Source organism: Acinetobacter sp. WU_MDCI_Abxe161 (genome assembly GCF_025514355.1).
GTDB lineage: Bacteria > Pseudomonadota > Gammaproteobacteria > Pseudomonadales > Moraxellaceae > Acinetobacter > Acinetobacter pittii_E.
Window position 1 is genome coordinate 1 of sequence record NZ_JAHPTU010000015.1, and the last position, 57,671, is coordinate 57,671.

The window sequence follows — 57,671 nt, forward strand, 5'->3', positions numbered from 1 at the left end:
TAAAGGACAAAAGTTAGAATGAAAAATGCTTATATCATCGATGCCATCCGTACCCCATTCGGCCGTTATGCCGGTGGTCTTGCACCTGTCCGTGCCGATGACCTTGGCGCTGTGCCGATTAAAGCACTCATGCAGCGTAACCCGAATGTAGATTGGGAACAGGTCGATGATGTGATCTATGGCTGTGCGAACCAAGCCGGTGAAGACAACCGTAACGTTGGCCGTATGTCAGCACTGCTTGCTGGTTTACCATATCAAGTACCGGCAACGACCATTAACCGTTTGTGCGGTTCTTCACTCGATGCCATTGCCATTGCTGCCCGTGCCATTAAGGCAGGTGAAGCGAACTTGGTGATTGCAGGTGGCGTAGAAAGCATGAGCCGTGCACCTTATGTGATGGGTAAGTCGGACAGTGCTTTTGGCCGTAGCCAGAAGATTGAAGACACTACCATGGGCTGGCGTTTCATTAACCCTAAACTTAAAGAATTGTATGGTGTAGACACCATGCCTCAGACTGCCGAAAACGTGGCTGAACAGTTTAACGTCAATCGTGCAGATCAGGACCAGTTTGCCTTGGTGAGCCAACAACGCACCGCAAGCGCGCAAGCCAAAGGCTTTTTTTCTAAAGAAATCGTGGCAGTTGAAATCCCTCAGCGTAAGGGTGATGCTGTTGTGATTGATACCGATGAGCACCCACGTGCATCAACTACCCTTGAAGGTTTAAGCAAACTTAAACCTGTTGTCAAAGCAGACGGCACTGTCACTGCGGGAAATGCTTCAGGGATTAACGATGGTGCAGCAGCTTTATTGATTGCTTCTGATGAAGCTGTTCAAACTTATAACCTCAAACCACGTGCCAAGATCATTGCTTCAACAGCGGTAGGTGTAGAACCACGCATTATGGGTTTTGCTCCGGCACCAGCGATTAAAAAATTACTTAAACAAGCCAACCTGACTTTAGATCAGATGGATGTAATTGAACTGAATGAAGCCTTTGCTGCACAGGCTTTGGCAGTGACCCGTGATTTAGGTTTACCAAACGATAGCAATAAAGTAAATCCAAACGGTGGTGCAATTGCATTAGGTCATCCGCTTGGTGCATCAGGTGCACGTTTAGTGACCACAGCCTTAAACCAGCTTGAGCAGATAGGTGGCCATTATGCCTTATGTTCAATGTGTATTGGTGTAGGCCAAGGGATTGCACTGATTATTGAACGTGTTATTTAAAAGGAAAAAATGAATGTTATTTTACGTACGAAAAGATGTGACTTTACCTAGCCATTTAACTGAGCAGGAAATTGAAGATATTAAAGCAAGAGAGCGTGCTTATTCCCAAGAAATTCAAAGACAAGGGAAGTGTCGTCACTTATGGAGAATCACAGGACAATACGCCAATATTAGTATTTTTGATGTTGAAAGTAATGAGGAACTACATAATCTATTACAAGGTTTACCTCTCTATCCTTATATGAAAATTGAAGTGATTGCTTTAAATAGGCATCCGTCTTCAGTGCGAGAAGGTGATTATTAATAGTTAATCACACTTTTTTTTAAAGCAAGAGTTTGAAAGCACATTGTTTTTGATTTGGGATTTTTATTAAAAAGGAGTTAGACAAAGCTTAAGTCTAACTCCTTACACGAATGAAAATTTATGATTTAGAAGGAATATATTTACGCATAGCAAAGATAAATAGCGTAACTAAAAGACTAAATCCAAAAACAGGTAAGCTTAGCCCTAACACGAGGCTCGCCGCTATAAACCATAATTTTTGCGGCCCAGTTGCGCGGTTCCAAATCAATAAACTTTGACTAACAAAGTGGGTTGTCATGTGTTTTAAATTCGAGTTTTTAAACGCAGCTCTATATGCGTAAATAATCATGATACACAGCGCAAGCGCGTAAAGCGCCAGTACCAGTTGGTTTATCCAGCCAAATAAAACCCCAATATGCGCATCAACTCCCCAACGGGTGAGCTTTGCTACCAGCGAATAGTCTTTAAACGCAAGTTGATCGATAACTTTGTGTTGTTCCATATCAATGGCGATACTGTCTGCTTGAGTTGGCCATTTGCGCTGAATCTCGGCTACGGTCCAAGCTTGATTTCCACTGGTCGGTGGTTTGATTTGTATTTGTGCCGCGTCAATACCATGAGCTCTAGCTATTGAAAGAGCGCTATCGTACTCACTTGAAACGATATTTAAATTGAGATTTTCACTGTGTGGCATTTCGTGATGTTCATGGTGCATCACTGTAGGTAAATTATCTTCTTGAAGTGAAGTTGCTAATGTTGGGGTTTGCCAGTTAAGCCATTGACGGGCAACTCGAATATTATCGCCAGCCCATTCAGACCATGTAAGACCTGTAATGGCGATTAATAATAAGAGTGGAAATAAAGTTAAACCCAGCGTGCTATGCCATCTCAATAATTTATTTTTTTGTGTTTGTCGAATTTTAAGATTTTGACGACGTTTCAACCAATTATATAGTCCAGTTAAAGTCAAAATAGCTAACCAGCTTGCTGCCAATTCACTATAAAAGCGTCCCCATTTCCCTAGCAATAAATTACTATGCAGTTGATCAAGCGTAGTTCGAAACGGCAACACTCCACTCGTACCATAGACCGCTAGATGGCCTTGGGCTTTAAGCGTAAAAGGATCAATAAAAACGGCTTCACTCGTAAAATCATGTAGTGGATCTGAAAAAATGACACGTGTTGTCTCGTCAGCGCTTGGTGCTGGCCTAACTTCAATCACCTGTGCAGACTTAGGCATTACTTGCTTTGCGGCTTCAATTTGCTGGCTCAGCTTATGTGGCGGTTGATCCAGCGGCTGAACGTATAGAACATCTTTATAAATGACTTGTTCTAGTTGAGGCGTAATGGCATAGAGTAAACCGGTAATTGCAGCAAACAAGATTAATGGTGCAATAAAAATACCAGCATAAATATGAATTAAACGGTAAAGACTACGCCAGAAGGATGATTGAGTCAGCATCAGAAAAGAGTGTCTATCAGGTGTTGGGGCGGATTATAGCGATTTATTTCTATTGATGTTGAATGAGCTGTAAACATGATTAAATTATTTGACTCGCTTTTATGTAGGCTTTTTAGCCCAATCATTCAATAGTTTTTATTACTTGGTAAATTTGGCGTTTTTTTTGCTTACTATCTAAGACCTTATCTAACATACTTAATTTGATTGTTGTATAAATGATGATACAAACCGCTTTGCTCTCTTATAGTGTTTTTTTCACATGAAAAATGCACCAAATAGATACGTCTTTTTATTTTGCACCACATTTGTGCGCAAAATACCAAAAATGAGATTGCTGGTCTCAATACTCACTTTATTCATCCTGTACGGATGCTCTTCATCTGAACAAAATAGAAAAACTCAAGAAAACTTAACAACTCATTCGATATGTGTTTTTGATAGTACAAATACAAAAGTCTGTGTAGCCAAACCAGCTCAAAGAATTGTTTCTTTATTTGAGTCGGGTTTAGATGGCTTATATATGCTAGGGCAAGGTCACAAAGTGATTGGTATACCGGCCGAAGTATACATCCAACCTTTATTATTTAATGCCTATTCAAAAATAGATCAACGCATTGCCAATAAACAGCTTGCAACGCCTTCACAAGGGGCAAATGCAACCAATATTGAAAGTCTTGTGTTGTTAAAACCTGATCTGGTGATTTTGGGGAGCGGGCAAACCCAAACGATTGAACTGTTACGGCAGTTTGGCATTGCTGTATATGTCATGGAGTCAGGTACTTACGAGCAAGTAAAAGAAGAGTTATCTGAAATTGCGGTTTTAAGTGGTGCTCAAAAGCGCGCTCAGGAAATTTTAAATTTTTCGGATGAAGTTGTTGCGGAGGTCGCAGCCAAGACTGCAGGTCAACCAAATAAGCAATCAATTTACTATGCATGGTCCGGAGGACGTATTTTTTCTACTTCTGGACGTGAGTCAATTACCAATGACTTTATTGAGCTGGCGGGTGCGTACAATATTGTTCAGACCAATGCCAATCAACCTAATGTAAACCCCGAGACATTAATTGAGTGGAACCCTGACAATATTGTGCTTTGGAATACCGATCCCAAACTGATTTATGAACGAAAAGAATTACAAGGCTTAAGTGCCGTACAGCACCGTAAGGTATTTAATCTGAGTCCTGCATTTATATATAACCCACATACCATCAAAATCATTATTACGGCGATTTATTTGAATCATAGTATTTACCCTGAACAGTCTGATTTACCAGTAAGTGCTTTACAACAGCGTATTTTAAACAAGTTGTATGGTGAGCAGCTTGCCAAAGCGTTGGTGCAATGAATATGGAAAAGCTGAAATATTATTGGTTTTACCCGTTACCGTTCCTCATGATTTTTATCTCGTTGCTGATTGGGCCAACTCAGACCTTAAGTGCATGGGACTATGGGCTGTGGGGTGGACAAGCAGTCTTTGGTACGCCATATTTTGACGCGGAACAATTTAGACTGATGCAAAACATTCTAGTCAATGTCAGATTGCCCAGAATCTTACTCACCTTTATGGTGGGAGCTGCATTAGCAACTGCGGGGAATGGCTTGCAGGCATTATTTCGTAATCCCTTGGTTGACTCATATGTACTCGGTATTTCATCTGGAGCGGCGTTCGGTGCAGGTTTAGCACTTTCTTTAAGTTGGCTTTCGCCAAATCTATCAGCCTTTATTTTTGGTGTGTGCGCTGTTGGCTTAACCTATTTATTTGCACATCAGAAACATGAAAGCCAGACGTCTTTAGTGATGGTAATTTTATCGGGCATGATTGTTTCGGGGCTGTTTTTAGCAGGCCTTACGATTATTCAATACTTAAGTGATCCATTTAAACTGCAAGCAATAGTGCAATGGACGATGGGCAACTTACATCAGGCTTCTTGGCAAAAGGTTCAATACGCCGTGCTACCGATTTGTATTGGTCTTGCTGGATTATTTGCGATGCGCTGGCGGCTAAACTTAATGGCACTCGGTGCTGAAGAAGCTCAAGCTGTTGGTGTTAACCCACGCTGGGAACAGCTTCTTTTAATTGCGCTGGTGACCGTATGTACTTCAACATCTGTGGCAGCGGCGGGCATTATTAGCTTATATGGACTGTTTATGCCGCATATTGTGAGAATGCTGGTGGGACCAGATCACCGCTACAGTATTCCTGCCAATATGATTTTGGGCGGCAGTTTTCTACTGATGATTGATAACTTTTCTCGGGTTTTACTGACATTTGAAATACCGATTGGTATTTTTACCATGCTACTTGGCGCGCCATTTTTCTTATTATTAATGAAAACACAGAGGACTCATTGGGCATGATTCAAATTGATCAGTTAAATTATGCCTATGGGCATAAACAGGTTCTTAAAAATATTCATCTGGAGTTTCCTGAAAATCAGTTTTCAGTGATTTTAGGGCGCAATGGTTGTGGGAAATCGACACTGTTTAAACTGATGGCGGGCTTAGAACCCGTAAAAGATGGATTGATTCGTTACTCTGGAAAACCACTATCGGACTTTAAAGGAAAAGATCGAGCTGCGTTACTCGGTTTTTTACCGCAGTTTCATAAAACCGTGTTTCCATTTTTAGTTAAAGATGTGGTGATTACAGGTCGTGCTGCTTTTAGCAGATATAGACCTTCAAAATCAGACTGGGAACGTGTAGACCAAGCTTTGCTTGATTTAGACATTGAGCATTTGCGTGATCGTCCTTATACAGAGCTATCGGGTGGTGAAAGGCAATTGGTTATGATTGCCCGCATTTTAGTGCAAGCCCCAAAAGTTATTTTGCTTGATGAACCAACCAACCATCTTGATGTTTATTATCAGTCTTATTTAATGAAAAAATTGCGTCAGTTGTCGCGGCAAAATTTTACGGTGATTGCGATTATGCATGATCCTAACTTGGCTTTTTTATTTGCAGATCATCTGTTTTTTATGCGACAACATGAGGTGGTTAAGCCTGAGTCAAAAACACGAATAACCGATCCAAAGTTTTTAAAAAGTGTCTACGATGTTGAGTTTCATGAGGCCATGATTCAAGACAAAACTATTGTTATCCCTGATCATTCTTGGCTATAAATATGTTAGATTATCAGTTGGTTGAAAAATCTGACTACGATTCTGCGGTAGAATTTGCACTTTATACAAGACAGCTGCTATTCCCAGAAATCTATCATGGGCAAGTTCCTAAAGATTTACAAAATTTTGAGCAATATTATGTTCATGACCCATTGGGTTGCTGCATTACCGTAAAAGACCAAAACCGCATTATTGGCACCATTGCATACCGGGCATATGACCATCGTTTTGATTTAAATTTGCCGTCCAATACGGTAGAAGTGGTTAAGTTGTTTGTATTGCCTGTATACCGCCGTAAGGGCATCGCAACTAAGTTATGTGACATGTTGTTTAGCCATGCAAAAAACAATCGGATTACTAGCTTGTATTTACATACCCATCCATTTTTGCCGGCGGCTGAAGAATTTTGGACTCTACAAGGGTTTAAAGTGATTAAACAGGAATGGATCGATACCTATGACACTATACACATGAGTAAATTTTTATAATTTATTAGAAAAATTTTATTTCAAAACTACCTGATTTATGGCGGGCAAAGTTGTATCCGCTACTTTTAATAGTAGTTTTACTAGTCATGATTTTTGTAAATTAATTATTTTTTCAATAGGTTGAATAATAATTTCTATTAAATAACTAATTTATAAACGCTCTAAAACCCTCAATTTTATGTCTTAAATTAGCTTGAAAAAAAGTTTAAAAAATAGACTTGCAATATATAGTGGCTTTATGCCACTATATATTTATCGAAGGTCATCAGACAAAAAGAGGATGATATGGCTATCCAGCTTTTAGATGCGGCAAGAAATGAAATTCCAGTGAAATTTTCGCAGTTTTCTGGTGGCGAGCGTCATGTTCAGATTGATGAGAAAACTTTAACTTCACTAGCTGGCAGAGTACTCGTTCGCGCACAAATGACCTCAAGTCATGATGTGATGGATTATTTACTACTTGAAAATATATTGCTGAATCAGGGCTTAACTGTTGACCTAGAAATTCCGTATTTTCCATATGCACGTCAGGATCGTATTTGTGCAGTAGGCCAAGCATTCTCGCTTGATGTGATGACGAAGCTACTCAACATCAATGCAGACAAAAAAGCGGGCAAACAAGGCAAAATCACTGTTTGGGACTGCCATAGTCAAGTAACAACAGCCTTACTTGCTGCCAATACTTCTTTTAGCGAAGTTATAAATGTCAGTTCAGTCGACATCATCACAAAGAGTGAAGCGCTAAGCACATTATTAAAAGATGAAAAAACCGTATTGATTTGCCCAGATAAAGGTGCAAAAGCACGTACACAAATGGTTGCAGATGCTTTTAATGTTGAGCGAAAACAACCCATCACTATTGTTCAGTGTGATAAAAAACGAGACCCCGTGACTGGCAAAATTTTGGGTACACATGTACATGCTTCTGATTTATCAGGTTTAACCGCAGTCATTACCGATGACATTTGTGACGGCGGTGCAACCTTTATTGGTATTGCCAAAGAACTCCGTCGTCTCAATTGCCATAAGGTCGTTCTATATGTGACCCACGGTATTTTCAGTAAAGGAATAGAGGTTTTTGATGGGCTGCTTGACCAGCTATTTACCTCGGACAGCTTTCCACAACAACCATCAGACAAAATTTCAGTAATTGCTTTTGCAGCAAAATAAAGAGAATAAAGATGACGATTAAACTTAACCCATTAAATGCTATCGATTTTTATAAAGCTGACCACAGACGTCAGTATCCGGCAGGCACAGAGTATGTATACGCAAACTTTACGCCGCGTTCATCTCGACTCGCAAAAATGCTGCCTGACTTTGACGATAAAGTGGTGTTCTTTGGGCTTCAGGGTTTTATTAAACACTTTTTAATCGATACATGGAATGAAGGCTTTTTCAAGCAACCTAAAGACAAAGTAGTGGCTGCTTATAAACGCCGTATGGATAGTTCATTAGGTGAAGGCGCAGTACCTGTTGATCACATTGAAGCGTTACACGACTTGGGATATTTACCTTTACGCATTAAAGCATTGCCAGAAGGCTGCCGCGTCAATATGCGCGTACCTGTGCTCACCGTCATTAATACCGACCCGCGTTTCTTTTGGTTAACGAATTATATTGAAACTGTATTAAGTGCTGAGCTTTGGAAAAGCTGCACTACGGCCACAATTGCCTACGAGTACAAACGATTATTAACACAATATGCCGTAAAAACTGGCGCACCACTTGATTTTGTACCTGTGCAAGGACACGATTTTAGTAGCCGTGGTATGAGTGGCATTTATGATGCGGCGCAATCAGGCGTAGGTCACTTAACCAGTTTTATTGGAACAGACTCGGTTGCTTCAATTGACTATGCCGAAGAATATTACAATGCAACTGGTGTGATTGGGGTATCTGTACCAGCGACCGAACACAGTGTGATGTGTATGGGTACAGAAAACAGTGAGCTAGACACATTTAAGCGTTTAATCTGCGAGCTTTATCCGTCTGGTGTTGTCAGTATTGTGTCTGATACATGGGACTTTTGGCGAGTGATTACCGAGTTTACGGTGGCGTTAAAATCTGAAATTTTGGCGAGACAACCCAATGCTTTAGGCTTGGCTAAATTAGTTTTCCGTCCAGACTCTGGCGACCCTGTTAAAATTATTTGTGGTGACCCAGACGCCGAAATCGGTAGTCCAGCTTATAAAGGCGCTGTTGAATGTTTATGGGAAGTGTTTGGCGGTACAACCACTGAGCAAGGCTATAAAGTTCTGAATGAACGTGTCGGTTTAATTTATGGCGATTCAATTACTTTAGACCGCGCACAGCGTATTTTAGAAGGACTTGAAGCCAAAGGTTTTGCATCAAATAACTTGGTGTTTGGGATCGGCAGCTTTACCTATAACTACTTAACTCGCGATACCTTTGGGTTTGCTGTAAAAGCAACTTGGGGGCAGGTCAATGGTGTAGGTCGAGAGCTATTTAAAGACCCGATTACTGACTCAGGTGTAAAAAAATCTGCGAAAGGTCTTTTACGCATCGAAGAAAGTGAAAATGGTTTTACTTTATTTGATGAGCAAACAGCCGAACAAGAACAAGGCGGAGCATTAAAAACAGTCTTTGAAAATGGTAAACTTCAATATGAGTGTACTCTAGATCAAATTCGTGAGCGTTTATCTATCGTATAACTGAATTTAGATGAGCCGTTGCGTGTGTATCGGCTCATCGTTTTTATTGAGAGGCTGAACGTGACTATTCAAACTGAACAAGAATTCCTTGCCAGTTATGATCGCCGAGATTATGACGCGCCTTTACTCACGGTCGATATGGCTATTTTCTCGGTATTTAATGGTCAGTTGCAGGTACTACTCATTAAGCGACCAAACTTTCCAGCCAAAGACCAATGGGCTTTACCGGGTGGTTTTGCCGATTTAAAGCATGATCAAGACTTGATGGCCACGGCTTATCGTAAGCTGGTCGAAAAAACGGGGATTGCTTCACCTTACTTAGAACAAGTTGCCTCTGTAGGCAATGCCAAACGTGACCCACGTGGCTGGGCCGTAACTATTTTGTATTTTGCTTTAATTGATTTTAATGCCTACCAACAACAAGCCTTGGCTGAATACAGCGAATGGGTGCCTGTAGCAAAAGCTCAAGATTTTGCATTAGCTTTTGATCATAATGAATTGCTCAGCTTAGCATTAGAGCGTTTAACCAATAAAACTCGTTATACCGCATTGCCAGCTAGTCTAATGCCTGAATTATTTACGCTGACTGAACTACAAACCATTTATGAAATTATTCTTGGGCAATCGTTAGATAAAAAAGCGTTTAGACGCCGTATGATAGAAGCGGGCGCAGTTGAAGAAACCAACCATAGTAAAATCGTGGGTAAACGACCAGCTCAGCTTTACCGCTATGCACTCGATTCTTTCGATTTTATATTTCCTCGTTCACTCGAATTACCCAGAAATAAAGAGGGTGAAGATAAGCAAAACAATGAGCTTTCTGACTAGCGCATCTTGATGTACTTTTGATTTATAATGCCGCGCTTATGATTGATGTCATGTTTTGATCAGCACTTTGCCTATGTCACACGTTTCTCCCTGCTTCCAGCAAAATCAGTTTTTTGTGTTGGTGGAATATCTCACTTCACTGCATGAGATTTATCCTGTGAAACATGAGTTTGCGGGATTTCCGGCTGCAATGACATTGGCAGATCGCGTACATTCCGATCATGATATTGCGCCGCTTGAAGCCAGTAAAAGTTACCCCGACTCAATAGAGAAAGTCTTACACTTTTCAGGTAAGGTCCGAGACATACAAGACTTTGAGCACTTTTTAGAACAAGCCCAGTCAGCCAATATTCAAAACTTGTTATTGCTTACAGGCGATAAACTCAAAGAACATCATCATGGTCGAGATGGACAGCCTCGTAGTCGATACTTAGAGTCTGTAAATGCTGTAATGGCAGCCAAGCAGCATAGCGGGTTTCGTATCGGGGTGGCTTTTAACCCATTTAAATATGTTGAAGCCGAGCGTGATGCACAATATTTAAAACTGCATAAGAAGATTAAAGCAGGTGCTGACTTTATTATTACCCAATTGGGCTATGACATTGAAGCCTTAAAGCAAGCCAAATCATTTTTAACTAAGCATAATTACTCGCAGCAAATACTCGCTTGTGTGATGCCACTGACTTTGGCACGTGCCAATTTTATGGTGAAGCATAAAGTGGCAGGTATTGTGATTACCCCACACATGTTAAAAGTCTTGGCAGACGAAAAACAGGCGGGACATACAGACCGAGTTTATTTACGCTGCGCTTTACAGATTTTGATATGTAAACATTTAGGGTTTGCAGGAATTCACTTATCTGCTTGTCATAAGCCAGAAGAACAAATGCTGCTTGAAAGCTACGTCGAGCAATACAGACATTTGGAGCTTAAAGCTTTAGAAGAGCTTTGGAATTCACTGTGGCAAGTCACCACAGGTAAAGAGTTTGCACCTGAAATTACGTATTTTTCACGTCAGCCGACCTCTAAACAAATCATTAAATATCGCCAGCTACATGTTATGCATGAAGCAATGTTTGGATCAAAAATTGCTAAAGGCGTCGGACGTTTTATTTTCAAAGCATCTTTTTGGGAAAACGCTTTGATCGCCAAATTCTTACTTAAAACAGAAGTACTGAGTAAACATAGCCTAGTGGGCTGTGAAAGCTGTGGTCAGTGTCGTCTAAGCGATACTTTATATATTTGCCCTGAAACATGTCCAAAAGGTTTAGCCAACGGGCCTTGTGGCGGTACAACTTTAGACCGCTGCGAATTTGGTGACCGTGAATGCATTCACTCTGTTAAAGCACGACTTGCAAAAGCCATTGAACAAACCGAAATATTAAAAGAAAAACTGATTCCAACTGTGCCTATTGAAACAAGAGGAACCAGTTCTTGGAAAAATTGGTATTTGGCGACTGAGGCATAAGTTGTATAACTTCCATGATTTGATTTTGTTAAAAAATCAATTTATATGCTAAAGCACAGCGATAATTTAAAAATAACAATCGTTTGCCTTAATTATGTCCAATCAAAGTGATCACCTAGGAGTATACTTAAAGCAAATCTTTTGCGTTAAAAGAAAGGCTGTCTCAATGAAAAAGTTGGTTGCTGTACTTACTGTAATTGTTGTTTTAACTGGATGTGTCTACGACCCTGTTAATTACAACAAAATACACGACCAAGAGTTCCAAGATCACCTCAGGCAAAACGGTTAGCAATAAAAAACCCACTCAATGAGTGGGTTTTAGTATTTGAAAAAGTCAGCTATTCAACATTAGCTCAGTCTTGTAGCATTTTTTTCTACTTTCCTGATATTTTGCATGTTTATACGTAGCTCTTATTTTAATACCATCAAAATGAACAATCCATTATAAGTGTTGGTGTTAGTTTGAAAGCTCTTTGAGGAGGGCTTGTTGTAAAGTACTAATTTATTAGGTATGAGTAATAATCTATTTTATCTAACTCTTTTAATTGATGAAGAATTGAATCTTCAAATGATACTTCGTAGTAAATTTTTAAATCTGAGGGTTTTTGAGTTAATAGATTAATTAAATAATACATATGATATCTCAGTGATAGAAGATTACATAAATATGAATTTAATAAGTCAAGTAACTTACCTAACTTTAGACTATCTTCTCCATCCTTTTGTAAAGCATCATGATAAAGCTCATGAAGTTTCCCTGTAACAATATTAAGATGTTCAAATAGTGATTTTATATTTTTTATAGATACTCTTAAATTTGGCTCTAAAGTGTGAAAATGATTATTTAACAAAGGATTAATTGAAAATAGAACAAGGTTTGTTGGGGTAACAGTATTATATTTATTTGCTTTTACGCCATTTTTTACACTTAAGATTTCAATATAGCATGGGTATAATGTATAAAATTCATTAAGTATGATCTTTACTTCATCTTTTAATTCCTCTTCTAGAACTTTTAATAAACGCTTTCTCTCATTGTAGTTTTTAATATCTTCAATAAATGGTATTGTCAAAATACCTAGAAATACTGTTATAAATGGTGCCATTAAAGGAATTAGTACTTTTAATTCGAATGAATTCACAAGTTGTACCTATAGAGAAAATATTGTTTAGTTTAATCTTTTATAACCAATAACTCATCCTACCTAAATGGATTTCTACTCAACTTATTCAAGATATTGTTTAGTACCTGTTGCCAATACACAAGAAGTCATCTTAAATCTTTTCATAAAAAAGTCATTTATTGATAAAATCTTGAAATAACCATAATTTTTAGTTAATAAAGATTAAAAATAATCAGATTTAAGAGTTCCACACCACTAAATCATAGGTTACATTATGTATGTTATTGCTTATTAAGTTATTACTGTGAATGACATGACTACAAAAACACAAAATCTTAAACCTATAAAAATTGTTGCTATGCCTGGGCATATAAAAACTTTAACAGAAGCATCAGCAACAAAGGCTTTAAGTGAGTTGATTTGGAATGGCTTTGATGCATCCTCTCAAATTGTTACTGTAACGCTCAACTATAATTCTATGGAAGGTCTTGACTCAATTGTAGTTGAAGATCAAGGAAGTGGTATACCTTATAAAGATGTTGAATTATTTTTTGGAGGAATTGGTGATTCTTGGAAGAAAATAAAAAAAAATACGTATCATCACCCATTACATGGACAGAATGGTAAAGGGCGTTTTAAAGCTTTTTGCTTAGGTGCAGATCTTGAATGGAAAACCACTTTTGAAGATCAAACAGCTTATGGCACTTATTCAATAATTGGTAATCATAATAAAATTGAAGAATTTAAAACAAGCGCAGTGGAAAAAAATAAAAATGGTAAAAAGGGAACCAAAGTTACTATTTCGAATCTGCATAAAAAAGCAAATGAATTATTAAAAGAAAAAACACGAAATGAACTTACAAAAAGTTTTGCAGTTTTCCTTACAGAATTCCCACATCTAGAGCTAAATTTCAATGGTTCTAAAATTGATCCAAAAAGTGTACAAAATTATTCCAAGGATTATGATTTAACAGAGGACTGTGCTGAAATAACAGCCCATCCTGTTAAATTGACTATTATTGAATGGAATATTGAAACTGAGCGAGTAATCAATTTATGTTCAGCAAAGGGAATTTCATTAGAAGAATATGAGCCTAAAAATAGGATTAAAGCGAAAGGTTTTAACTTTACTGCATATTTGAAAAGTGAATATTTACAGGAATTAGAAAATACAGGGGCCCTATCATTAAAAGAACTTGAACCCACAGTAGGCAAGATTCTTGATATCGCAGTTTCTACAATCCAAGAGCATTTCAGAAAGAGAGTTGCAGAAAAATATAGTGGAATCGTTCAAGAGTGGAAAGACCAGAATATTTATCCTTATCAAGATAAAAACAGTTTCACTTCTGTAGAAAAAGCAGAACAAGAAGTGTTTGATATTCTTGCTGCCAATGTACAGACATTCCTACCTAATTTTGAAAAAACTGAAAAGACTTCTAAGAAATTTATGTTTAAACTAATTGCTCAAGCTATTACTGAAAATCCAGAATCTGTTCAAAAAATTATTACTGAAGTTTTAGATTTAAAGAAAGAGGATCAAGATAAGTTGGCTGAGCTATTAGATAATACGACACTTTCTTCGATTATTTCATCTGCCACAATTGTTGCGAACAGATTAAACTTTCTGGATGAATTAGAAAATCTTTTATTTAGTGAGCGCACTAAAAAAGTATTCACCGAAAGAGACCAACTACATAAAATTCTAGAAAGTGAAGCTTGGATTTTTGATGAACAATTTGCTTTATCACTTTCGGAAGAAAGACTTGAAAAAGTATTAGAGAAACATATTTCTAAATTAGGAGATAGATCTGATGAAATCGATGTTAGTGATCCAGTAATGTTACCAGATGGTCGTACTGGGCGTATTGATCTTATGTTGAGTAAAGTAGATCAACCTCGTGATGGAGAATTCGACTATTTAGTGGTTGAGTTAAAACGACCAACTAAGAAGATTGATGCCGATGTTTTAAATCAAATTGAAAAATATGCTATTGCTGTTGCAGAGGATGAAAGATTTTTAAATGTTAAAGCTAGATGGACATTTTTAGCAATTTCTAATGAATTAGATGCCTATGCAACAAGAAAAGCTAATCAACGAAATATGCCTAAGAGTGTTGTATTCCAAGATGGTGAATTAAATATTACTGTTTTAGTAAAAAGTTGGGCAGAGGTGATTGCAAATGCAAGAGCTAAATTACAGTTTATTAATCAGCATCTTCAGTATGAAGTAACTCAAGAAAGCTCTCAGAAGTATTTGAAAGAGGCACATGCAAAATTTATTCCTAAATCTTAGGCGTTTCAAAAGTTTTTTCTTAACTAGTTTGAGGAGATGGTGAGTGTAGTTATTTTGGAAAATGCACGAGCTCAGTAAATTTAGCTTATATAAAACAATTTACTAATAATAAATTGGATAGAAATGGGGGATATATAAGAATATGAAAAAAATAGTTGTAAAAAGAATAGATGTAAAACGATTTCGTTTATTAGTTTCGCATTCAAGACAACCTAATCTCCCATTTATTTGTGAGGAGCTTGATTGGCTTGCAGATGATAATGAAATTGTTTTAGGTTGTTTAGTACAAGATAAAACGGATCTTGATTTTGGTGGCGTTATATTAGGTAGGGATGAAGAGGGACGTTATAGATGTTTTGATTTAATTGCAAATATTGAAACAAAAGAAGAAGCACTTTCTTGGATATGCAATACAATTAAATGGCATGTCGGACAAAATCAAGAAGTTTTCCCTCAAGGAGATGGTGGAAAAAAAATTGATCTTTTCTCACCTGTGTTAACTATTGATAAACAGCATCCCTATTTCACTAAATTATCTAATGAAGAATCTTTTACTCCAGCTAAAACTGTTATTAATATTTTAATGGGGCACTTTATGGATATTGATGGAAACTTTGTTGAACAATTCCAGAGTACGGGGTTTGATGCAAGATTATGGGAGCTTTATTTAGATACGTATTTACATGAAGAAAATCTATTTTTGAATAGAGATTACCATGCCCCTGACTTTCTGGTGGAAAAGTACGGATACAAAGTCGCAATTGAAGCTGTGATAGTGGGACGAAAGCAAGATAACCAGCCATCTTTATTGAAAACTTTGCCTAAAGTACTAAGCCCATCATTAATTTCAGAAAAATGTAAAAATGAAATGCCAATTAAATTTGGTAGTCCTTTATTTTCTAAATTACAAAAAAAATATTGGGAAAAGGAACATGTCAAAGGGAATCCATTGGTATTCGCAATAGCAGACTTTCATGATGATCAGTCTATGCAATGGTCAAGTAATGCTTTAATGCAATATTTATATGGATATTCAGTTGAAACAAGATTTGAGAATGGGCAGTTTATACATTCAGCAGTAAAAATTGAAAAACATCAATTAGGTAATAAAGTTATACCTTCAGGTTTTTTCTCTCAACCTGATACTGAACATGTAAGTGCCGTTCTATTCTCTGCGAGTGGAACTATTTCTAAGTTTAATAGAATTGGTAAACAAGCAGGCTTTGGATCAAAAGATATTATAATGTTTCGTTTTGGTACTTGTCATAATCATGAGGAGGATGCTACTACGCCCAGTTTATTTCGATACCAAGTTACTACCGAATCAAATGAAACATGGGCTGAAGGTTTATCTATGTTTCATAATCCAAATGCTAAATATCCAGTGCCACGTGAACTATTTCCATCGATAGCCCATCATTACATTAGCGATGATAGAATGTACAGCTTCATACCAGATTTTCATCCATATTCTTCAATGACAATGAATTTTAGAACTAAAAGAAAAAAATCTTAAGTTATCTAACCTATTACGATGCTTGATAATTGTATCATTGCAATGAGTTTTTTAATCTATAATGATTTAAAACATGCTCAGCAGCATCTATCCTTTTTCTACAGTTTTTCAACAATTGCTCATATAATTTCTTTTTTGTATAAAAATAATCTAAATGATATTTAATATATAAGTCAGAATATAAATTATACTGATTTTGATATCTTAAACCTTCATTTATTGAAGGTGTTTTTCCTGAAAATAATCCAAGTTCTCCATATGCCATAGCTATTTTTAAATCATCATAATCTAGAGATTGATTATGAATATTATTCCGAAAATTTATAAGTGCTTTTTTATTATTAAATTTCAAAAAAATAGAACCATCATATCTCCAAGGATTTTTATTATAATCTATTTTCCAAATATCTAAATATCCTGAATCTTTTAGAGTTTTTGTTATCTTTGAGTCATATTCACGATTTAAGATTAAGAAGGGAATAATTTGTTCAAGAGTTTGGATATCCTTTCCTAATAAACTTCTAATATCCTCAAGTAATTTATTTATAATATTTGATTGAACATTTAATGGATTATCAGAGTTTGAAAATTCTATTTCTTCGTTAGTCGCTAGTTCTATTACATCTTTTACTTCTTCAAAATACTTAGAAATAGATATTTCATGAGGAGTACAATAGTTTGTATTTCTGACAATTTTTATATTTGCATTTTCAAATGATTGAGCAACTAGCCTCGAGCAGAATTGTCTATTCTTTTGTCTCAATGCATTTGGTGTTAGAACACTTTTTGCTGCTTCAAATTTTGAATACTGCTTTCCATATTGAGTTCGTGCAAAAGCACAAATATTTTCAATAATTTGAGGACTGATATATTCTTGCTTTAATCTTAATACTTTTACATGTTCAGAGCTTTCGAATAATAATCTCTGAGGATTGCCACTATGGACTCCGTCTAAGTCAGAATGCATATAAGAATTGCCTAGATAGAGAATTGCATGGGAAAAATTACTTTTTGTAACTTTTCTAATTCCTTTACTGGGTATGGTAGGAGCAGCAGTTAGTATTACATCTCCAGGTTGCATTAAATCTTCAAAGCGCAAGATATATTTTTTAGCCTTTATATCACTTGTATTCTTTTTGTTTAACATTTTAAAATCCAATTATTCTTCATTTTTGATTATACAATGATCCTCAACAATCAACCAACCCAGACTTTTTTTACCATCTTTTAACGGGATTATTTTAACATCGGCTTGTGAGGTGTTATTTGTGGTTGTAGTTGCTAGAAAACTTTCCTCAAGACGAAAGATAGCCTCCGCAGTAATTGTTCATCCACTATCAAATGCGGTTTTCTCAATTTTTTCTTTTAGTTCTACTGGAACACGAAGGTTCATCTGGGGATCATTAGGTGCCCTGTGAAATCCACTATCTAATATATTAAATAGTATTGGATCACTGTGCTTTACATCAATATTCTTAAAAAGAAATCTTTATAGAAAGCTTCGAAATAGATGTTGTCACTTATGTCAGTAAAATGGTTATCAGATTTAACTGTTTTGCATTTATTTTGCAGGACATCGAAATAAATCTAATAAAATTTAAATTAATCAAATAGATATGTAGTTTGTAAAATATTTACTCTTTAAAAAGAAAATATAGTTAATGTTTTAATAACAAATATAACGAAGGATGTGTTATAGAGAAGCATAAGCTCCTTTTTTTAAATTCGATTGGATTTCATTAAATAGGTAGACGATGACCGCACTTTTAGAAAAGGATTTCAGCCCGTCTGAGTTTACATTGTTTTCTGAAATATTATGGAAACTTGGCTCAGGAAAAGGGCAATACAATTTACGTGAAAATATCATTGCAGATATTACCATCTTGTTGCGGGCTGATTTTGCCGCATCTTATATTTGGGATTCAACCCATAACTTATCGAAAGACGGCGTGATATGGAAAATCGATCCAAAAGCGATGCTGGACTATGAGTGTATTTGGCAATTTGATGACCCAATTACTGCCCAGCTTCATAAACTCCAAAAACCGACATTTGTAAACGAAGTCATGCCACTCGCAAACCTGAAAAAAACAGGCTATTACAATGAGTTTTTAAAAACCTATGGTTTGTATCACGGTATAAATATTTATTTTGTCCGAAATGGTATGGATATTGGTGATTTACGCATTTGGCGTGCACAAGATGCTGAAATGTTTGGTGAACGTGAAAAAAGAATCTTAAATCTGCTTGAACCTTATTTTACCCAAGCCTTACCACTAGATTTATCAACACAATATGGTCTGACTCCACGTGAACAAGAAGTGGTTCATTTGGTCTCTAAAGGTTTAAGTGATAAAGAGGTGGCAAGTTTACTTGGTATTGGTTTTACCACATTAAGAACCCACCTGAATAATTCTATGAGAAAAATAGGCTGCAATAATCGCACTGAAATGGCTTTACTCATTCAACATTAAAGCAAAGCAATCATCAATATTGAGGATACGAATTATCAAGCATTTTGTACTAAGTTCTTAAGATCACAACTTAAATGGATTTTAAGTCACCATGTCAAATGCAGTTGAAAAAAATAATTGGATTGAATTACAGGGTTTAGCAAGTGCTTCAGTAGATGTCATCACTCAATTGATTCATGAGAGAAAAGTATCTTGTGAAGAACTCGTGCATCACTACTTTGCTGCTATTGAAAAACAAGAGTCTTTAAATGCTTTTATTAGTACAGATAAAGCTTCAGCAATTCAACAAGCTCAATATTGGGATGAATATCTACTGAGTGGAAAACCATGTCCAGCTTTGATGGGCATTTTAATTGCGGTTAAAGATAATATTCATGTTGCTGGTTTCTCAAATAGTGCAGGCACACTAGCTTTAGCTGATTTTAAGCCAAAAAGCTCCGCACCGATTATTCAAAAGCTCATTGACCACGGCGCGATCATTGTTGGTAAAACCAATATGCACGAATTGGCCTTTGGGGTAACAGGTTATAATACTGCCATGCACATTGAAGGTGTTGTGGGTACACGAAATGCCGTAAACCCATTACACATTGCTGGCGGGTCTTCTTCGGGTAGTGCTGTGGCTGTTGCCGCTGGAATGGTTCCGATTGCGATTGGTACAGATACGGGTGCTTCGATTCGTTTGCCAAGTGCATTAAATGGTTGTGTTGGCTTTCGTCCAACGGTAGGAAGATATTCACAAGACAGTATTACCCCAATTTCACATACTCGGGATACGGCTGGCCCGATTGCACACACAGTATCTGACATTATTTTAATTGATCACCTTATTACTCAAGAGCCAAAGAAAGAACCATTACAGCCTCATCAAATTAGGCTGGGTATCAATACATATTTTTGGAATCGTTTAGATGAAGATGTTCATGAACAGGCTCATATTGCGCTTGAGCTTTTAAAAGAGGCAGGAGTCGAAATTATTAATGTCGATATGCCGAATTTAGAACAACTCAATCATGCTATTTCATTTCCCGTTGTCATCTATGAAGGCAAATATGATCTTATTCAATATTTAAAGCATCATCATGTAAATTTAACCATTGAGACTGTAATTGATCAAATCTCAAGCCCAGATGTACAGGCAATTTTTAAACAGAATATTCTTCCTCAATTAATTCAAGATCAGATGGGGCAACTTGTTCCTGTTTTACCTTTCTATCAAAAAGCCATAAATGAAGCTCGTCCTCAATTGCTTGAACTTTATCAAAACACATTTAAAGCGCATAACTTACATGCTTTATTACTTCCGACATCACCGATTGTGGCACTACTCGCAAATGAACAAGCCAGCTCAATTGAAAATTTTCAGACACTCATTCGAAATACAGACCCCGGCAGTAATATCGGATTACCAGGGCTGAGTTTACCCATTGGAAAGGGTGCGAAATCGAAACTACCCGTTGGATTAGAAATTGATGGTTTACCTCATCAAGATAGTGAAATACTTGCGATTGGAATAACTTTGGAAGAAATTTTTAAGTTTTTAAATAAATAATCAAAAATCCTTAAATCACTATTTCCTAAATAAAAAAGAGTTACTTTTAACTCTTTTTTAAGGGTTAATTTACTTTTTAATAATATGTTTAAATTTATTGATATGTTGATTTTTATCTAAAAAAAGATGTCATTTTTCTCAATATAACGACTAATTTGTTAAAGATTTATTACTTGATGATTTTATTTAATTTAGTCAGTTTTACTATTGTCATTCGGGTAAATTATAATATTTATATTTTATATGTATTCTGATTTTATAAGGATATAACGAGTATTGCTAACTACTTTTTAAATTAAAAAACATCTTAATTAACTTTACTTAAATTATACAAAGTAAAAATATTATTTTAATAGCTGTATAAAAATGAATGCTATCGATTGCATTTTTATTATTTTTAAGTGTAGTTTTAAGTGGTTGATTAATATTATTTATATGCTGATTTGTACATAAATTTATAAGTAGAAATGAGTTAGAATATAAAATTACATAATTTTTAAATATATTATTTATAAAATACTACCTATTGGCACAAAGAGAAAAAATATATGTCAAAGAGGTCAATGATATTTAATTTGCTTAAGAACCATAATTTGCACCAAATTTTACGCTGTCACGATTCATTGAATAAAACCAAGTGAAAAGTTACGTAAAAAAGACGCTAATAGTTTATTGGTGTAAATAAAAAATCGAATATTACAAATAAACGGAATGAATATGGATAACGTCGCTCAGCTAGAAACTGACACTAATTTCCAAAGTCGAAAGAAAATAACTTGGGGTGTTTTCAGCGTCCTTTTATTACTTTTAATTACTGGTATCGTATATTATTTTTTTGTATACCGATTTTATCAATCTACTGATAATGCTTATGTACAAGCTGATGTGACTTGGGTCATGCCAAAGATTTCAGGCGAAGTAATTGAGCTATTAATTAATGATAATCAGGTGGTAAAAAAAGGGGAAACTTTAGCGGTATTAGATCATCGCGATTACCAAGCTCGCTATGATCAGGCCCGTTCTGTGGTCAGCTTAAAAGAAGCAGCGCTTGGCGTACAACAACAAAATGAAAAATCTGCTCGGTCTTCAATTACGGAAGCAAATAGTGGTGTAGTGGCAGCGCAAGCAGACTTAACTCGTTTAAGAAAAGATTTTGAACGTTATCAAGATTTATTAAAAGATGGGGTGATTACTCGCCAAAACTTTGAAGGCATTCAATCTCAATATTTAACAGCTCAAGCGCAACTCAGTAAAGCACAAGCCGCCGTCAATGCAGCAGAAGCTCAGTTAGGGAGCTTACAGGCTAGTCGAGCGCAGCTTTTAGCAGATATTCAAAGTGCCAATGCAAACTTAAATCTCTATCAAGTCGATCTGGCTTCGTCAAAAGTGGTCAGTCCAGTAGACGGCAAAATCGGTAGTCTTGCAATCCAGAAAGGCTCGCGTGTTTCTCCGCAAACGCGCTTAATGGCGATCATTCCTGAAAATAGTTTGTATGTACAAGCGAACTTCAAAGAAACCCAAATTGAAAAAATGCATATTGGTCAGAAAGTTGAATTAAAACTTGATGCTTACCCAAGCCTGACCTATAGCGGAAAAATTGAGAGTTTTTCACCAGCATCAGGCGCAACTTTTTCACTCATGCCACCAGACAATGCCACTGGTAACTTTAACAAAGTTGTACAACGCATTCCTGTGCGTATTGCCATAGATTCAAGCCCGCATATTGATTTGATAAAACCTGGAATGTCGGTGAGCGCTACCGTTGACCTAAGAACTTAATAATAAAATTTTAGGTAATAACAAATGAATAAGCACCTTGAAGCCGAGTGGATGTTTCCCGCAAAGACGGCATGGGCAATTTTCGCGGCCATGATTTTTGGCAACTTCATGGCAATTCTTGATATCCAGATTGTGGCGAGTTCTTTAAACGAAGTTCAAGCGGGGATGAGTGCAAGTCGTTACGAAGTGACTTGGGTGCAAACGGTTTATTTAATTGCCGAGATTATTGCAATTCCAATGTCGAGTATTGTCTCGCGGGTGCTTTCAACACGGGTCTATTACACCATCTGTGCAATTGGTTTTACGGTGAGTTCTTTACTGTGTGCGTTGGCATGGAACTTAGAAAGTTTATTGGTGTTCCGTGGCATTCAAGGTTTTATGGGCGGCGGGATGATTCCAACGTCTATGACCGCGTTGTACTTACTTTTCCCTGAAGCAAAACGTTCATTGCCTTTGGTGATGTTTGGAATGATCAGTACTTTGGGTCCGGCCATCGGCCCAACCATTGGCGGCTGGCTCACCAATAACTTCTCATGGCACTGGATGTTTCTGATCAATATTATTCCGGGCATTATCATTGCGACCGTCATCTACTCGGGTCCAAATATTGACCGTGCAAACTATTCACTCATTAAAAGCATGGACTGGTTTAGCCTCGTTGGTATGGCGATGTTTTTGGGTGGGCTTGAATACTTTCTTGATGAAGGCGCACGGCATGACTGGCTTGCAGACACAGGCGTTCGGGTAGCTTTTATGATCTGCATTATGGGCGGCATGATTTTCTTCTCTAGAAGTTTCACCCAGCCTAAGCCGTTGCTCGATTTATCCGTATTTAAAAATAAAAACTTTACCTTAAGTGCCATCACCACTTTTGTGATTGGTATGGCGCTCTATGGCTTGGGTTACATGATTCCCGTGTTTCTTGGGCAAGTCCGTGAAATGAACAGTAGCCAAATTGGTCACGTCATGATGGTGACGGGCATTGTCATGTTCTGCTTTGCGCCGTTCCTTGCATGGCTGATTCCAAATTTTGATACCCGAAAAACCGTATTTGTCGGAATGATTCTGGCGGGTTTTGGTGTATGGCTCAATTCGCACCTCAGCATTCACAGCGATTACGACTTTATGTTTTGGCCGCAAATTTACCGTGGCATAGGCCTCATGATCTGCCTGATTGTGGTTTCACATTTAGCCATGAGCACTTTGCCGCTCAGCAAAGTGGCCGATGCGAGCGGAATTTATAACCTCATGCGCAATATCGGCGGTGCGGTTGGACTGGCACTGATTAACTCATCATTAGATTGGCTCACTGCACTACATGTTACCCAGATTAATCAGTCGATGACACCGCAGAACTGGATCTTTATGGAAAGGCTGGATCAGCTCACGGCGCAATATCAGGAAGTTGGATCAAACGCACAGCAAATTGCGCTGAGTGTGATCTATCGAGACATTCATTTTCAGGCACTGACATCGAGTTTTAATGATTTATTACGCATGCTCGCAATCATCATGTTTGTGAGCGCCTTTTTAACCATCTTTATGGATCGGGGGAAGAAAATGAATATGTAGCGATTTAGAAATAAAGAGCAGCTTTCAAAGAATGAAAAACAATAGGGCATATCAAAACATATCCCTTCATAGAAAAAGAACATTGAGATGAGTTTTCTAAAATCGGTTGATGAGGTCGGGGAACTCGCAAATTAGAGGTGGAAGGTTAAAGGATTATGATTAATACAACGTATAAACTGATTTCAAAATTGAACCTGAAAAATAGTACCTATGGGCAATATTTTGAAAAGGAACAAATCGATACTGAGCGATTAAAAGTGATGTATTCCATTTACGAGCAGTATTATGAAAATACGAGATTTTCTATTTTCGTAGATGATTTCCAAAATAAAAGTGGCGCGATCTTAATTTTTGACTCTCAAACAGATGAGATTGTCGGTTTCTCTACTGTTGTTGTGCAGCATTTCTACTTAAACGGTAAGGACTACACCGTATTATTTAGCGGTGATACGGTCATTTTGAAAAAGTTTTGGGGCACGCGTAGTCTGCAAAGTACCATGCTTAAACTGATGATTAAGCTTCGAATCAAATATCCATTTAACGAACTCTATTGGCTCTTGATCTCTAAAGGCTATAAGACTTACCTATTACTCGCCAATAACTACTATGTCTATTACCCAAATATTAAAGATGAAAACCAGCATCTCTCGGAAGTTGTCGAGCACTACTGTGAGAAGTTTTTTGGGGAATATTATGACCGTGAAGCAGGTCTTTTAAATTTTGGTGATGACTATCAGCCATTAAAAGGCGAAGTTGCACCAATTACTGCCGAAATGAGAGAGAAAAACCCAAATATTCATTTCTTTGAGCAGATGAATCCAACATGGAAAGCAGGCACAGAACTACCGTGTATTGGTCGATTAGGCTGGAAAGATATTGCTCGTTTCCCAGTAAAGCTAATGACCAAACCTACAAGTAAGGGAAGATTTGAAGCTTGCGTAACACATAAAACAAAACGTAGAGAGGCCATCCAATGAAATCTAATGAATGGCTCACTTTAGGTTCACATCTGATTTTAAAAAAATGGTGTGATGCAACTGACCGTAATTTTCAAAAACAGTTTAATGCTTTAGAGACAACGCAACGTCAAATTCTGTATTCAATTTTACAGACCTCGACCTTTGCCAAAGATAAAAAAGTTCAAAACTATGAGCAGTTTGTAAAATCATTTCCTGCAACACGTTATGGCGCATGGCGAGAAGACATTCAACGTTACCGTGAACAAAAGCTTTCACTGTCTAGCAGTAAACTGGTTCGTTTCCAGCCGACCAGTGGTTCGAGTGAACAAATCAAGTTTATTCCATACACCAAGCTGTTTTTAGATGAGCTTGACCATGCGATTGCGCCGTGGATGGCAAGTTTATACCGTAAATGCCCAGAGCTGAGTACGGGCACACATTATTGGTCGGTGTCATGGTTGCCTGAAAGCCAGCGTGAAGTTTTAAAAGATAAAAACTTAAATGATGATAGTGCGCTACTCGGTGTCGGTAAGCGAATTTTATCTAAATTTACCCAAGCAGTTCCAAGTAATGTTGCATTTGCGGCCAACGCGGATGATGCACTCTTTGCCACCATTTGTTATTTGGTCGCAAACCGTAACTTAGCCATGATTTCGGTGTGGAGCCCAACATTTGCGCTGCAACTGCTGGAACGTTTGGAGCTACTACAAAAAGACGTGATTGAAGTCTTACAAAGTGGTTCATGGGGTAACCGTCAAGCTTCATTAAAAGAAGTCACTGCACCGCATAGCTCTGAAAGTGCTCAAGCATTAATGGCAAGTTCAAACGGCGAACAGATCGACTTTAAAAAGCTCTGGCCAAAGTTAAGTCTAGTGTCGAGTTGGGACACCGCCGGTTCAAAAGCTTGGGCCGAAAAATTAAAAGAGAAATTGCCCAGTGTTCAGTTTGAAGGCAAAGGGTTATGGGCGACCGAAGGGGTAGTGACCATTCCCTACAACGACCAATACCCGCTGGCATATCAAAGTCACTTCTATGAATTTGAATATTTAGAAGGTGAAAAACAAGGGCAAATCATTCCCTCATGGCAGCTTAAACAAGGCGATGTGGTCAGCCCGCTGATTACCTCGGGTAATGGTTTGCTGCGTTACTGTCTGGATGATTGCTTACGGGTAACAGGCTTTATAGAGCAAATTCCGTGTTTTGAGTTCCAAGGCCGCCGTTTTGGTGTAGATCTGGTCGGTGAAAAACTTGCGCCTGAAACAGCCCAACAGTTGTTGTCACAATTAAATGAAACTGAATCGAAGGCGATTTCTTTACTCGCAATTGATACTCAGCAACAGGTTAAGCCATTTTATTGTGTGCTGTTTGAAGGTGAAATTCACCATAGCATTAGCAACGAATATATCGACAGTATTTTACGTCAAAACTTCCACTACGAGCTTGCACGGAACTTAGGGCAGCTCGACCAGCCCCAAATTCGCCAAGCCAATAATGGCTGGAATGCCTACAAAAAACTGGTCATGTTTGATGGGATTATTGAAGGCAATATCAAACCTGAGCCACTCAAAAAAGTCACCCTCAATAGTTTGGAACAACTATGAAAGGGATGAAGCCATTTAATACTCGGTTTTTAACACTACGACACGCCTTATATGTGGGCGTGTTGGTGGTGTCGAATACACACGCTATGACTTTAGATGAGGCTTTGTCTGCCAGTTTAAGGCACGAAACTCAGCTTGAAGTCAGCCGTTTAAGCGTGAACCAGTCAACTGCAATGCTTGAGCAGGCTAAGCAGCGTGACGGACTCAAAGTCAATTTAGTCGGGCAACTGGACTATGAAAGAATAGATACGCCTTCACACGTCCTATTTCCAGCCGAAGGAAACCGTAAAGGCCGAAGTTTGCAATTACAGGCAGATTATCCGATCTATACCTCTGGCCGACACCGTTTAGGAATTGATGTTGCTGAAAGTCAGCTTTCTGCCCAAAACCAAGGTTTGTCAGATCAAAGATCGGAAACCATTTTAAATACAGTGATGGTCTATACCGACGTATTAAAGAAGAAAGCCATTTTAGAACTCAGACAAAAGACCATGGCAAATCTGCAACGGTCTTTATATGAGTCGAAACGCCGTTTTGACGTGGGCATGATTACCCGTGCGGACTTGGCTCAGGTTTTGGCACAAGTCGCGCAAGGCCAAGCCGATATTACACAGGCTCAATCTAACCTGACCGTAAGTGAAGCACAGTTTTACCAAGTAACGGGTGTAACGCCTGACAACCTTATTGCCATTAAACAACTACCTGCTATTCCCGCTAACTTAGATGAAATTTTGGCGCAAACCAAAAACCATCCGGCTCTAATGCGGAGTAAATACGAAAAGCAGGCTGCCGAGAAACAATATGCTTTAACCAAACGCGAACTCTGGCCAACGGTGATGCTGACTAGCCGTGCCGGAAAGCAAGATGAAGCAAGCTATATTGGCTCAGAAAGCAATAACTACATGGTTGGGGTGCAGTTGAATGTACCGCTCTATGACGATGGTTTAAATCGCGCCAATGTCAAAAAAGCACAGGCCGATATCGATTTGGCTAAGCAAAAAACACGAAGTCTTGAACTCGATTTAAATAAGCGAACGCGTACCACCTATGCGCAGCTTCAAACCATTCGACAAAATAAAGAAGCACTGGCAAATGCCATAGAGGCTGCGTCTATTGCCTTTGTCTACACACGTAAAGAGTTTGATGTGGGCACCAAAACCACGTTTGATTTGCTCAATACCGAGCAGAAATTACTCGATGTCCAAACCCAAAAAACAGTCAATGATCAAGACGAAGTGGTGTTTGTCTATCAGTTACTCGACCAAATGGGGCGTTTAAATAACTTGGTTCCCGTACAAACCGCACAACAGGTGAATAATGAATAAAACAAATCCACCGCTTACTGATAATACGCTGATTACCCGTGAAGCGACTTTGGCAGATGATCAGGCTTTACGAGAGTTAATTGCGGTGCCGATGACCACCAAAGGCATACAAATTAGCTTTCAGCGTGAACCGAGTTATTTTAGGGCGTCCGACATTGTCTATCGGCATAAACTGCATGTTGTGATTGAAGATACCGAAAGCCAAAAGAAAGTGGCTTGTTATAGCAATGGTTACCGTCCGTGTTATATCAATCGGAACATTGAAAACTTACGCTACGCGGGCGACTTACGGGTAGACCATAGCTATCGGGGTAAATCATTGGTGAAGGTCTTAGGTAAGCATGTAAAAGATACGATGCACGCACCTAACTTTAGCCAAATGATTATTTTTGATGATAACCATGCCGCGCGCGCTGCCATCCAAACGGGCAAAACGGGAATGCCTGATTATTATGACGAAGGACTCATCGAGACACTCAGTCTAACTGACTTAGGCACAAAACGAAAAATCACGGCATTTTTAAAGCAGGCTGCTAAGCAAAGTGATCTTCAAGAGATTCGTAGCTGTATAGCCGAAGCCAAACATGTACCCGCAATGAATCAGTTTATTGCCGACATGGCAGGGTTTTATAACTTTATTCCAGCTTATAACTTTGAAGAACTGGCGCAAGGACATCAGTATTTTTCAGGAATAAAACTCTCAGACTTTTCACTTTATTTTAAAGGTGAAAAACTGGTGGGAATGTTTGGTTTATGGGATCAGCATACGATTAAGCAAACCAAAATTTTGCATTACAGCTCAGCCATTGGTGTGCTTAGACCCATTTACAACTTGTTGACTCCAATCACTAAAGGCATGCGTTTACCTAAACTTGGGGACTCTATTCAGTACCACGTGCTACACACCTTAATGTGTCATCCACAAGATTTAGCTTTGCATCACAAAATGCTTGAAGACGCCTATAACAAGTCAAAACAGCAGGGCGTTGGTGTGGTGAGTTTTACGCTTTCACATAAAGACCCGCGTTATCAGTTAAACCAGTTTTATAAAGGAGAGCGCCTAACAGGGATGCATGGTTTTATTAGTTTCGAAGGCGACCCACGACCAAGTTTTGATGAAAACCTGATTCCATATTTAGAAGTCGGGCGTATTTAACCTTGAGATAGGTTCGCCGTAGGTTATTAATGCGCAAAATTTTACAGATGTTATCCATAAACTTGCTCTTGCATAGATCTTTATTTCTCTTGGGCCGTTGAAACAATTAACATGGTTTGAAGGTAATAATCTACACGTGAGTGATTATTGTCCTTATGTGAGTTATGCGCATTAAAGGCGGCATCATGAAGTTTTACGACTCGAGCGATCGGATTCGAACTACAACGGATTAAATATTCTTCGCGTGTTTCACTTTCCCGTTTAGTTAATGCATCAACGGCATCGCGGACTTCTTTTCCAAATAAGCTTTCGATTTTGTCTAGCGTAAGAGGCGTGTCTTCAACGCTATCGTGTAGAAGGGCTGTAATAATATAAACTTCTGAAAATTGATGCTCAATTAATGAATTGACCACGCCTTTAATATGGTACTCAAAGTAATCATGAGGACCATACTTTTGACCTTGATGAGATTCTTTTGACAATTTCTCTGCGAGTTCAACTTTATTTTGAGTCATTTTTTGCTCTTGTTACTTTAAGTATATGACATAGTCTAATTTGTGAGATGGGTCGTTTAAATCACAAGTTTATCCTGAATAGCCACTCATAAAAACTCCTCTTAATAACAGTAGTCACTCATTTTTATTTATTCATTCTTCTTTGATATGAACCAATATAGACCTTAAATTTCTGAAATTTTAAACTTTAACTTAATGATATAAAAGTAGATTGTAAATAATACTTAAGAATTCCCTTAATTATGTAATTTAATGAAAAATAATAATTATTTAAATATTTTCTAGCCAATTTTACATTGACACTTCAAATATTGGAGATTACCATTTGCGGGCTGGCCTACATTGCCAGTCGGTTGTCGCAGACCGTCCCTCAAAAGCATTAAAAGAGTATTCTTTTAGTGTATGTACCCTCGTGCCCCCTCTATGGCGGAACGGAGGGGGACACCTTCGGGTGTGCTGGGTTTTTTGAGGCCAGTCTGCGAACCCCTTTCGTTCTGCCACCATAATTCTAATGTTTTGGCAGAACTCCATATATAAGGAGTTGGCTTTGCATATTCATCATTTCTTGGCAGCCATTGCCAAAAGCTATAACAACACAGCTTAAAACAATTAACGCAGCTTGATCGCCGTGAGGCTTTTCAGGCTTTATCTCGTTATTACCTAAAACTTAGACAATTAAAACTTGAGATGTGCTGCGCACAGTCTTTACGGCTTTGCTATGCCTTTTTTCTCCCAAAAAAGCAGCAGTTTTTATATCTCATTTATATACAACAATAATTTTATAACGGTAAAAATATGCAGCATTTAGTTCTCCCAACACGTGCATTACAAGTCGTAAATAAATCAATTGAGCTATTTCATCACAACGGATTTCATCTGGTCGGCATCGACAGAATTGTTAAAGAGTCTGAAATTCCAAAAGCGACTTTTTATAACTACTTTCACTCTAAAGAACGCTTTATTGAAATTTGCCTGATAGTGCAAAAAGAACGCCTAAAAGAAAAAGTGGTCTCAGTGGTCGAATATGACCGCGATGTAAACGCAATCGATAAACTCAAAAAGCTTTATTATTTACATGCAAACCTAGACGGGCTGTACTATTTGTTATTTAAAGCCATTTTTGAAATAAAACTGACCCATCCAAAAGCCTACCAAACCGCTGTGCGATATAGAACATGGCTCACCAACGAAATATATAGCCTGCTTAGAGCACTTAACCCCAATGTATCTTTTACTGATGCCAAACTATTTTTATATATGATCGAAGGCGCCGTCATTCAGCGTTTAAGTTTGGGTGAGGTTGATGAGAGAGTAGTTGAGGTGTTTTTAAGGGGAATGGGGTGAGGTGGAAATAATTTTGAGTAGATGGTTAAGTTAGGAATAGCCATGAATACATCTTTGAATTCTTATTTTTCATATTGAACGATACAGACAGTTCTGTATAATATCGTTTCGCATAATATATATTAATAATACTTAAATAGGTAAAATATGGAAAACTTAGCATACTCAAATACAATAAATTCAGAAGAGCTTTTAGATGTTAATTATCAAGATTCTTTTTTAGCTTTAAAAAGTTCGTTTGAAAAAAATGGCTTTTTACAATATAAGGCTGCTGAGGTTGATACTGATTCAAAAAGAGTAATATTTGAAGAGTTTCAAATGTTAGAAAAAGATCAATTTGCCCCTTCAGATACCCAACGCTTTCGTCGCTATGGAAATGCTTTAATTTTGCCATGGGAAAAAGAGATAAAACCAATTTGGTTACCTCCTGTAGCAAACGATAATGGTGAATATTTATCAGGATATGACCAAGGAAATAACAACCCTGAACATAGCTCTATAAGATATTTTAATGCTTTAAGTGAAGAAGTAAAAAAGACTAAGTATTTAAATCAGCTCGTTATTGATGATTATAAGTTAACATTTGGGTTAAATGATCATTATCTGCCTATTTATATTGGGGTACATTTTGTTAAATTAACTTCTAATTCAAGTGATATTTTAGGAATTAGTTCACCAGATTGTTTTCATCAGGATGGAGAACCTTTTACTTTTGCTCACTTAATTTATCGTAGTAATAATATTATTGGAGGAGAGAATTATATCGCTCATCCAAGTGAGAGAAACAAGAGCTTAAAAGAAGTTAATGAAAAGAATATTTATAGTCATTTTACATTAAAAAATATTTCTGATAGTTTCGCTGTTCATGATTCCTCTGTATGCCACTATGTATCTCCAATTAAAAAAATTGAATCACATCAAGATAATTTAATTGGTGAAAGATGGATGATTTTAATTGATTACTCCTTAACGAAACAAAGCATATGATAAATAACCTTATATTTTCATTACTCCCTATCTTATTAGCTCTGGTCTCAGGATGGGGAGTTGGACAAGCAGCAAATAGTAATACTAGAGATAAATTAGTTAGTTATATATCTATTCTAGTTTGGTTGCTTTTAATATCTATAGGATTTCAATTTGGTAGTATTCTTTTTGATAAGCAATTAGGTACAAAGGTAATTTTAGAATCTTTTGTTTATTCAACAATAATCACTTTAGTTACTTTTATCTTCTTATTTAAAAGGGTTAAAAATGTAAATGAACATAAAAAATCTTTATCTGAGATTTTTAAACCTATCAAAGAATGCTTAATTGCCATTTCTATGGTTATTATTGGTATGATCTTATATCTTTTACTGCCTAGTGGTTGGAGTAGTGAGGTTATAAGTAGTATTTTACTTTATATTTTAATTTTTTTAGTGGGAATTGATTTATCAACGATTAGAATTCAATCTCTAACTATCAATCACTTTAAGGTACCGTTAGTTACAATCCTTTCATTATTTGTTGCGGCTTATGTAGCAAAATTTATTTTAGGTAAATCTTTTTTTGAACTGGTAGTTTTAGGAAGTGGCTTTGGATGGTTCTCTCTATCGGGACCGTTAATAGGAAAAATCTTAGGGCCAGAGCAGGGTACTTTTGCTTTACTTACTGATTTAATCAGAGAGTTTTATGCCATAGGGCTATTATATCTTCTTGGAAGAAATTATCCGAATCCTGTGATTGGAGTTTGTGGTGCTACAGCTATGGACTCAACACTTCCATTTGTAAAAAATAATTGTTCACAATTAGATGTCCAGATTGCTATTTTTAGTGGTTTTATCTTAACAGTACTAGCGCCATTTTTTATTGTATTCTTTTCAGTATTTGTCTAAAAGAATATGATAAAAATTAGTTGGATATTGACTAAAACTTAATTGGTTTTGAATAAATTTTAGCTAGTGGTTAGACAATAGGTATTGTCTCTGCTGGCTAAATTTTAAATCAATCTCACTTAATTTTATATTCAAAGTATTTTTCAAAAATGAATCAATAATGCTTTAAAAATATGTGCACATGTTTTGAGTACTTATTCATCGTTTAACGCACATTCAAAATTACTTGGATTTTCTTTGCATCTTACCTTTTTCAAAAAATTCATCATTTTAGGGTCATAGATACCAGCCTTGGTTAGCTGTATGCGTGCCTCGCGCATCATTTTCATATAATTTAATTGTTCATTTTTAGGAATATCCATCCAATATTTTGAAGGAATATCACTTTCATATTTAGCAATAATGCCAAACGTTCTATTTAGTTGGCTGGCTACCCAAGTTCGCGACTTTTGCCCAAAACCTGTTGGAAACTGATCTTTACGAATAATGAAATTTGCCGAAATTTGAGTCAAAGGAAAACGAATGATTGCTCCTTTTTCACCTAACCCTTTATGTAGTTCAAAAGGTTTAAAGGCAACAATAGGAGCAGGCACAATATCAATTTCATGGTTATTAAATTTCGCACCAGCATTGGTGACGTCTACAGATACAGCCTGACCTCCAACATGTTGCACAAGCTTGGGTTGGGCTTCATCATACTTAAATACCCCAATTTTTTTACCAGCAGCTTTAGCGAGCGTATTGATACTTCTATCATTAACAAATAAATATGCAGGACCAATTGTGCCTAAACCTGCAATTTCGTAAGGGCCTACAATCATGTTTTTTGCAGCCATTGGTGAAGACAACAGCTTATAGGCATTAATTGCCGTTTTCATATTTGTTAGTGCGCCAACCGCATCTAAGGATCCTGTATATTTATTAAACTGACGGCCACGTAAGCCACTAATAATAGCGCCATCACATTTGCCGACTTTCAAATCTTCAGCCGCAACGCGTTCATCAACATATGCTTTTAAAGATAGATCAGCTCCCCAATTTTTGGCTTCAAGTGCATAGTCTTTGGCTAAAGCAAAAGCGTCTCCCGATTTACCAATTGGGTCAAAAACACAAACGACTTGTTGTTTTGCATAAAGAGTTGTTGTTAAACATGTGCTTGCAATAAGTAAAATAGTTTTAAAACGATCCATATTTAATTATCCATTATTTAAATTATAAAAATTATTTTATAAATCTTGGTTAGATTATATATGGCATTTCTATAGAAATTTTAAGGGAAAAAGTCAAAAGATAGCTTTGTTACTATAGCATTTAGAAAAGTAGGTGAGTGTAGAAATGAGGTAAACTGATGAAAGAGAGTTTAACGACTTTAAAAAGTAAATTAGATGAAAGTATTTCAAAAACTAAAGAAAAGCATCAGAAGTGATTTATAAAGAATAGAGCTTAGAACTAGAAAACCGATTGAATTAAAAAATAGAAAGTTCCTCGATTGAGAAACTTTCCATTATAAAAATTAAAGATGCTTTTGAAAGAATGGAATGATTTTTTCTAAAGCTTGAGCAACAGGCTCAGGTTGATCATATAAGTCATAATGGCTCGAACCTTTAACTACAAAAAGGTTTTTATCTTTAGACGCGGCTTTGCTAAATAGCTCATAGCCGTCACGATAAGAACCGAACCCGCCCGGAATTTCACCAATCACAATTTGTAAGGGTTGAGTGAGTAGGTGTTCTGCCAAATGAAACGCATCAAATCCAACAGCAGCGGCTAAGCTTGAAAAGCGAAGTTTATTTGGTGAACCTTCTGCCTGACCACGAGAAGTTTTGTAATAATCAATCGCTTCTTTAATATCAATATCATTGATGCCAGCTTGTTCACGCTCTTGTTGTGAGTTTGGAATGTACTGGGTAATAAAGGGTTCAGCACCACGTGCTTCGGCAGTTCGCTGTGCTGCAATGGCTTCTAAAGTTTTAATGGCTGCGTCAGGTGTTTGATCGCCTTCACGCATGAGACGACCATAATTTGCGCCTACAACAGTCGCCACCGCTTTAAAACGGCGTTCAGTCATAGCCGCATTAACCGCATAACCACCGCCACCACATACACCTAATACACCAATACGGTTTTCATCAATATAAGTAAGCGTTGTTAAATAGTCCGCTGCACAGCGGAAATCTTCAACACGTGTTGCAGGGTCTTCAAGAAAGCGCGGTTCACCACCGCTAGCACCTTGATACGATGCATCAAACGCTAACGTTATAAAACCAGCTTCAGTCAGTTTTTCACCATAGATGCTGCCAGCAGTTTGTTCCTTACAACTACTAATGGGGTGAGCACATACAATCGCTGCGTATTTTTTGTTTTCATCAAAATCTTTTGGAAAACGAATAGTTGCAGAAACATCGATGTTTTTATTTTTGAAGCTTACAGTTTTCATCATCTTATCTCCGAAAGAGAAACTAGGTCGATGAAATCAATATACCTGTAGTGATTTATTATGATAATCCACTATAATTAGATAGCACTTATATTGAATACTTATAAATAATGAAAGAAAATTTAAACGATTTGCACACTTTTATGGTCGTTGCTCAAGAACGAAGTTTCACGCGGGCGGCTGCAAAACTCAGGACATCCCAGTCAGCAATTAGCCAAACACTGCGCAACTTAGAAGACCGAATTGGCATAAAACTATTATCACGAACCACCAGAAGCGTAGCGCCTACAGAAGCGGGTGAATATCTACTCAATTTGCTTCAACCTGCAATACAAGAAATAGAGCATGGCATAAATCAAATCAGTGCTTTAAAAAATGATCCAGCAGGAACATTACGTATTAGTGCAGATGAATATGGAATCCAAAGTGTTATATGGCCAGCAGTTGAAAAAGTAATTCAACAGTTTCCTAAAGTTTTAGTAGAAATCATTTCTGACTATGGTCTTGTTGATATTGTAGAAGGACGTTTTGATGCAGGACTTCGAAGAGGCGGTTTGGTTTCTAAAGATATGATCGCTTTACAGGTGAGTGAGCCCATACAAATGTTAGCGGTTGCTACCAAAGAATATTTGGCTCGTTATGGTCACCCTAAGCAACCAAAAGATTTAGTTGAACATCAGTGTATTAATTTAAGATTACCCACGCATGGTGAACTCTATCGTTGGCAATTTACCAAACAAGGTAAAACTCAGACAGTTACCGTTAACGCTAAAGTTATTTTTACAACCTTATCTCCAGTGCTTCAAGCAGCAAGAAGTGGTGTAGGAATCGCTTATTTACCTATTGATATGGTTCAACCTTATATTGAAAGTGGTGAGTTAGAAGAAACACTAAAGGACTGGCGACATAGCTATGAACCTTATCACCTGTATTATCCTCATAGACGTGAGCAAGCACCTTTATTAAATATCTTAATCAATGCGTTAAAGGAAAATTTTAATAAGAGATAATTTTAAAGGGAATGAAGAAAAATCAGTTCACTAAACACGGAGCATTTGAATATTAATTATACTCTGTCAGTTTTATAAGTATTTCTAGAAAAATTAATCTGTTAATTAAATAGGATTTTTATACAGACAAATCTGTATAAAAAGTGCTTCCACTTTGTTAAGGTTTTGTTAAAATGTAATTAAGTTGATATGAATCACGGATTGCCTGCTTATGGTGAACTATAACAAATTTAATAAAAGTGCCTTATTTATCTGTTTATCGATTATGGGAGGTTTAAGCTTTGCAGCAAATCCTGATGAAGCAATACGGCAAAAAATTCAGGGTGAGCAGTCTAACCGTCAACAACAACGCGACACTACACTAGAAAAACAAATTCAACCCAATGTGAACGTCAATTTGGGGCAAGAACAAAATAAAATTTCAGCTCAGCAATTACAATATTTACGCTCTAATAGTGAAACTCCTTGTTTTGCAATTAAAAAAATACTTTTAGAAGGTGATTTAGCCGATCAATTCATATCAGATTTTAATGTGATTACGACTGGCAAGAACAATATTATTGGGCGTTGTTTAGGGGTAAATGGCCTCAATCAGGCACTTGATCTCGTTCAAAACAAAATTATTGCAGATGGTTATGTCACAACACGTGTGCTACTTCCTCAGCAAAATATTGCATCTGGTGCGGTTCGTGTTCGTGTTATTCCTGGCCGAGTTGATCAGATTAAGTTTAATGAGGGTACTTCTAAACGTGCTCATTTGTGGAATGCTTTACCAATGAAGTCGGGCGAGCTTCTAAATATCCGTGATATGGAGCAGGGTTTAGAAAACTTTAAACGAGTACCTACGGTTGAGGCTGATTTTAAAATGCAACCCGCAGAACAAAAAAATGAACCGGGCTATAGTGATGTGATTCTTGCATGGCAACAGGCTAAGCCCTATCGCTTACATGTAGGAATTGATGATTCAGGTTCTGATGCTACTGGAAAGTACCAAGGTACAGCGACCTTGTCACTTGACCATGTGTTGACTTTAAACGATTTGTTTTATGTTAGTTATAACCATGACTTAGGGGGTAGCGGTTCTGGTAAGCATGGTACAGATGGCTTTTATGCAAGTTATACCATCCCATTTGATTATTGGTTGTTTTCAACGAGTTATAGCCGCTCTAACTATTTGCAAACAGTCGCTGGAAGCAGTGAGACCTATCAATATAGTGGTAAAAGCGAACTCATTAATGCAGATTTGTCCCGAATTATTTATCGTGATGCACACCGTAAAACAGCTGTAGGTTTTGGGGGTTGGTACCGTGAATCACAAAACTATATTAATGATGTCGAAGTAGAAGTACAACGCCGAAAAACGGCGGGATGGAAAGCAAGTCTCGATCATACCGAATATTTTTCTAATGCAACATTAAGCGGTAATGTGACTTATAAGCGGGGCACAGGCTGGCTTAATGCAATGAGAGCACCGGAAGAAAACTTTGGTGAAGCTTATACACATGTAGGGATTTTACAGGCCAATGCCAGTTTACAAGTCCCTTTTAAAGTAGGGCAACAGAACCTTCAATATCTTGCAGAATGGCGTACCCAGCACAGTAATAAACCTTTGACACCGCAAGACCGATTCTCGATTGGAAACCGTTATACCGTAAGAGGTTTTGACGGTGAGCAAACTTTGTTGGCAGATAATGGCTTTTTAGTTCGCAATGAATTGAGTGGCTCAATCATGAATAAACCACATTCGTGGTATGCAGGTATTGATTATGGAGAAGTGGGTGGAAAAACCGCGCATTATCCAAACCCTTTACCGGGTACCAGTTTGTTAGGTGCAGTGGTTGGATTGCGTGGACAAATTTCCCCTTTGCATTTGAATTATGACGCTTTTGTCGGAGCCCCGTTGAAAAAGCCAAATCACTTCGAAACGGATGATTACACGACTGGATTTAGCGTGAACTGGACCTATTAATTTAAGTTCAAAGTTTAAGAACACAAATGGTTGTATTAAAAAAAGATTTAGTGAGATTTTAAAATGAATAAGAACCGTTATCGTATTATTTTTAGTCATGCTCGCGGTATGTTTATTGCTGTTGCCGAGATTGTAAAAAGCAAAACGAAGCAAGCAGGACAAAGTCAGGGAACAATGGAAACAGATTCGGTGACGTCTTTTGTTTCACCTATTCATTATAAAAAACTAAATCCGCTTAACTTTGCCGTTATTGGTTGTTTAGGGGCATTGGTGATCAGCTTGCCAATGAGTAGTGTTGCAGGAACTCAGATTGTTGCCGATAAAGGTGCTCCTACATCGCAGCAGCCTACTATTTTAAATAGTGCCAATGGAACAACTCAGGTCAATATTCAGACGCCAAGCGCGGGTGGCGTTTCGCGGAATACCTATACACAGTTTGATGTTGGTCAAGAAGGCGCCATTCTAAATAACTCACGTAATAACACTCAAACCCAGTTGGGTGGTTGGGTACAAGGCAATCCATGGCTTGCAAACGGTGAAGCCAAAGTTATTTTGAACGAGGTAAATAGCAGTAACCCAAGTCAACTTAAAGGTTATATTGAAGTTGCCGGAAAACAGGCTCAAGTCGTCATTGCAAACCCTTCAGGGTTGGTTTGTGATGGCTGTGGTGTGATTAACGCAGACCGTTTTACCTTAACCACGGGCCAAGCGGTCATGAATCAAGGTTATCTTGAGTCATTTCGTGTTCGCGAAGGTCAAGTCACGATTGAAGGTAAAGGCTTAAATGGAAGCTTAACACCTTATACAGATATTTATGCGCGGGCCTTAAAAGTCAATGCGGGGCTATATGCTAATGAACTGAGTACGGTACTTGGGCAAAATGATATTCAAGTCAAAGACCAAGTGACTCCTCAAATTAAAGCAACTACAGGGTCAACATCTACACCTCAGCCGAACTTTGCCTTAGATGTAGGCCAGCTCGGTGGAATGTATGCTGGAAAAATCTTTCTGATCGGTACAGAGCAAGGGTTAGGTGTGCGTAATGCTGGTTCGATTAACAGTACACAAAGTACTCTTACCCTGAATGCAAATGGTGATCTGGTCAATAATGGTAATCTAATTGCAAATAAAGATCAGATACAACTGAAAGCTCAAAACATTCAGAATACAGGTAATGTCAGTAGCGCAACTTCTCAAGTTTCTATAACAAGTCAAAATCTAAATAACTCTGGCTTAATAAGTAGTGCAGATGAGTTACATCTTGAAAATCAGAATAATATTACTAATAGCGGTACATTGAATGCTGCTCGAATAGCGATTAACTCTAAAAATCTAAAAAATAGTGGTTCTATCGAACAGACAGGTTTACAAGGTCTTGATTTAAAATCGGGGACGATGACTAACCTTGGCGGTAAAATCGGAATTGCTAAGAGCAATACTGGTGGCAGTACGGGGGGATCTACAGGAGGAAGTGTTCCGACGACCCCAACAGATCCATCTAAAGATGGTGGGAGTTTAGGTGTTGTTACACCAGTAGATACAACGCCAAAAACTTACGATACTGGTTTTATCCATGTGTCAGATGTACTAAATAATGACCAAGGTGCAATTGTTGCCAATGGTGGTGTAGATTTAGACAGCCAAAATGGTTTAGATAACCAAGGTGGTCAGCTTAATTTAGGTGCTATTAATATTAAAGGGAACACTTTTAATAATAACCAAGGTCAACTTACCGTTAAAAGTGCCAATATCCAAACCTCAAGTTTTACTAACCAACAAGGGGAACTTGCATCTAATAGCACGCTCAATATTCAAAGTCAGTCTGCTAACAATAAAGGCGGAAAAATCCAGTCAATTGGACAGCTTGATTTAGCCACAACTGGTGAGTTGAATAATGTCGATGGACAAATTGCTAGTGGAGCAAATGTCAACGTTACTGCAAGTGATTTGAAGAACCAGTCGGGTGTTGTCTACTCAGAAAATCAATCTGTAAATATTAAAGCAAATAAAGCGATTGATAATACTGAGGGACTCATTCAGGCTAAAACCAATTTAAACTTAGATAGCCAATCACTTAATAATACAGCTGGACAAATTGTTGCAGATCAAATTAATCAGAAACATGTGAGTGTTAATAACAACCAGGGGTCTATTACAGCTCAGCAAAATTTAGAAAGTACTGCCCAGCATTTTGATAATACTGAAGGCCAGATCCAAGCTAAATCAGTAAAATTACAGCATGATCAACTTAAAAACACGGGCAATGTTTATGCAGATCAGGACTTAACAGTTACAGGACAAAATATCCAGAATGTTGGCACTTTGGCAGCTGGAAAAAATATCCAGATTACTAGTTCAATTTTAGAGCACAGCGTAGGTGGATTGATTGCTGCGGGCCTAGATCGTGAAGGTAAAATCGCTAACATTGGTGATGTGTCAATTAAGGCGGATCAAGCGGGTTTACATGGACAAACCTTAGCTGGCGGTAATTTAAAAGTACAAGCCCAAAGCAATATTGATGCAGCAAAAGGTCAATTGCAGGCACAGAATATTGAGCTAGGTAGCACGGCCGGTAGTATCTCCACACAAACTGGAAGCCTAGTTGCCCAAGATCAACTCAAGTTGGCTAGCCAAAATCTTATTAATAATCAGCAAGGGCAATTAAGTGCTAAAAATGTAGTGCTGACTGCCAAGCAACTTGATAATAGTCAAGGCAAAATTCAGCATACTGGGAACAATGAGTTTGCTCTAAATTTTGTAAACGGCTTAAATAACAAAGCAGGAGAAATTAGCAGTAATGCATCTTCAATTAACCTGAATACATCTGCTCTGAATAATGAAGCTGGAAAGATTATCCATGCAGGGAATCAGCAACTGAATATCACTGCTGATCAATTACAAGGAACACAAGGTCAGATTTTAACGAATGGGCAATTGTTTGTTGATGCTGGACAAGCTGTATTGGATGGCGCGACTACGTCCGCAGATCAAATCAATCTCTCTGCAAATAGTTTAAGTCATCAAAAAGGTCAGATGGTTCAGCGTGGCACGTTAACACCGCTTACCTTAGCTATTAAAGACCAAATGAATAACCAATTAGGTCTGATACAGAGCCAGTCAGGTTTGCAGCTAAAAACAACTATCCTGAATAATCAAGGAGGACAATTAAGTTCTGCACTTAATTATGATGTACAACTTGAGGTGGCAGGCTTACTCGATAATAGTCAATCAGGAAAAATTTACGCAGGACAGAATGGCAGTATTCAAGCAGGTTCTATTAATAATAATTTAAGTGGACTCATTTCTGCACAAAATGCATTAACTCTGACCAGTTTAGGGATTATTAATAACCAGTCGGGCAAAATTGTAGCGAATCAAGATGTCAGCATTACTTCTAATGGCCTAGACAATAGCAGTGGTCAAATTGGTAGTAGTCAAGGCATTGTAGCGATTAATGCAGGATCTGGTGTAGTTAATAATACTTCTGGAACTCTACAAGCCGAAAAAGATTTAACTGTAAGTGCTGACCAGATTAATAACCACTCTGGACTCATAAATAGCCAAAGCTCACTTGCTTTAAGTAGTCATAAAGATATTAACAATACCTCTGGACAAATCATTGCTAAACAAAATGTGACTACACAGAGTCGAGGTTTGACCAATAATGCAGGACAAATTGGTAGTGTTCAGGGCAATATCTCATTAGATGCTGGTTTAGGCGATTTGAATAATCAAGCAGGTAAAATACTTGCTGCTCAAGATCTGACTTTAAGCGCTCAAAATTTAGATAATCAGTCTGGTCTTATCTTTGCTCAAAAACATTTGGCATTAAAAGTTCAGAAATTAAATAACCTTAAAGGGCAAATTCAAAGTGGCGATGCGATAGAAATTACGGGGCAAAGTCTGAATAACCAAGGAGGTTCAATTGAGACAAATGCTGATCTTACTTTAAATATCAATGGTGCATTAGATAACAGTCAGTCCGGTAAACTGACGGGTAATACTGCAAAAATTACAGCAGGTTCGATAAATAACAGTAATAAAGGTCAAATTAATGCTACAGATACCTTAACTGTTTTATCGCAACAAGCGATTAATAACCAAACTGGGGTAATGGCCGCTAATCAGAACGTTTCTATCCAAAGTCAGGGCTTGGATAATACAAGTGGGCAAATTGGTAGCGTTCAGGGTTCATTAACCATTGATGCTAAAAAAGAAAAATTATTAAATACTTCAGGTACGCTTCAAGCAGGAACGAGTCTGAAAATCACAAGTGGTGGTTTAAATAATGATTCAGGTACTATTCTTGCGCTCAGCGATAATACAATTAAAAGCACGGGTGACGTCAGCAACAAAGCCGGAAAAATTGCATCGAATGCTCATACTACAATTACAAGTCAAAATTTAACTAATCAGGCTGGAACGATTCAGTCAGGCAGTGGTTCAGCTTTAGATCTAGTGATCAATGGGGCATTGGATAATAGTCAAGCAGGCCAGTTACTAAGTGGTGCTGGTTTGAACCTGAAAGTAAATTCTTTAGATAACAGTCAGCAAGGGCAAATCAGTGCACAGGATGCACTAAATATCATGAGTGCCGGGCTTATCAATAACCAATCAGGTACTTTGGTTGCAAACCAAAATGTAACTTTGAGCAGTCAGGGTTTGAATAATAATCAGGGACAGATTGGTAGTATCCAAGGCGGATTAGTTATTGATGCTGGGGATCAGGCTCTCACCAATCAGTCTGGCGTATTACAGGCAAAAACTGATTTAACGGCAAAAGCCTTATCTGTAGATAATACAGCTGGACACTTCAGCGCTCTGGGTGAAATCGATTTAAACAGCCAAAAAAATATTAATAATACCCAAGGTTCAATTGTTGCTGATGAAAACCTCAATATCCATAGTCAAGGTTTGATTAACAATCAAGGGAAGCTGGCAACTCAGGGTAATTTAACTGTTCAAGCAGGTACGCAAGCATTACAAAACCAAGGCGGTATTATTCAATCTGGACAAGATATGTCCGTGATAGCTGCATCCATTGATAACTCATTATCAGGGCAAATCAATGCACAAGGTAGTACAACCTTACAAAGCGAAGGTCTCTTGAATAATGAAACAGGTGTTGTAGCGGCAGGTCAGGAACTTACGCTAAATAGCAATGGTTTAAATAACACCAAAGGTAAAATTGGCAGTGTGAATGGTGCATTAAATATTAATGCAGGTTCTTCACTTTTAAATAATCAATCAGGTTCATTACAGTCATCTGGCGTAATTGATGTTAAAGCAGGTGGGGTTAATAACCAGTTAGGCAAAATTACATCATTAAAAGCGATAAATATAGATAGCCAACAACAGGCATTCACTAACCAGCAAGGTATGATCAGCTCAGATCAGGTTTCGATTTTATCTGGTCTATTTAATAATAATCAGGGTCTTGTGCAGGCGAAAACATCACTTGTACTTGATACCAATGGTCAGAATCTAGTGAATACCAATAGCGGTACACAAGGTGGATTACTTAGCCAAGGCAATCTTACTTTAAAAAATCTAAATGCCGTCGATAATACACAGGGTTACATTGCAAGTGGACAAAATTTAGATTTAAGTGCAAATCAGGTTATCAACAATAAAGGAACATTGCTTGCAACCCAAAATCTGAAATTACAAGGGATAGGTCAAAAACAACTACTAAATAACCAGTCTGGACAGATTTTGTCGATGGGTGATATGCAGCTGACCATTGAGCAGATCAATAACCAAGGTAAATTGGTGGCAACAGATCCAGATAGCCATATCATGGCCATGGGGCAGCTAGATCTTGTAACTCAGCAGTTAGATAACCAAAATACCTTAACTAGTGATAGTACGTCTGTTCAAGGTATTGATGCTGGTAATCTAAACTTGAGCACCCAAACTTTGAATAACAAGTCTGGTGCAATCCGTAGTAACCAAAATGCTGTACTTAATGTTAGCGGGCAGTTGAACAACCAATCTGGTGAAATCAGCGCCGTTAAACAGCTAAATTTACAAGGTGATCAGCTAGTTATTAATAACCAAAAAGGCAAATTACTATCAGGTGAGAATTTAAATATTACAGCTCAATCGCTTACGGGTGATGGTCATATTGCAAGTTTGGGTGATGCGAATATTACGCTGAAAGAAAGCTTTAAGCAGACTCAAGAAGGACAATTACAAGCGAATAAAAATCTGAGCTTAAGTACAACTTCGGATATTACCAACGATGGAAAAATTAATGCTGGCAATATCTTAAAATTAAATGCAGCCAATATAACTAACAATAGCAATGCTCAGATTGAAAGTCACGATACACAAATTGAAGCCCAAGACGAGATTAATAACACTGGGCTGATTAACGGGGATTACACTACACTAAAAGCAAATACTGTAAATAACCGAGGTACCGGTCGTATCTATGGTACAGATCTTGCGATTAGCGCTAACACTTTAAATAACTTGCCAGATGCTCAAGGTAAGGCTCCAGTTATTGCTTCACGAGGGGACATGAACCTCGGTGTAGGTGTATTAAATAATCTGGCTAACACACAAGACTATGCGAGTCAGGCACTTATATTCAGTGCTGCAAACTTATATTTAGGCGGTGCTTTAGATGAAAACCGTAAAGCGATTGGTCAAGCTACTATCATTAATAATGAAAGTGCAACGATTGAGTCACTTGGCAATATGCGCTTATCAGCCGCCCAGATTAATAATATTAATAAGCATTTTATAACCGATGATAATGTTGAAGTATCACGTATAGATGGCCTAGAAAAATTCTGTAATGCCTGGTGTACCTTTGATGGCCAGTATGATGGTGGTAACTGGTTTGAAGACTGGATAAGATATACCTATAGTGAAATTACCTATGAAACCAAAGCCCTTGAATCGGCTCCGGGTCAAATTAAAGCAGGCGGAAATCTGGATCTAAGTGGTGCCCAGGTGTTTAATGATAAGAGCCAAATTTTAGCTGGAGGAGAGCTGATTAATTTGGGAGGCGCCATTGTTTCAGATAATGGCATAAAAGGGACTAGAAAGGTTGTAGATCAGGGAACAATATTTAAACATTGGGAACATGAGGGTGATTGGGAAGGACCTTTTGAAGTTTCAACTGAAACAACAATTGATGTGCCGATAGGTCAAGTCGCCGATCATTATGAGCTGAACCAAACGAATCAAGATATTACGGCTGTTTCTAAGAGTGCTAGTGGCCCAATCAAGAATGCACAGACCAACACAACTCAGGTTAATGGTTTAAGTGATGCAGATAATACTACTGTAGTTGAGCAAGCAGGTGCTGCACAAAACAAGGATTTACAAGCAGCCAGTCAGACTTCTGTAAAAACAGATGTTCAAACTTCAGGGCAAAATGGGAACTCGGCTAACGTTCAACTCAAAGACAATACCACTCAAATCTCTGTTTTGGACCAATTACAAGGTCAAAAAGCTTCTCAAGTTTCAGGTGCTTCGACTTCTGATCAGGCCACTGCACCAAATCAAGCGGGTACTGGGGAGCAACTCGAAATTCGTACCATTAATAACAACAATATTAAAGTTGCGAATAATGCCTTGTATAGAACAGGAGCGGATAGTAAAGCGGGCTATATCATTGAGACTGATCCGAACTTTACCAATTACAACCAATGGTTATCTTCAGATTATATGCTGAATGCTTTAGGACTTGACCCTGCACTGCAACAAAAACGTCTAGGAGATGGTTTTTATGAGCAGCGAATGGTGCAAGACCAGATAGCTAATTTGACTGGTTATCGTTTCTTGGAAGGTTATGGATCCGATGAGGAACAATATAAAGCCTTAATGAATAACGGGGTGACTTTTGCCAAACAATATGGCTTGCGTCCTGGTATTGCTTTAAGTGCTACGCAAATTGCGCAATTGACCAGTGATATTGTCTGGTTAGTTGAAAAAGATGTGACTCTACAAGATGGAACGAAAACAAAAGCGCTTGTTCCGCAAGTCTATGTAAAAGCTCGTGTAGGAGACTTAAAAGGAGACGGTTCTTTACTTACGGGTAATAGCGTTAACTTTAAGTTAAACGGCGACTTACTGAATGGTTCAACCATTGCTGGACGAGAAGCTGTTCAGATTACTGCAAATAATATTAATAACCTGATGGGCCGTATACAAGGCAATACCGTTGATATCACCACGAAAAAAGACCTCAATAATATTGGAGGTCAAATCAGTGCCAAAGATGCAATGGCGGTTAAAGTCGGTGGTAATCTTAAAATTGAAACTACAACAAGAACATCGACAACACAGGTAGGTGGTTTTGGTTCAAGCACAACAGGAGTGGACCGTGTTGCAGGGCTTTATGTAGGTAGTGGTAATAAGATTCAACCGAATAAAGCAACACTGGTTGTTGACGTAGCTGGAAATACGGTTCTTAAAGCTGCTGAACTCAATAATGGCAATGGTGCCACAGTGATCAATACGGTAGGTAATGTTGACATTGGCACAGTAAAAACGGGTTATAAACTTACAACTTACCGTGATGCACAAAATCATGCGACTAGCCAGAAAATGCAGGATGTCGGTAGTCAGCTGAATAGCAATGGCTCATTATTATTAAATGGACAAAACATCAAAGTACAAGGTTCCGGTTTAAATAGCGAACAAGGAACAACTCAACTTTCCGCAGTTAATCAGTTAGATATTGAGGAGGGTCGTAAGACCAGCCAGTTTGATCGACAGTGGTATGAGAAACATAAAGGAACTTTAGGCAGTAAGACAGATACTGGATTTACTCATGATCAACCTAGTGAAGCGATAGCAAGTACGATCAGCGGTAAAAAAGTTCTACTCGATGCAAATAATATCAATATTCGTGGTAGTCAGGTGGTTTCGAATGAGTTGACTCAGATTCAGGCCAAAGAAAATGTCAATATTGTGGCTGCGGAAAATCAATATGCTAATCAACAAGAGCAGACTGTCAAAAAGTCAGGATTTAAAGCGAGCCTTTCAGATGGTGTGGCAAGTGTAGGCTATGCAAAATCTAGTTTAAATACAAAAGAGGATGGAAAATCTACAACCTTAACTCAAAGTGTAGTTCGTAGCCAAAAAGGTGATACGACCATTATTGCTGGTAAAGATTTGACCACTGAAGCAGCTATTTTAGATGCAGGAAAAGACCTCAATCTAAAAGGCGCAAATGTTAATTTAAATTCAGCATATGCAACCGATGAGCAACATTCAGAAGTTCATAGCAAACAATCTGGCGTTTCGGTTGGCGTGACCTATTCTCCAGCTATGGCTGCCGCATCTGCTTACAAAAACAGTATGAACAATGGTCAATTCTCGGATAGCGCCGTTGGTCAGGTGATGGCTCAAGGTGAAGCTGTACGAAAAGCGTCTATGGCAGCGATGACACCAGTAACCATTCAAGCAGGTAGCAATAAAACAAATCAGGTCAGTCATACATCCAATACTCAAGCTGTAGTCACCCAAGCGACAGCCAAAGGCAATTTAAATATTATTGCAACAGAAGGAAGTATTAATAGCCAAGGTGCGCAGCTTTCTGCCGAAGGCGATGCATTATTGCATGCTAAGGAAAATATTAATCTGGGTATTGCAGAGAGTCATTCAGAGCAAACTGCTGACCGTAAACAAAGTGGTTTTAGTATTGATAACCGTGATTGGGCTGCACCTGCTGGAACATTCAAAAACAAAAACCAAGGTGATGGTCGTAGTACTCAAACGACAGGAACCCAGCTTTCGGTGGGTGGAAAAACAACCCTACAAACTGGGGAAGGCGATATTAATATTATCGGTAGTTCAGTTGCCTCAAAAGGTGATGTGAACCTTAATGCTGCTCGTGATATCAATATCAAATCGAGCCAGAACAGCCAAAGCCAAAGTGAGCAGAGTTCAAACAAAGGTATTGGTAGTGCGCAGATTTCGGATACGGAGCAGTTCTATGGCTATATGAATGGTCAGAGCCAAAGCAATAGTAAAGGTGTTGAACAGCAACGCAGTCAAGTGGGCAGTTTAGAAGGCAATGTCAATATTCAGGCAGGCCGTCAATATACCCAACAAGTTGCTGACGTTGTTGCTGCGAAAGATTTAAATATTAAGGCGCAAGACATTCAGGTTTTAGAAGGCCATGACACGGGTAGCTCATCTGAAAATAGCAAAGACTTAAAAATCGGACAATTTAGTCGTGTGAGTTCACCGCTGATTGACTTATTGAATGCAGCGGATAAAGCGAAAAACAGTAAAGCAGATGACCGTACACAAGCCTTACAAGCTGTTGCAGCGGGTGCGCAGGGTTACCAAACCTATAGTGATATTAAAGGTGGTGCACTATTTAAAGCTGAATCTGGCATTGGCTTTAGTACCAATAAAAATCAGCAAAATAGCAGCTATGCCACTTCGCAACAAAATAACTTAAAAGCTGGCGGCAATGTCAACTTAACCAGTACTCATGGCGATATTCATCTTCAAAATACACAGGTAAAAGCAGAAGATAAGATCAATCTAGATTCTTCAAAAAATATTATTTTGGAGTCTGGTCAAAGCCAAAATAAAGCTGATGGTAAAAACAGTAATGCGGGCTTGAGTGTGGGGGTGGGTGTCTCTGTCGGGGCGCAGACGGGTGCTTACATTTATGGTGAGGCTGGTTTTGGTAAAGGTAGTAATCATTTAGACAGTAAAACCCATAACCAAACGACTTTGGATGCAAAAAATATCAGTTTAACCAGTAAAGGTGACACCACTCTACGTGGAGCACAGGCAAAAGCAGACCGTATTGATGCCGATGTAGGTGGTCAGCTTAAAGTTGAAAGTTTACAAGACACTGTTGAGCAAAATACCAAACAAACTGGAGCAGGTGGTCGCTTGCAAGCTTCGTTTGGTACAGCTTGGCAGGCATCTGGTAATTTTAGTAGTAGCAAAGCCTCGGGTGATTCCAATAGCGTTAAGCAGCAGTCTGGATTATTTGCTGGAAATGGTGGTTACCATGTAAAAGCAGATAGTGTTGACTTAAAAGGCGGTGCAATTGTTTCGACTGCAACTAAAGATAAAAATGATCTGACCACGAACCGTTTAACTTTTAGCAATATCGAGAACCAAAGCCAGTACGATGCGACTACAGTTAGCCTATCTGGTGGTACAAGTCTGGGTAAAGGTAAGACTGGAGATAGCAAAGCACCAACACCAACTAACAATGATAACTGGCGTAATGCAACCAGCTTTAGTCCAAGCTTACCGCAACATGAGTCTGACAAAGACAGCAGTACGACATATGCTACTTTAAGTGCAGGTAATATTAAGGTTGGTGGCAAGTCAACTACGGTTGAGCAATTGGGTATTCATAGCGACGCCTCGACAGCAAATAGAGCGGTTGAGACTTTACCGAACTTACAAACTATTTTAGATAAGCAAAAAACAGTAGCAGATGCGACTTCTACGATTGCAGCTGCAACAAGAACGTATAGTCAGAATCAGCAACAACAGGCGGAAAAAGCAAAAAATGCTGAAAAGCAAAATATACTTAATCAACTAGGGTTAGATAGTGATGCGCTGAAGTATTACCAAAGCCTTGATTCAGCGAAGCAAGAGGAATATCTACGTCAATATTCACCTGACTATGCAAAAGCTAGTGATATGAATCAAGCTTGGGGTATGGGCGGAGACAAAAGTCGAGCCTTGAATGCAGTGACTATGGCAGTCACAGGCGCACTTGGTGGGCAAACTGATATTCAGGTTGCAGCCAATGCACTTGCACCTTATGCGGCGAATCTGATTGGTTCACAATTTGAACATGGTGAAGACAAGAACAAAGCTGCTCAATTAGCGAGTCATGCAATATTGGGTGCAACGCTAGCTTACTTAAATGGAGGCAACCCTGCAGCGGGTGGTAGTGCAGCAGTTGCAAGTGAAGCAGCAGCGGATTACTTCGCAAATCAATACAATGATGGCAAGACAGCGATTAATCCTGAAACAGGTAAGTTTGATGCAAATCTATTACCAGAAAATGTTAAATCAGGTATTCGAGATTTAACGGCAGCGATTGGTGCAGTTGTTGGTGGAACAGTGGGTGATTCAGCATCGAATGCACAGTTGGCGGGTGTGATTGGGCAAAATGCAATAGAGAATAATAAAACATCTATTAAGCAAGATATTAAACATTTATTAACTTGTTGGGGAACAGAGTGCCAGCAGCAATATAAAAATTTAGACGTAGCTCAGACCGCTGCATATCAAAAAGGTAAAGATCGAGCTGTTGCTAAATTTGTTAATGATCTAAAGAATTTACCGAATGTTCCTAAAGAGGTCTATGAGGCGATAAAAAATGATCCAGCAGGTACAGCTAAAGCAATATATGAGGGCTTAAAGCAAGTTCCTGGAGATATAATCGATACCGGAAAAACAATCGCTAAAGTCAATGCTGTGGGTGACACACCAGCAGAGTTTGAAAAGTTGGGTGAAGCTGATATGGCACTCGCACTCAATACATTATCAGGGCTAGTCAGTGCAGGGACAGTCACGGTTGCGAAGAAAGGTGGTAAGATTGTTATTGATGCTTCTAAGACGATTAAGCTTAAGGCTGATTTTGATCCAAGTTTAAATGTTCAGACTAATGGTTTTTCTTTACCGCCTAAAACGACACCTAAAGTTATTAATATTAAAGCTAATCAGGCTAAAAAAGGAACAAAAGAGTATGATATTCTTAATAACCCTCCAGCAAATAGTCATGTAAAGTTGGATAATGGTACTGAGTTTAAAACTAATGCCCATGGTTATGTTGAGGAATTAAGTTTTCAACCAACATTGAATAAAATACCACGTGATAGTCGTCAGACTGCTGCTGGAAAAGAGGGCGTAACGGGTGATGTCGGTGGGCATGCTCAGGCTTGTTCTTTAGGGGGAACATGTGATCGATTTAATCTTTTTCCACAAAATGGAAATTTTAACAATTCTGCATATAAAAAGTGGGAAAATGAGATTCGAAATGCATTAGAAAAAGGCACTAAAGTAGATAATGTGACTATCAAATTCAATAGATCTACCTCATCAAATGCAAGGCCCGACTCACTTCGAGTAACTTACAATATTGGTGGTGTACCACAGACTAAAGATTTCCTAAATATGTCTTCAAAATAAAAGGTGAGAAATGAGTATTAATCAACAAACAGAAATCTTAAATAGTTTATTGCAAATAATGCATGACAGTGTCTCTACCTCATATGACTCTTTAGAATGCGTATTTGATTATTATAAGGATTCTGATGATGGGTCTTTATCAATAGGGTCAAAATTTGCATATATTGATAAAGATAATGTTAATTATGCATTATTAAATGACCCTGATTATAGGGTCAATGAATTAATTATAAAGCTACATGATTTAATGGTTACCCATACAGGGGGGAGTTGGAAAGAGTTTACTCTTAGTTTAGATAAACATGGCAAGGCACATACTAAGTTTATCTATGATGAAAATTAATATTAAGTATTAATATTTGAAAATAAAAAGCATGTCTAAATTGACATGCTTTTTATTGCTTGAAAGATTTTTGGCCGAATAGATAGCGATCATAATGATCATCTAATAGAGAAACAAAATTAAAAATTTACGTCAACAGGAATTCAAGCTAATTTTGAAACATTTGAAATAAATAGTTATGGAAAGTCTGTTAAAGTTGGTAATGCACATTTAGATATTATTAAGCAATAGGTTGATTATGAAAGCTATATTGAAGTCAATTGATTGGTCACATGAAAATCCATATGAGTATATGCCAATAGAACGAAGTGATATTTATATTACTTTTACTTGTGCTATTGGTCTTGAAAATGAAGAAGGGGTAGATTTTTTTGATATTACTGTTTGTAGTCCTGAGTATTTAATTTCAAATGATGTGTTTGAAAATAAAATTATTAGACATGTGTTGTTGGTAAGAGATTATGATTTTGAAAAAATATTAAATATTATTAATAAATATATTGATAAGTGTGATGGAAATGATTGGAATGATATTTCATTTAAACTATCAAGGTATTTTCAATGGGAGTATGAGGATTATATTGTATCGGAAAATAATTCTTGAAGTAGCCTCACTGGAACTGCTACAGGAAAATAGTTTATGAAAGATCAAGAAATATATCAAAAAATAGGTGAACTTTTATGGTCTATAATGCCTGAAGATGCAACTGTAATATATTTTACAGGAGATATTTATCCTGAGCATTTTTCAGGTGGGGCAAAATGGCTTCTTAAAAATGGGAAAATTGAGACATTTCCTTTCGGTGAACGTGCTTATGAAATTGAAAATAAAATATGTATATTAATTGATGAATTGAGATCTTTGGATGTTTTTAAAGAAAAATGGACTAACTATAAATTAACTTTAACAGAGGAAGGGAAATTTAATATAGAATTTGCCTATATTTCAGAAGAAGATCATTGGCCTGGATTATATATGAAGGCAGTTAGTGATTTGAAAGAAGAAGAGCTAGATGAATATAACATTCCTTTTGAGGAGTGGGAGAAACGGGTAAAATTGAAGGAGAAAAATAAAAAATAGCCTGAATATTTCATTCTAGTATAAAAAGCCTATCAATTTTAGATAGGCTTTTTTATAAGTCGAGTTAAAGATGCAGTAGTAGTATTTATAATCTAACTATTAGATAGAGGAAAACTGCGGCAGAGAGAGATCAATACTTAGCACAATATGGTATTTATGACGCTGTGCTTGCAAATGAAAAAGCGGTAACCCAGCAATGGGGTAGGGCGGAGATAAGAGTCGGGCACTGAATGCAGTGACCATGGCAGTCACAGGGGGCACTTGATGGACAAACAGATATTCAAGTTGCAGCCAATGCCCTAGCTCCTTGTGCTAATTGAATATAGAACAATACTTGGGAGTAAATATAAGGGAGCAGAAGTAAGTGTAGATGTTGCCCATGATGGTAAGGGTACTTTAGCGGTGCCGCATGTAGGTTGGCAGACTTCAGGAAAAGGTGAGAAAAGTGTAGTGGGTCATATTTTGTTAGATGATGTTTCTGCTAATCGATCTAAAGAAAAAGTTCGATAAACAATTTTTAAAGAGTGATTTATCTATGTTAAAAGGTGAAGATTTTTTTATTGAAGATTTTTTTGAAGTAGCTGAGGAATTAAACATTTTTTATAGTGAGCTAGATATTAGTAAAAGTGAGAATTTTTATGTTCAAGTTTTTGAAAAATATTTTAGGAAACCGCCTGCTTTAAATGATTCTGAACTATGGCAGGAATTAAAAAAAGAGACAGAGGGTGCACATTTACCTATGGGAGCTTCTCAAATGGAACGGCTTTTTGAGTTTTGTAATCCTAAAAAACAAGATTTATATATATTTTTTGATTTTTATTACTGTAAAAAAATATTTAATTTTAAAAGTTTTGATGATTTGTCAAGAATTTTTAAAAATACATATAATTTTAATTTCTATATTATTGGTGAAGATTTTTTATTTGCTTGGTGTAAAGAAGAAACGATATTTGGAGCTGGTGCAGCTGAGAGATGGGTAAAATGTTTGCAGGATAATTGGTAGTTTATTCAACTTGGCTACTAACTTAGTGAAATTAACTTGCAACTGTAGGAGGTGCAAGTGAAACAGCGGCAGATTACTTGGCGAATCCATATAATTGGTCTATATAATTTCCATATGGAAGTATTTTTGATCCTAAAGTAATAAAAGGTAAGTAATAGGTAGATTGTTATGTTTCAAAATACTTTTAAACCATTTAGTAAAGCTGAGCTGCCAGCAGAGTTCACTTATCCAGTAAACTATTTGCAATTATCTAAAAATTTAACATCTTTACATTCAATACCATACTTTCCTTGGTGGTTTTATGATGCTGTGGAACCATTGAATGAGACTATGGAGATTTATTTTAGTCTCACAGGGCGTAAAAATTTAATTGTATTTGCTAGAGATAGTGTTTTATATTTTAGTGATTTTACTAACTTGTGGGAATATTAGATCAAATATAAGAAATAATGAGTCTAGAAGTGATGCAACCATTAATATCGACCCTAAAACAGTGAAAGCTTTTACAGACTATCCAAATTTAAAATTAGGTCAATCTAAACTTTGATTTAGCGAAGCAAGAGGAAGATCTACGTCAATATTCGCCTGACTACACTAAGGCAAGTGATATGAATCAAGCGTGGGGTATGGGCGGAGACAAGAGTCGAACCTTGAATGCAGTGACCATGGAAGTCACAGGGGCACTTGGTGGACAAACAGATATCCAAGTTGCAGCCAATGTACTTGCAGCTTATGCCGCTAATGTTATTGGTAAGGAGTTTGGTTAGGGAGAGAAAATAAGAATAAAGCCGCACAATTGGCAAATCATGCGATTTTGGGTGCAACATTTCGTTATTACACTTCAAGCAAAAAACTCAAAGAAATTGTGCATTTACATATCTTTTTTAATAGCCTGCGCCATCTGCTGTTAAAAGTCATATTTGAAATTAGAATCGTTTAATCTCAAGGTTATCGCATGGCGGTTGAATATCGAAAATAGCTACTTCATGAGATTTTTGATCTGATTTTTAGCCTAGAAAATTATGTAATGAAACCCGATGCCAACATGGTATTAAACCTAATTGATGGCTTGATGATGCAATTTCTAAGTTCCAATAACTCGGAAGAAAGAGATGTCATGCTAGAGCAGTTTTTAAACCAAGTAGCTGAATTAAAATAATAATTTAAAAATATGGTGTGATAAGTAGACCGTAAGCGCTGTGTGATCAACCGAAAAAGTTAATGTTTTGACTTTTGGGGGAGAATATTGTTATTTTTGTTTTACGTTATTCATAAATTAATTATTAATAACGTAATTAGAATGAAAATAATTGAAAACGCAACATGGAGAAAGGATGACCATGAGAGAAGTTGCATTAAGTGATTTGATCAATCAGCAGAAAGTCGGACGTTATCAGAAATTTATTTTGTTCACCTGTTTACTACTGATGATTATGGATGGGTATGACATTCAGTCCATGGCTTACGCAGCCCCAATGATTATAGAAGAATGGGGCGTTCATAAAACCATGTTAGGCGTTGTGTTTAGCGCCAGCTTATTTGGTTTGTTTGTCGGATCATTTTTATTAAGTTCACTTTCTGACCGTTTTGGCCGCCGTCCAATACTACTGATCTCAACCTTTATGTTCTCCATATTGATGCTGGTAACACCACATGTCGGCAATATTGAGCAATTGACTGCAATCCGCTTTGTTACAGGAATATTTTTAGGAGGTATCATGCCAAATGTCATGGCTTATAGCTCCGAAATTGTTCCATATAAATCTCGTATTTTCACCATGATGGTCATTTCTTGTGGCTATACAGTAGGGGCAATGTTAGGGGGAGGCATATCAGCCTTATTAGTTCCTTGGGGAGGATGGCAGGCGATTTTCTATTTTGGCGGTATTGTTCCTTTAATTATTTTCTTTATCACGTTCTTTAAGTTGCCAGAGTCTTTATATTTTTTAAGTGAAAATAGCAAAAATACTCCCAAAATTTTGTTTTGGTTAAAGAAATTTTATCCTGCGTTAACATTCAATTCAGAGATGAAAATCATTAATACTACTGAAGTTCAGGTTAAAAAGTCACCGCTTGAGTTATTTAAAAATAAGCGCGCGTTTTTTACCTATTCTATTTGGATCATCAGTATTTTAAATATGATCAGTCTCTATTTTCTGGCGAACTGGCTACCGACTTTGGCCAAAGAGTCTGGACTCTCATTAAATCAGGCATTGATGATCGGCTCCACTCTACAATTAGGCGGTACGATTGGTAGTGTGGTAATGGGTCTTAAAATCGATAAGACAGGATTTTATAAAGTATTAATTCCTGTTTTTTTGGTTGCAGTGATGAGTGTTGCTTTGATTGGCTATGCTGTTAGCCATATCGTTTTATTATTTATCATTATTTTCATTGCTGGCTTTGCTATTGTTGGCGGGCAACCTGCCATTAATGCGCTGTCTGCCAGTTATTATCCAGTTTCACTTCGTACCACTGGGGTGGGCTGGAGTATTGGGATTGCCCGTTTGGGTTCGGTCATCGGTCCGTTGTTTGGCGGTTATCTCTCTCAATTTCTGGTCATTACTCATTTATTTGTGATTGCTGCAATACCTTCGTTGTTCGTTATTATCATGCTGATGATTCAGGCCAAGTACCGATCATAATGTTACCTACAAGTGAATGAGCGTGAATAGTTGGATGAGTATTTTTTACTATAATTAAGGGTATGAGAGTCTAAAAGACTCTCACATTTAAAACTTGATTGTGCCAAGCTAGGCAATCAAATTACTACAGCTCTAGATATTTTTTCAAATAGTAGCCAGTTAAAGATTTTTCTGCTGAAAGCAAACCACCAACAGTTCCTGAGAACACCAGTTCTCCACCTTTATCACCCGCCAATGGACCAATATCAATAATCCAATCTGCTTGACTCATGATGTCTAAGTTATGTTCAATCACAATGACCGTATTGCCTTTATCAACTAAGTTATTTAATAAACTAATTAATTTTTCAGTATCAGAAGGATGTAGGCCCGTACTCGGCTCATCTAATACAAAAATATTATCTGTTTCATTGATTTGTTTTGTGAGTTTTAACCTTTGACGCTCACCACCCGAAAATGTATTTAAGCGTTGGCCGATTGCAATATAGTCTAGTCCCAAGCTGACCAGAGCATTAAATTGCTGCTGTAAAGTTTGATCTTCAAAAAATTGACTTGCTTCTGCAACAGTCATTTTTAAAATTTCAGCAATATTTTTACCTTTATAAAGATACTTTAATACTTCAGGCGCATATCCTGAGTCATGACAAACATCACATGTCATTTCAACATCATCTAAAAATGCGAGTTCAATCCTTTCGATACCTGAGCCTTTACATTGAGGACACGCACCTTCGCTATTAAAACTAAACAGCTTGGCACTTACTTTATTGGCTTTTGCAAATAGATGGCGAATCGGATCAAGAAGGTCGAGATAGGTCAGTAAATTGGACCGAATGCTGGCAGTAATTGCAGATTGATTAATGACTTTTGTTTCAGGATATTGTTGGGGTAATACTTTACTGATTAATGTACTTTTTCCTGAACCAGCCACTCCTGTAATCACGGTTAAACAGTTCTTAGGAATATCGACATCAATATTTTTTAAATTGAATAAATGAGCATTTTTAATTGAAATCCATTCTTTGCCTACACGTGGTGTTTTTTTATAGGTATTTGGCCGTCTAAAAAACTCACCTGTTAAACCTGATGAATTTTTTAATTCTTCGAAAGTGCCTTGGTAAATAATTTCACCGCCGTTGGTGCCAGAAAGAGGTCCCATATCAATGACATGATCCGCTGTTCTAATCAGATCAGGGTCATGTTCAACCAGTAAAACGCTATTTCCTTTATCTCTAATTTTTTGAATAATTTTAATAATATTATCTAAATCTTTGGGGTGAAGACCAATGCTTGGTTCATCAAAAATATAGAGTAAGTCAACCAGACTGTTACCCAAATGTTTAACCATTTTGATTCGTTGTGATTCACCTCCCGACAAC

General features: G+C 37.6%; 41 protein-coding genes and 4 pseudogenes (1 of these 45 running past the window's edge). 38 read left to right on the plus strand and 7 right to left on the minus strand.

All coding sequences use genetic code 11. From position 1 onward, the window contains the following. Nucleotides 1-18 precede the first annotated feature (18 nt). Together pcaF and catC are read left to right on the plus strand one after the other, a co-directional pair. A complete protein-coding gene (gene pcaF / locus KTI78_RS14755; protein WP_262446532.1) occupies nt 19-1,227 on the plus strand; it encodes a 3-oxoadipyl-CoA thiolase in 1,209 nt (402 codons plus the stop codon). A gap of 13 nt (nt 1,228-1,240) precedes the next feature. After that, complete coding sequence (catC, locus tag KTI78_RS14760; RefSeq protein WP_016140968.1) at nt 1,241-1,531, plus strand: muconolactone Delta-isomerase; 291 nt, start codon at nt 1,241-1,243, stop codon at nt 1,529-1,531. 118 nt (nt 1,532-1,649) lie between these two features. On the opposite strand, the gene KTI78_RS14765 is transcribed toward catC, so the two are convergent. Continuing rightward, a complete protein-coding gene (locus tag KTI78_RS14765; protein ID WP_262446533.1) occupies nt 1,650-2,993 on the minus strand; it encodes a PepSY-associated TM helix domain-containing protein in 1,344 nt (447 codons plus the stop codon). Nucleotides 2,994-3,318: 325 nt separating this feature from the next. Here KTI78_RS14765 and KTI78_RS14770 point away from each other — a divergent pair, with 325 nt between their 5' ends. From KTI78_RS14770 to KTI78_RS14815, 10 genes and pseudogenes are all read left to right on the plus strand, one after another. Then, nucleotides 3,319-4,338 (plus strand): ABC transporter substrate-binding protein, encoded by a 1,020-nt coding sequence (locus KTI78_RS14770; protein WP_262446534.1) that lies wholly within the window; start codon nt 3,319-3,321, stop codon nt 4,336-4,338. Between the two features lie 2 nt (nt 4,339-4,340). Continuing rightward, on the plus strand, nt 4,341-5,351 hold the full coding sequence (locus KTI78_RS14775) for a FecCD family ABC transporter permease (protein WP_262446535.1): 1,011 nt from the start codon (nt 4,341-4,343) through the stop codon (nt 5,349-5,351). Then, nucleotides 5,348-6,112, plus strand: coding sequence for an ABC transporter ATP-binding protein (locus KTI78_RS14780; protein ID WP_000614440.1), 765 nt, complete (start codon nt 5,348-5,350; stop codon nt 6,110-6,112). The genes KTI78_RS14775 and KTI78_RS14780 overlap by 4 nt, the downstream gene beginning before the upstream one ends. Then, nucleotides 6,109-6,600 (plus strand): GNAT family N-acetyltransferase, encoded by a 492-nt coding sequence (locus tag KTI78_RS14785; RefSeq protein ID WP_262446584.1) that lies wholly within the window; start codon nt 6,109-6,111, stop codon nt 6,598-6,600. The genes KTI78_RS14780 and KTI78_RS14785 overlap by 4 nt, the downstream gene beginning before the upstream one ends. Before the next feature lie 8 nt (nt 6,601-6,608). After that, nucleotides 6,609-6,704 (plus strand): annotated as a pseudogene (locus KTI78_RS14790) (sulfite exporter TauE/SafE family protein); the annotation flags it as partial. A gap of 181 nt (nt 6,705-6,885) precedes the next feature. Then, nucleotides 6,886-7,770: a phosphoribosyltransferase family protein gene (locus KTI78_RS14795; protein ID WP_262446536.1), complete on the plus strand. Its 885-nt coding sequence runs from the start codon at nt 6,886-6,888 to the stop codon at nt 7,768-7,770. A gap of 11 nt (nt 7,771-7,781) precedes the next feature. Beyond that, complete coding sequence (locus KTI78_RS14800) at nt 7,782-9,275, plus strand: nicotinate phosphoribosyltransferase (protein WP_262446537.1); 1,494 nt, start codon at nt 7,782-7,784, stop codon at nt 9,273-9,275. Between the two features lie 60 nt (nt 9,276-9,335). Next, nucleotides 9,336-10,103 (plus strand): NUDIX domain-containing protein, encoded by a 768-nt coding sequence (locus tag KTI78_RS14805; RefSeq protein WP_262446539.1) that lies wholly within the window; start codon nt 9,336-9,338, stop codon nt 10,101-10,103. Between the two features lie 73 nt (nt 10,104-10,176). After that, nucleotides 10,177-11,571, plus strand: a complete 1,395-nt coding sequence (locus KTI78_RS14810) for a methylenetetrahydrofolate reductase C-terminal domain-containing protein (RefSeq protein ID WP_262446540.1) — start codon at nt 10,177-10,179, stop codon at nt 11,569-11,571. 166 nt (nt 11,572-11,737) lie between these two features. Further along, nucleotides 11,738-11,860 carry a hypothetical protein gene (locus tag KTI78_RS14815; protein ID WP_000737387.1) on the plus strand — a complete coding sequence of 41 codons (123 nt, stop codon included), beginning with the start codon at nt 11,738-11,740 and terminating at the stop codon, nt 11,858-11,860. Nucleotides 11,861-12,068: 208 nt separating this feature from the next. Here KTI78_RS14815 and KTI78_RS14820 read toward each other — a convergent pair whose 3' ends face one another. Then, nucleotides 12,069-12,713, minus strand: a complete 645-nt coding sequence (locus KTI78_RS14820) for a hypothetical protein (RefSeq protein WP_262446541.1) — start codon at nt 12,711-12,713, stop codon at nt 12,069-12,071. 295 nt (nt 12,714-13,008) lie between these two features. Here KTI78_RS14820 and KTI78_RS14825 point away from each other — a divergent pair, with 295 nt between their 5' ends. Continuing rightward, nucleotides 13,009-14,988 (plus strand): ATP-binding protein, encoded by a 1,980-nt coding sequence (locus KTI78_RS14825; RefSeq protein WP_262446542.1) that lies wholly within the window; start codon nt 13,009-13,011, stop codon nt 14,986-14,988. A 142-nt stretch (nt 14,989-15,130) separates the two neighbouring features. Continuing rightward, a complete protein-coding gene (locus KTI78_RS14830; RefSeq protein WP_262446543.1) occupies nt 15,131-16,504 on the plus strand; it encodes a hypothetical protein in 1,374 nt (457 codons plus the stop codon). Nucleotides 16,505-16,538: 34 nt separating this feature from the next. On the opposite strand, the gene KTI78_RS14835 is transcribed toward KTI78_RS14830, so the two are convergent. Next, entirely contained in the window at nt 16,539-17,651 is a 1,113-nt protein-coding gene (locus KTI78_RS14835; RefSeq protein ID WP_262446544.1) for a YiiX/YebB-like N1pC/P60 family cysteine hydrolase, read from the minus strand. 607 nt (nt 17,652-18,258) lie between these two features. Between KTI78_RS14835 and KTI78_RS14840 the strand changes: the two genes are divergently transcribed. From KTI78_RS14840 to KTI78_RS14875, 8 genes are all read left to right on the plus strand, one after another. Then, nucleotides 18,259-18,978: a response regulator transcription factor gene (locus KTI78_RS14840; RefSeq protein WP_262446545.1), complete on the plus strand. Its 720-nt coding sequence runs from the start codon at nt 18,259-18,261 to the stop codon at nt 18,976-18,978. A 91-nt stretch (nt 18,979-19,069) separates the two neighbouring features. Beyond that, entirely contained in the window at nt 19,070-20,530 is a 1,461-nt protein-coding gene (iaaH, locus tag KTI78_RS14845; protein WP_262446546.1) for an indoleacetamide hydrolase, read from the plus strand. Nucleotides 20,531-21,247: 717 nt separating this feature from the next. Next, nucleotides 21,248-22,309: an HlyD family secretion protein gene (locus KTI78_RS14850; RefSeq protein WP_262446547.1), complete on the plus strand. Its 1,062-nt coding sequence runs from the start codon at nt 21,248-21,250 to the stop codon at nt 22,307-22,309. A gap of 24 nt (nt 22,310-22,333) precedes the next feature. Beyond that, the gene (locus KTI78_RS14855; RefSeq protein ID WP_262446548.1) at nt 22,334-23,881 is read left to right on the plus strand and encodes a DHA2 family efflux MFS transporter permease subunit; all 1,548 of its coding nucleotides are present in this window, start codon (nt 22,334-22,336) and stop codon (nt 23,879-23,881) included. 188 nt (nt 23,882-24,069) lie between these two features. Continuing rightward, on the plus strand, nt 24,070-24,858 hold the full coding sequence (locus KTI78_RS14860; protein ID WP_224992026.1) for a hypothetical protein: 789 nt from the start codon (nt 24,070-24,072) through the stop codon (nt 24,856-24,858). After that, nucleotides 24,855-26,441, plus strand: coding sequence for a GH3 auxin-responsive promoter family protein (locus tag KTI78_RS14865; RefSeq protein ID WP_262446549.1), 1,587 nt, complete (start codon nt 24,855-24,857; stop codon nt 26,439-26,441). The genes KTI78_RS14860 and KTI78_RS14865 overlap by 4 nt, the downstream gene beginning before the upstream one ends. Continuing rightward, the gene (locus KTI78_RS14870; RefSeq protein WP_262446551.1) at nt 26,438-27,766 is read left to right on the plus strand and encodes a TolC family protein; all 1,329 of its coding nucleotides are present in this window, start codon (nt 26,438-26,440) and stop codon (nt 27,764-27,766) included. Before KTI78_RS14865 ends, KTI78_RS14870 begins: the two co-directional genes overlap by 4 nt. Next, nucleotides 27,759-28,922, plus strand: a complete 1,164-nt coding sequence (locus KTI78_RS14875; protein WP_262446552.1) for a hypothetical protein — start codon at nt 27,759-27,761, stop codon at nt 28,920-28,922. The genes KTI78_RS14870 and KTI78_RS14875 overlap by 8 nt, the downstream gene beginning before the upstream one ends. Nucleotides 28,923-29,002: 80 nt before the next feature. Here the strand turns inward: KTI78_RS14875 and KTI78_RS14880 are convergent, their stop codons facing one another. After that, nucleotides 29,003-29,437 (minus strand): HD domain-containing protein, encoded by a 435-nt coding sequence (locus tag KTI78_RS14880; protein ID WP_262446553.1) that lies wholly within the window; start codon nt 29,435-29,437, stop codon nt 29,003-29,005. Between the two features lie 795 nt (nt 29,438-30,232). On the opposite strand from KTI78_RS14880, the gene KTI78_RS14885 reads away from it, so the two are divergent. From KTI78_RS14885 to KTI78_RS14895, 3 genes are all read left to right on the plus strand, one after another. Then, a complete protein-coding gene (locus KTI78_RS14885; protein WP_262446554.1) occupies nt 30,233-30,781 on the plus strand; it encodes a TetR/AcrR family transcriptional regulator in 549 nt (182 codons plus the stop codon). A gap of 147 nt (nt 30,782-30,928) precedes the next feature. Beyond that, nucleotides 30,929-31,768, plus strand: coding sequence for a 2OG-Fe dioxygenase family protein (locus KTI78_RS14890; protein ID WP_262446555.1), 840 nt, complete (start codon nt 30,929-30,931; stop codon nt 31,766-31,768). Beyond that, the gene (locus tag KTI78_RS14895) at nt 31,765-32,658 is read left to right on the plus strand and encodes a lysine exporter LysO family protein (RefSeq protein WP_262446556.1); all 894 of its coding nucleotides are present in this window, start codon (nt 31,765-31,767) and stop codon (nt 32,656-32,658) included. The genes KTI78_RS14890 and KTI78_RS14895 overlap by 4 nt, the downstream gene beginning before the upstream one ends. Before the next feature lie 194 nt (nt 32,659-32,852). Here the strand turns inward: KTI78_RS14895 and adeT1 are convergent, their stop codons facing one another. After that, the gene (gene adeT1 / locus KTI78_RS14900; protein ID WP_262446557.1) at nt 32,853-33,848 is read right to left on the minus strand and encodes a putative multidrug efflux protein AdeT1; all 996 of its coding nucleotides are present in this window, start codon (nt 33,846-33,848) and stop codon (nt 32,853-32,855) included. A gap of 323 nt (nt 33,849-34,171) precedes the next feature. Continuing rightward, nucleotides 34,172-35,095, minus strand: coding sequence for an alpha/beta hydrolase (locus tag KTI78_RS14905; protein ID WP_262446585.1), 924 nt, complete (start codon nt 35,093-35,095; stop codon nt 34,172-34,174). A 110-nt stretch (nt 35,096-35,205) separates the two neighbouring features. On the opposite strand from KTI78_RS14905, the gene KTI78_RS14910 reads away from it, so the two are divergent. The 13 genes and pseudogenes from KTI78_RS14910 to KTI78_RS14975 all read left to right on the plus strand — a co-directional run bounded on the left by KTI78_RS14910 (nt 35,206) and on the right by KTI78_RS14975 (nt 56,292). Further along, nucleotides 35,206-36,105: a LysR family transcriptional regulator gene (locus KTI78_RS14910; RefSeq protein ID WP_262446558.1), complete on the plus strand. Its 900-nt coding sequence runs from the start codon at nt 35,206-35,208 to the stop codon at nt 36,103-36,105. Between the two features lie 211 nt (nt 36,106-36,316). Continuing rightward, nucleotides 36,317-38,074 (plus strand): ShlB/FhaC/HecB family hemolysin secretion/activation protein, encoded by a 1,758-nt coding sequence (locus KTI78_RS14915; RefSeq protein WP_262446559.1) that lies wholly within the window; start codon nt 36,317-36,319, stop codon nt 38,072-38,074. Between the two features lie 63 nt (nt 38,075-38,137). Then, nucleotides 38,138-51,163 (plus strand): annotated as a pseudogene (locus KTI78_RS14920) (hemagglutinin repeat-containing protein); the annotation flags it as partial. A 67-nt stretch (nt 51,164-51,230) separates the two neighbouring features. Then, the gene (locus KTI78_RS14935) at nt 51,231-51,563 is read left to right on the plus strand and encodes an immunity protein YezG family protein (protein ID WP_262446560.1); all 333 of its coding nucleotides are present in this window, start codon (nt 51,231-51,233) and stop codon (nt 51,561-51,563) included. Nucleotides 51,564-51,801: 238 nt separating this feature from the next. Then, a complete protein-coding gene (locus tag KTI78_RS14940; protein WP_262446561.1) occupies nt 51,802-52,167 on the plus strand; it encodes an immunity 8 family protein in 366 nt (121 codons plus the stop codon). 36 nt (nt 52,168-52,203) lie between these two features. Continuing rightward, nucleotides 52,204-52,644, plus strand: a complete 441-nt coding sequence (locus KTI78_RS14945) for an antitoxin YezG family protein (protein ID WP_262446562.1) — start codon at nt 52,204-52,206, stop codon at nt 52,642-52,644. Nucleotides 52,645-52,757: 113 nt separating this feature from the next. Continuing rightward, nucleotides 52,758-52,958, plus strand: a pseudogene (locus tag KTI78_RS17680) (hypothetical protein); the annotation flags it as partial. A gap of 1 nt (nt 52,959) precedes the next feature. Next, nucleotides 52,960-53,154 (plus strand): polymorphic toxin type 47 domain-containing protein, encoded by a 195-nt coding sequence (locus tag KTI78_RS14950; RefSeq protein ID WP_410374419.1) that lies wholly within the window; start codon nt 52,960-52,962, stop codon nt 53,152-53,154. A 25-nt stretch (nt 53,155-53,179) separates the two neighbouring features. Further along, nucleotides 53,180-53,647 carry a hypothetical protein gene (locus tag KTI78_RS14955; RefSeq protein WP_262446564.1) on the plus strand — a complete coding sequence of 156 codons (468 nt, stop codon included), beginning with the start codon at nt 53,180-53,182 and terminating at the stop codon, nt 53,645-53,647. A gap of 168 nt (nt 53,648-53,815) precedes the next feature. Next, the gene (locus KTI78_RS14960; protein WP_262446565.1) at nt 53,816-54,079 is read left to right on the plus strand and encodes a hypothetical protein; all 264 of its coding nucleotides are present in this window, start codon (nt 53,816-53,818) and stop codon (nt 54,077-54,079) included. 176 nt (nt 54,080-54,255) lie between these two features. Beyond that, nucleotides 54,256-54,414, plus strand: coding sequence for a hypothetical protein (locus KTI78_RS14965; protein ID WP_262446566.1), 159 nt, complete (start codon nt 54,256-54,258; stop codon nt 54,412-54,414). 62 nt (nt 54,415-54,476) lie between these two features. Next, nucleotides 54,477-54,806 (plus strand): annotated as a pseudogene (locus tag KTI78_RS14970) (TetR family transcriptional regulator); the annotation flags it as partial. A gap of 181 nt (nt 54,807-54,987) precedes the next feature. Next, nucleotides 54,988-56,292: an MFS transporter gene (locus KTI78_RS14975; RefSeq protein ID WP_262446587.1), complete on the plus strand. Its 1,305-nt coding sequence runs from the start codon at nt 54,988-54,990 to the stop codon at nt 56,290-56,292. 124 nt (nt 56,293-56,416) lie between these two features. Here the strand turns inward: KTI78_RS14975 and KTI78_RS14980 are convergent, their stop codons facing one another. Next, on the minus strand, nt 56,417-57,671 hold the 3' portion of the coding sequence (locus tag KTI78_RS14980; RefSeq protein WP_262446567.1) for an excinuclease ABC subunit UvrA. It continues 1,007 nt past the right edge of the window; only the last 1,255 of its 2,262 coding nucleotides appear in the window; its start codon lies off the right edge, out of view — the gene reads right to left on this strand; it ends in the stop codon at nt 56,417-56,419.

What these genes read in the sequence shown, in the direction of transcription:
- KTI78_RS14875 (WP_262446552.1), top strand. Translation starts at nt 27,759, where the DNA reads ATGAATAAAACAAATCCACCGCTTACTGATAATACGCTGATTACCCGT.
- KTI78_RS14940 (WP_262446561.1), top strand. Translation starts at nt 51,802, where the DNA reads ATGAAAGCTATATTGAAGTCAATTGATTGGTCACATGAAAATCCATAT.
- KTI78_RS14905 (WP_262446585.1), bottom strand. Translation starts at nt 35,095, where the DNA reads ATGAAAACTGTAAGCTTCAAAAATAAAAACATCGATGTTTCTGCAACT.
- pcaF (WP_262446532.1), top strand. Translation starts at nt 19, where the DNA reads ATGAAAAATGCTTATATCATCGATGCCATCCGTACCCCATTCGGCCGT.
- KTI78_RS14975 (WP_262446587.1), top strand. Translation starts at nt 54,988, where the DNA reads ATGAGAGAAGTTGCATTAAGTGATTTGATCAATCAGCAGAAAGTCGGA.
- KTI78_RS14880 (WP_262446553.1), bottom strand. Translation starts at nt 29,437, where the DNA reads ATGACTCAAAATAAAGTTGAACTCGCAGAGAAATTGTCAAAAGAATCT.
- KTI78_RS14885 (WP_262446554.1), top strand. Translation starts at nt 30,233, where the DNA reads ATGCAGCATTTAGTTCTCCCAACACGTGCATTACAAGTCGTAAATAAA.
- KTI78_RS14795 (WP_262446536.1), top strand. Translation starts at nt 6,886, where the DNA reads ATGGCTATCCAGCTTTTAGATGCGGCAAGAAATGAAATTCCAGTGAAA.
- KTI78_RS14815 (WP_000737387.1), top strand. Translation starts at nt 11,738, where the DNA reads ATGAAAAAGTTGGTTGCTGTACTTACTGTAATTGTTGTTTTAACTGGA.
- KTI78_RS14780 (WP_000614440.1), top strand. Translation starts at nt 5,348, where the DNA reads ATGATTCAAATTGATCAGTTAAATTATGCCTATGGGCATAAACAGGTT.
- KTI78_RS14890 (WP_262446555.1), top strand. Translation starts at nt 30,929, where the DNA reads ATGGAAAACTTAGCATACTCAAATACAATAAATTCAGAAGAGCTTTTA.
- KTI78_RS14775 (WP_262446535.1), top strand. Translation starts at nt 4,341, where the DNA reads ATGGAAAAGCTGAAATATTATTGGTTTTACCCGTTACCGTTCCTCATG.
- KTI78_RS14955 (WP_262446564.1), top strand. Translation starts at nt 53,180, where the DNA reads ATGTTAAAAGGTGAAGATTTTTTTATTGAAGATTTTTTTGAAGTAGCT.
- KTI78_RS14895 (WP_262446556.1), top strand. Translation starts at nt 31,765, where the DNA reads ATGATAAATAACCTTATATTTTCATTACTCCCTATCTTATTAGCTCTG.
- KTI78_RS14810 (WP_262446540.1), top strand. Translation starts at nt 10,177, where the DNA reads ATGTCACACGTTTCTCCCTGCTTCCAGCAAAATCAGTTTTTTGTGTTG.
- KTI78_RS14945 (WP_262446562.1), top strand. Translation starts at nt 52,204, where the DNA reads ATGAAAGATCAAGAAATATATCAAAAAATAGGTGAACTTTTATGGTCT.
- KTI78_RS14835 (WP_262446544.1), bottom strand. Translation starts at nt 17,651, where the DNA reads ATGTTAAACAAAAAGAATACAAGTGATATAAAGGCTAAAAAATATATC.
- KTI78_RS14960 (WP_262446565.1), top strand. Translation starts at nt 53,816, where the DNA reads ATGTTTCAAAATACTTTTAAACCATTTAGTAAAGCTGAGCTGCCAGCA.
- KTI78_RS14850 (WP_262446547.1), top strand. Translation starts at nt 21,248, where the DNA reads ATGGATAACGTCGCTCAGCTAGAAACTGACACTAATTTCCAAAGTCGA.
- KTI78_RS14965 (WP_262446566.1), top strand. Translation starts at nt 54,256, where the DNA reads ATGAATCAAGCGTGGGGTATGGGCGGAGACAAGAGTCGAACCTTGAAT.
- KTI78_RS14855 (WP_262446548.1), top strand. Translation starts at nt 22,334, where the DNA reads ATGAATAAGCACCTTGAAGCCGAGTGGATGTTTCCCGCAAAGACGGCA.
- KTI78_RS14765 (WP_262446533.1), bottom strand. Translation starts at nt 2,993, where the DNA reads ATGCTGACTCAATCATCCTTCTGGCGTAGTCTTTACCGTTTAATTCAT.
- KTI78_RS14870 (WP_262446551.1), top strand. Translation starts at nt 26,438, where the DNA reads ATGAAAGGGATGAAGCCATTTAATACTCGGTTTTTAACACTACGACAC.
- catC (WP_016140968.1), top strand. Translation starts at nt 1,241, where the DNA reads ATGTTATTTTACGTACGAAAAGATGTGACTTTACCTAGCCATTTAACT.
- iaaH (WP_262446546.1), top strand. Translation starts at nt 19,070, where the DNA reads ATGTCAAATGCAGTTGAAAAAAATAATTGGATTGAATTACAGGGTTTA.
- KTI78_RS14840 (WP_262446545.1), top strand. Translation starts at nt 18,259, where the DNA reads ATGACCGCACTTTTAGAAAAGGATTTCAGCCCGTCTGAGTTTACATTG.
- KTI78_RS14910 (WP_262446558.1), top strand. Translation starts at nt 35,206, where the DNA reads ATGAAAGAAAATTTAAACGATTTGCACACTTTTATGGTCGTTGCTCAA.
- KTI78_RS14830 (WP_262446543.1), top strand. Translation starts at nt 15,131, where the DNA reads ATGAAAAAAATAGTTGTAAAAAGAATAGATGTAAAACGATTTCGTTTA.
- KTI78_RS14825 (WP_262446542.1), top strand. Translation starts at nt 13,009, where the DNA reads ATGACTACAAAAACACAAAATCTTAAACCTATAAAAATTGTTGCTATG.
- KTI78_RS14770 (WP_262446534.1), top strand. Translation starts at nt 3,319, where the DNA reads ATGAGATTGCTGGTCTCAATACTCACTTTATTCATCCTGTACGGATGC.
- adeT1 (WP_262446557.1), bottom strand. Translation starts at nt 33,848, where the DNA reads ATGGATCGTTTTAAAACTATTTTACTTATTGCAAGCACATGTTTAACA.
- KTI78_RS14915 (WP_262446559.1), top strand. Translation starts at nt 36,317, where the DNA reads ATGGTGAACTATAACAAATTTAATAAAAGTGCCTTATTTATCTGTTTA.
- KTI78_RS14865 (WP_262446549.1), top strand. Translation starts at nt 24,855, where the DNA reads ATGAAATCTAATGAATGGCTCACTTTAGGTTCACATCTGATTTTAAAA.
- KTI78_RS14800 (WP_262446537.1), top strand. Translation starts at nt 7,782, where the DNA reads ATGACGATTAAACTTAACCCATTAAATGCTATCGATTTTTATAAAGCT.
- KTI78_RS14935 (WP_262446560.1), top strand. Translation starts at nt 51,231, where the DNA reads ATGAGTATTAATCAACAAACAGAAATCTTAAATAGTTTATTGCAAATA.